The sequence below is a fragment of the Labrenzia sp. 5N genome, assembly GCF_012395805.1.
Taxonomy (GTDB): domain Bacteria; phylum Pseudomonadota; class Alphaproteobacteria; order Rhizobiales; family Stappiaceae; genus Roseibium; species Roseibium algicola.
In genome coordinates, this window is record NZ_JAAZTM010000020.1 from 346,030 (window position 1) to 403,700 (window position 57,671).

The window sequence follows — 57,671 nt, forward strand, 5'->3', positions numbered from 1 at the left end:
CTGCGCCGGGCTGTTCATCTTGATCTTGAAGTCATCGACTGCATTGAAAAAGCATTTGCAAAGCTGGCAACCGGAACAGTCGTTATGCCTCCCGTGTTGTCCATGGCCCTGCCGGAGGTGAATGCGGAAGTTGATGTGAAAACCGCCTACGTGCCAGGTCTCGATGGTTTCGCGATCAAGGTATCTCCTGGCTTTTTCAACAACCCTGCTCTCGGGCTTTCAAGTCTCAACGGGTTGATGGTGCTTTTTTCAGCGCAAACCGGTCTGGTTCAGGCTGTCTATCTGGACAATGGTTATCTGACCGACATCCGCACGGCTGCAGCCGGAGCGGTTGCGGCACGCCACCTTGCGCCTGCAGTCGTTTCAACGATCGGCATTTTGGGAACCGGCGTTCAGGCCAGGTTGCAGCTGATTGCGGCGGCAAAGGTACGGCCTGCGGAAAGGGCGCTGGTCTGGGGACGAGACCGTGACAAGGCCAGATCCCTGGCAAAGGATATGTCTGCAGCGCTCGGGATAGACGTGGTCGCAACCGAGGATCGGCAGCAACTGGTTGCCGACAGCCAACTTGTCGTCACCACGACCCCTGCGAAGGAGGCTATCCTGGGCGCGGATTGTCTGCATCCCGGCTTGCATATCACTGCAATGGGATCTGATCAGGAGGACAAGAATGAACTTGCCCCGGAGATCCTGGCTAAGGCCGATGTCCTGGTCTGCGATCGGATAAGCCAATGCGAAAAACTCGGAGAGCTGCGTTCCGCCCTTGCGACCCGCACCTTGCAGGATGTGAGCCGTGTACGTGAACTCGGTGAGATTGTTTCAGGCAAGGCGCAAGGCAGGACTTGTGATGCTGATATCACCGTCTGCGATTTGACCGGCACCGGCGTTCAGGATACGGCCATTGCCACGCTGTCTCTTGGCAAGGTCAAGAAGGCAAATGCGGGCACGATGCTCGTTTCCTGAACCGGCAAGAGACATTGATGCTGAAACTGGACAATCGAGACCTGGAAATCCTGAAGGTACTTTCCGAGGAAGGACGCATTTCCAAAGCGGATCTCGCAAAGCGTATAAATCTTAGTCCGAGCCCGTGCTGGAAGCGCCTTGAGAGGCTTGAGGCTGCTGGAATCATCGAGGGATATGGCGCGCGTTTCTCGCTCAAGAATATCGCGCCTCATGTCACCGTTTTCGTGACGCTCGAACTGGAACATCACCGCGCCGAATATTTTCAGGCCTTTGAGCGGGCAATCCGCAATTGCGATGAAGTCGTTGCCTGCTGGGCGATCGGTGGCGGGCTCGATTATCTGATGCAGACCGTCACGCGTGACATCGACAGCTATCAGCGGTTCATGGATGCCCTGCTGGACCGTGGCCTTGGCGTCGTTCGCTACTTCACTTACGTGGTGACAAAACCGGTGAAACAGAGCGCTGCTCCAGCACTCGATATGTTGCTGGCCGGGATGCTTGGAACAGATACGACTGCTGAACACTCCGAATAAGAACGAAACGGCTGCCAAGCTTGTCAAGAAAAGGCGTTTCGTTCCCGGGTGCCATTCTAGGCTCTGCTCACCACTTTGGAGAGCAACGCCATGCAGTCCCGAACCCTTGCCGAGACATCCCTTGAAAGCTCGCTTTTTCACCTAATTGACAACCGTCACCTGGTAAAGCACTTCGCCTATGTCGGTGGACGTTGGGCAGCGGCACGTGATGGTGCCGTGTTTCGAGTAACCGATCCGGCGGATGGAAGTCTTCTCGGGGAAGTGACATCTCTTTCCAGCGCACAATCCGCCGAAGCTATCGATGCCGCCAATGACGCCTTTTCGAGTTGGTCCACCTTGCTGCCTCAGGAAAGGGCATCCTTTCTGTTGGCCTGGCACGACTTGATCTTGGAAAACCGGGAAGATCTCGCTCGTCTGATGACGCGTGAGCAAGGAAAACCACTTTCGGAATCCCGCGGCGAGATCGATTATGCAGCCTCCTTCGTATCGTTTTACGCCGAAGAGGCCAAACGACCCAATATCGAGAGCATCACTTCCCACTTGCCTGACGCAGAGATGGAAGTCTGGCGGGAACCTGTTGGCGTTGCCGCATTGATCACGCCGTGGAACTTTCCATGCGCGATGATCACGCGAAAAGCAGCTGCCGCACTCGCCGCCGGCTGTACCGTTGTCGTGCACCCTTCACAGGAAACGCCGTATTCCGCACTCGCCCTAGCTGAACTTGCTGACCAGGCTGGGCTTCCGGCAGGTGTTTTCAACGTGCTTCCCGGGAACGCGGAAGACATCGTGAAACCGTGGATGTCAGACCCGCGCGTCAGGGCGGTTTCGTTCACCGGATCCACGGGTATCGGACGGCTTCTTTATTCGCAGGGTGCTCAGACTGTAAAACGACTTGTGCTGGAACTCGGCGGTCACGCCCCCTTCCTCGTGTTTGCAGATGCTGATCTTGACCATGCCGTCGATCAGGCAATCGCCGCAAAATTCGCAACATCCGGTCAGGATTGCCTCGCGGCAAATCGCATTCTGGTAGAAAGACCGGTCTACCAGGCGTTTTGCGAAGCCTTCACCAAACGTGTTGAAGCCTTGTCTGTCGGACCTGGGCTTGAAGATCCTGACATCGGACCGCTGATGCATGAGCGGGCGGTTGCCAAGCAGGAGGACCACGTTCGAGATGCACTCGCACGAGGCGCGCGCCTCCTCACCGGTGGCCACCGTCATGCGGCCGGCCCATTGTTTTATCAGCCGACCGTTCTGGCGGACACTCCCGCTGATGCATCGATTTTCCGGGAAGAAACATTTGGTCCGGTGGCAGCCTTGGCAGCCTTCGATAAGGAGGAGGACGCCATCGCACGGGCAAACGACACCGAATACGGCCTTATCGCCTATCTCCACACGCAGGACCCGCGCCGCATCTACCGTGCAAGCCGCGCGCTTCAATACGGCATGGTTGCCGTCAATCGCACAAAAGTGACCGGCTATCCGATCCCCTTTGGAGGCGTGAAACAATCCGGCCTTGGCCGCGAAGGTGCCCGCTACGGACTGGAGGCCTTCACCGAAATCAAATACGTCTGCCGGGACTGGAGCTGACCTGGCCCAACCAACACTAGAAGGACTTGAATATGCTCAAGAACGACCAACTGGATGCCTGGGACAGAGAGAACTTCTTCCATCCCTCGACCCATCTTGCCCAACATGCGCGCGGAGAGAGCCCTAACCGGATCGTCACCGGTGGCAGCGGTGTCTATATCGAAGACCGTGACGGCACCAAACTATTGGACGCATTCGCCGGACTTTATTGCGTCAACGTCGGCTATGGCCGTTCCGAAATTGCTGACGCCATTGCGGAGCAGGCTCGTGAACTGGCCTATTACCACGCATACGTCGGCCACGGCACCGAAGCCTCCATCACGCTTGCACAAATGGTGATGGAGCGAGCGCCCGACCACATGTCCAAGGTCTATTTCGGACTGGGCGGATCGGATGCGAATGAAACCAACATCAAGCTTGTCTGGTACTACAACAACATTCTCGGCCGCCCGGAGAAGAAGAAAATCATCTCGCGCTGGCGCGGCTATCACGGCTCGGGCCTGATGACAGGTTCTCTGACGGGTCTCGAGTTATTTCACAAGAAGTTCGACCTGCCGCTTTCACAGGTTCTGCACACGGTCGCGCCCGACTATTTCCGCAGGGAAGACCTTTCCCAGTCCGAAGCAGAATTTGTTGCCTATTGCGTTGCTGATCTGGAAGCCCTGATCGAACGCGAAGGCGCTGACACCATTGCAGCCTTCATTGGCGAGCCGGCCCTTGGTACGGGCGGGATCGTACCGCCCCCAAGCGGGTACTGGGAGGCCATTCAGGCCGTGCTCAAGAAACACGACATTCTGCTGATTGCAGATGAAGTTGTTTCAGGCTTTGGACGTCTCGGCACGATGTTCGGGTCAGACCACTACGGTATTCAGCCGGATTTCATCACCATCGCAAAAGGCTTGACATCGGCATATGCTCCCCTGTCCGGCTCCATCGTTTCCGACAAGGTCTGGAAGGTGCTGGAGGACGGTACCGACGAATTTGGTCCGATCGGCCATGGGTGGACCTATTCCGCACACCCGATCGGTGCCGCAGCCGGTGTTGCGAACCTCAAGCTTATCGACAGTCTCGGCCTGGTGGCGAATGCCGGATCCGCAGGTAGCTACTTCAAGAATGCACTTGCGAATGCACTCGGAGATCATGCCAACGTTGGCGACATCCGCGGCGAGGGCCTGCTTTGCGCGATCGAATTTGTATCGGACAAGGCCAGCAGAACCTATCTCGATCCGGCAAACAAAACCGGCCCACAGGTTGCAGCTGCCCTGTTGAAGGAAGGCGTCATCGGCCGCGCGATGCCGCAGGGCGACATCCTGGGTTTCGCCCCTCCCCTGTGCATTTCCGAAGCTGAAATCGACAAGGTTGTTGATGCAACCGTGAAAGCAGTAAAATCCGTCTTCTAAGAAGCGGCACCACCAAATAACGAAGCCCGTCGGAGCAACCCGGCGGGCTTTTTGGTATCTCGGTAGGAAAACTGCCTATCCGGCTTTCGCGGTCTGTCCCATGAGTGCCGGGACTACTTGTTCCGGTGGCCCCATCATCGCAATCTGGCCACCTCTGAGCACAACCACCCGGTTGGCCATTTTCATGTGGCTAGGCCGTTGAGTATTGATGAGGATGGTCGCCTTGCCCTTGAGTTCCTCGATCATCGCCATGAATTTCTTGTCGCCCTCGAAATCGAGATGTGTTCCCGGATTGTCGAACAGATAGAGCGGTGCCGCTTTCACGAAGGCACGGGCCAAAACAATTCGCTGCTTCATGTTGTCCGGGATTTGCTTCAGGATCTCGCCATTGAGGCGCGTTTCAAGTCCGTTGAAGTTCTCCTCCAGGTAGGACAGCAAGCCAAGTTTACCGGTAACCTCGATCAGACGTTCGTCGGTAGCGCCCGGATCCGACATCAGCAGGTTCTGTTTTACCGTGCCGTAAAAGAAGTCGAGATCGTCGGGTGCATAGCCAATGGAGGAGCGCCACTCTGCGGTATCCAGCTGGCGCACATCCAGACCATCGAACAGGATGGACCCCACCTGGGGCTGAAACAAGCCGATGACAGCCTGGAACAATGCGGTCTTGCCCGAGCCGCTCGGGCCCGTGATGGCAACGGTTTCGCCTTCCTTCACCGTCAGCTCAAGGCCCTTCAGCGAGGCTTCCGTTGCCCCTGGATACCTGAGGACGAGGGAGGACACTTTCAGATCACCGCGAATGTCACGTGTGATTTTCGGCAGATGCCCCGGCTCGCGCTCGAGCTGCACTTTCATGAGGTTGTTGATCTGTTCGATCACCGTGCGGCTTTGCGCGAGCTGCGTGATGCTGAGAAATGCCTGGTTCATCGGGTTCAGAACCCGCCAGCTGAGGGCCATTGTGGCAATCAGGGCGCCCAGGCTCATTTCTCCTTCCATGACACGCATTGCCCCGATCCCCAGAACCAGGACACCGCAAATGGTCATCAGCGTCTGTGACAGTGTCTGCAGCACATGCGTGATATGACGTGCATGGATGTTGAGTTTGTTGAAGTTGGTGGAAAGCGCCGAAAATCGCTCCAGCCAGGTATCTTCTACAGAAAGGTTCCTGAGAGCCCGCTGGTTGCGAAAGGTCTCGATCATGAAGCTGTTGAGTTTCGACTTCTGCTCGCCAACGGCAGCGACTTCGCGTTGGACTTTCGGCAGAACATAAACGGCCAGCAGCGTGTAAATGGTCAGCAGTGCGAGCGGCGGCAGCGCAACAGGTCCGCCGATCAGGAAGATCGCGACAATGAAGATCAGCGTGAAGGGAATATCGACGATCGCGTTGAACAGCGAACTCTGGAATATGTCGCGCACGCTGTCGAAATAGCGCAGCCGCATGACCTGGGTGCCGATCGGCGCTTCGGACAGCATCGCATATGGAAGATGCAGGATGCGCTCAAAGGTCTTGTTGCCGACAATCGCATCAACCCGTCCGCCGAGATAGGATTGTAGCCATGTCTTCATTCTGCGCAGCGCAACTTCGCACAGAAGAATGATTCCAACGCCGACCGCCATGGTCAGAAGCACCTCGGTCGATTTTGCTCCCATTGCCTTGTCGTAGATCGCCATAATGAACAACGGCGGTGCAAGAGCGAGAATGTTGAGAACAAAACCGAGGGCCAGAATGGAGATGATACTGGTCCGGAACCGCTTGGATACGGTCGAGAACCAGCTTCGGTTGTTTTGAACCTGCCCCTGTTCCTCAGTGTCTTCGGCGGCGAGATAGATCTCGTTTTTCAGAATATCCGCAGCAGGAACTGAAATTGCCTCTCCCTGACGGCCGGAATAGGCGCGAAACTCACCCGTTCCGGTTTTTCCAACGAGAACCTGAACGTCGTCCCTTGTCACACGCAGACACGGCATCTGTGCATGGGTCAGTTCCCCGGCACTTCCATGAAAAGGTGTCGTCTTGACTGTCAAGCGGCTGAGGACGGTCCGCAAGACCTGGAAAGTTTCAATCCGGTCGAAGTGCGGCAATGCCTCGAACAGAAGCCGGTCATTGCCCTGCCAGCGCATCTCCCGCAAAAGCGGGATCAGGCACCTTTCGGCAGGCGCCGCACCGTCATCAGGAAGTCCTAACCGGCTTGTGGCGGTCCCATCGGCTGCCAGTTCGGCCGAAAGATCGCGCCACTGGCGGTGCACGGCGTTGTCGGCAGCGTGGACGTCCTCGAGGTTGAATAGCGGTCTGCTCACGCCGGCATCCCCATTTTCTGAGGTGTACCGGTTACGTTCATCGTGCCGAGGTCATGCACGCTGCCGTCCCTGAGTTCATATTGATGATCCGCGACTGCCAGCATGGAAGGACGGTGGCTGATGATGACAACTGTCAGATAGCCCTTCAGACGGATCAGCGCATCGACAAGCGCCTTTTCTGCCTGTTGGTCCAGTTGCGCATTCGCCTCGTCCAGGATCAGGATCTTCGGCTCGCCTGCCAATGCCCTTGCAATGCAGATACGCTGCAAGGTAGCTGCAGGAACCTTCCCGCCCAGGTCTGACCCCAGCTGCGTTTCATAACCGCGCGGCAAGAGATGGATTTCCTTTTCAAGCCCGATCAGCTTTGCCGCCATACGCGCATGAGCGATGTCGGATACGGCACCGAACATCGTGATGTTTTCAAGGATCGTGCCGTTGAAGATAGCAGACTGGTTGTCGACATAGGCAACGGTCTTGCGCAGTGCATGTTGGTGGAGGCCATCATAATCCTGCCCGCCGATCATGACCTTGCCGGTCGTCGGCGTCATTTCACCGGTCAGCAATTTCATGAGTGTGGACTTGCCGCTGCCGTCCGCACCGCGGAAACCGACGAATTGTCCGGCTTCGATTGTCAGGTTGATGTCCTCGAACACCCGGCGCTGGCTTTCGCCCAGTTCGACTGACACGTTGATCAGGTGAATGGAACCGTCGGTATCGACCGTCAAAGGCTCCTGCTGCGCAACCTCCGGCAGCTTGAAGAGCGAATTGACCTGAGCGTAGTCGTGCTTCAGTCGTTGCATGTCGGTCAGCTGGTTGATCGCGCGAAGGAAAGGCTGCACGAACTGACCGGACAGGAGTGTGCTGGCAGCGACACCGCCGACGCTGAAATTGCCATAGATGGCCATCAACGCGCCGCAGATGACCACAAAGATAGTCGTGAGGGTTCCGAAAAGTGCGGACGCATCCCTCGCCTGGCCGGACAAGCGCATATATCTGGAGCTGAGCTCTGCCGTTGCCCGCTGCAATCGCTCGAAGCGGCGCATGATCAGTGCTTCCATCGCCTGGGACTTCACGGTCTTGGCGCCGGACAGTACCTCCAGGATGAAATCGGATTTGCGATCGTCCTGATCTGCCCGATCGGCGACAACCTGCTGCAGCACCTTGTTTCTGTTGAGGGCAAACAGCATGAAGATGCCCAGCAAGGTGATCGGCACCAGAGCCAGCGGCCCTGCGATGAAGATGAGCGCTGCCAGGAAGATCCCCCCCGCAGGCAGGTCGATGGCGAGAAGGCGGTTCTGGTCGCCATAGTGATCTGCAACCGATTGCAACGCCCGAAGCTGGTGTACCTGTACGGAAACAGGCGTTTTGGCAAACTGGGATGGCTGGGCATCAAGCACCCGGCGGAAAAGTTCGGTGTGCGCCTGATGATTGAACCCTGCCCCGAGCCTGCCGACAACCGCGGTACGGGAGACCTTGATGACGGCATCAGCAATTAGAACGACAGTCACCCCGAGGATGAGCACAAGCAGCGTGTCGGTGGAAGCATTTGGCAGAACGCGGTCATAAACCTGAAGAATGGCCAGCGGCATCGCCAGCCCCATTATATTTGCGAAAACGGAAGCAACCACAACGTCGCGCGGCAATCCGGGCGAACAAATCCAGCGTCCGGACGGAGAATGCCGGATCCTCAGACGAGGCAAAAAGAAAGATGAAAATACCGATTTCAGCATATGCGGGCCAGAGTCGTGTAGCTACTCGCTCAAACTGTGCTGATCGGGTTTAAAAAGCGTTTACCCTACGCCGTGTTTCCCGAATTTTATTAGAACTAAACTTCAGATTCCAAGAGGAATTTTGCGCTTTGTTAAGGACGCCGACGTTCATTGGCATTATCGGAAATTGTGCGGACGTGCGACCGAAATGGCAAGCGACACTCAGAATCGAGACACCCGGGAAAACACCTCGTCAGAAGGTAACACTACGGAAACCAGGACGACCCTGAATTCCGATAGCATCCTGCATTCGGGGCTTCTCGATAATCGAGATGAGCATCTCGACAAGGCGCACGACTATCATCTCGACCAGGACATGGGCGAATCCATGGAACAGGTCAACGCCAACCTGCACCTTGGAAGCGACGAGGAAGAACAACGCTACGTCGAACAGGAAGACCCATCGTCCGGCGCGCAAGGTATCGGGTTTGAGGATGATGGCACGGAGCTTTCTGCGCTTGAAGACAGCGATGCAGTCAATGCATACGCTGAGCAATCTTCCGACAATTCAACTGGCACACAGGACTCTTCAGGGTCGAACAGCGACGAATTCCCGTTGGGTGGCGGTACGTCCGCAAGCATAGCTTCTGCTCTCGATGATGGATCGAACCAGACCTATTCGAATGGCTCTGCAACCAACCCGGGCGACGGCACCTTCAGTAGCCAGAATGGCCAGGTGCAGTCAGGCGCAGGTTTCGATGACGGCAACGACGACCTTGCTGCGGGCATCGTCGCTTCCGATCTGTCTGCGGTCACCGATATCGATGCAACTGAAAACGCCGTTGACGAAAATTCAGCAGTCGGATCTGCAACCGGCATTCGGGCAAGCGCAACCGCCGCAGAAGGGGCCAGCGTAACCTACAGCCTCCTGGACGATGCGGGTGGTCTGTTCTCCATTGATCCCGAGACGGGCATCGTTACGGTAGCAGGTTCGCTCGATGCCGAAACGGCTGGAAGTCACCAGATCATCGTGCTTGCCACCGGATCCGACGGAGCGACGCAGACAGAAACCTTCACGATCAATATCCGTGACGTGAACGAATACGACGTCAGCCCGATCAGCACGGTCGGCGCTGTTGCGAACACAATTTCCGAAGGTGTAGACGGCGGCAGTCAGGCTGGCATCACTGTTGTGGCGACCGACCGGGACGTGAGCGACAGTGTCTCCTACTCCATAGACGACCCGCGCTTTGTCATCGATGACCAGGGTGTGGTCAGCATTGCCGAAGACGCCGTGTTTGACGCTGAAACCGAAGCGACTGTCTCCTTCACTGTGACCGCCACCTCCACCGACGGCTCGCAGTCCACGCAAAGCTTCACATTGAAGGTCGAAGACGAAAACGAATACTCTACGTCCGCAGTTCAGGACACAGACATTTCCGCCAACACCATCACGGAAGATGCTGCGGCTGGTACGCAGGTGGGCGTCACCGCATTCGCCGAAGACAAAGATGTAACGGACACCGTCTCCTACACCGTCGATGATCCCCGTTTCACGGTTGATGAGAATGGCGTCGTTCGAGTTGCGGATGGCGCGAGCTTCGATGCCGAAACCGAAGGGTCCATCGATATCATCGTGACAGCAACCTCGACCGACGGTTCGACCTCGGAAGAGACATTTACGATCGCGGTATCTGACGTCGATGAGTATGACGTCACCGCTGTTACCGATACGGATTTTTCGGCCAACACCATCGCGGAAGATGCGAGCGCGGGCACCCAGGTTGGCGTAACTGCACTGGCGACTGATGCAGACGCCACAGACACTGTCTCCTACTCCGTCGACGACGCACGTTTCACTATCGATGAGAACGGCGTGGTTCGGGTTGCGGACGGTGCTAGCTTCGATGCCGAAACCGAAGGGTCCATTGACATCACTGTCACGGCGACCTCCACCGACGGTTCAACCTCGGAAGAGACCTTTACGATATCGGTGTCCGACGTCGATGAATATGATGTCACCGCCGTAACCGACACAGATACATCTGCCAATACAATTGCAGAAGATGCTGCAGCTGGCACGCAGGTGGGCGTCACTGCATTCGCCGAAGACCAGGACATCACCGACACGGTTTCTTATTCGGTTGATGATGCCCGCTTCACGGTTGATGAGAACGGTGTCGTTCGGGTTGCCGACGGCGCAAGCTTCGACGCGGAGACCGAAGGGTCCATCGACATCACCGTGACCGCTACCTCTACCGATGGATCGACTTCGGAAGAGACCTTCACGATCTCGGTGTCAGACGTTGATGAGTATGACATCACCGCGGTGACCGACACAGACACTTCCGCCAACACCATCGCGGAAGATGCTGCGGCTGGTACGCAGGTGGGCGTCACTGCATTTGCCGAAGACAAAGATGTAACGGACACCGTCTCCTATTCCGTGAACGACGCCCGTTTCACCGTTGACGAAACCGGCGTGGTTCGGGTTGCAGACGGCGCGAGCTTCGACGCGGAAACTGAAGGGTCCATCGACATCATCGTGACGGCGACCTCGACCGATGGCTCGACCTCGGAAGAAACCTTCACGATTGCGGTTTCCGACGTCAACGAAAGCGCCGTTTCCGCTGTCACCGACACGGATTCCTCGGCCAACACCATCGCCGAAGATGCAAGCGCGGGCACCCAGGTCGGCGTGACTGCCCTGGCAACTGATGCAGACGCCACCGACACGGTCTCCTACACCGTCAACGATGCCCGTTTCACTATCGATGAGAACGGCGTGGTTCGGGTTGCTGACGGCGCAATCTTCGATGCCGAAACTGAAGGGTCCATCGACATCATCGTGACGGCGACCTCCACCGACGGCTCGACCTCGGAAGAAACCTTCACGATCTCCGTTTCAGACGTTGATGAATATGACGTCACGGCTGTCACCGACACAGACGCATCTGCCAACACCATTGCAGAAGATGCTGTCGCAGGCACACAGGTTGGTGTCACCGCATTCGCCGAAGACAAGGACATCTCCGACACGGTCTCCTACACCGTCAACGATAGCCGCTTCACCGTTGACGAAAACGGCGTGGTGCGGGTTGCAGACGGCGCCAGCTTCGATGCCGAAACCGAAGGGTCCATCGACATCATCGTAACGGCGACTTCGACTGATGGTTCAACTTCAGAAGAAACCTTCACGATTGCGGTTTCCGACGTCAACGAAAGCGCCGTGTCTGATGTTACCGACACGGATTCTTCGGCCAACACCATCGCGGAAGATGCAAGCGCAGGCACCCGGGTCGGCGTGACGGCCCTGGCAACAGATGCAGACGCCACCGACACTGTCTCCTACTCCGTCGACGACGCACGATTCACTATCGATGAGAACGGCGTGGTTCGGGTTGCTGACGGCGCGAGCTTCGACGCCGAAACTGAAGGGTCCATCGACATCATCGTGACGGCGACCTCGACCGATGGTTCGACCTCGGAAGAAACCTTCACGATTGCGGTTTCCGACGTCAACGAAAGCGCCGTTTCCGCTGTCACCGACACGGATTCTTCGGCCAACACCATCGCGGAAGATGCAAGCGCGGGCACCCAGGTCGGCGTGACTGCCCTGGCAACTGATGCAGACGCCACCGACACGGTTTCTTATTCGATCAACGACACCCGTTTCACCGTTGACGACAATGGTGTGGTTCGGGTCGCGGCTGGCGCGAGCTTCGATGCCGAAACCGAAGGCTCCATCGATATCATCGTGACGGCGACCTCCACCGATGGATCAACTTCGGAAGAGACCTTCACGATCTCCGTTTCTGACGTTGATGAGTATGACGTCACCGCCGTGACCGACACAGACGCATCTGCCAATACCATTGCAGAAGATGCTGTCGCTGGCACACAGGTTGGTGTCACCGCATTCGCCGAAGACAAGGACATCACCGACACGGTCTCCTACACCGTCAACGATGCCCGTTTCACGGTTGACGAAAACGGTGTGGTTCGGGTTGCAGATGGCGCGAGCTTCGACGCCGAAACCGAGGGCTCCATCGATATCATCGTCACGGCGACTTCGACTGACGGTTCGACTTCGGAAGAGACCTTCACGATTTCCGTTTCAGACGTCAACGAAAGCGCAGTCTCCGCTGTCACCGACACGGATTCTTCCGACAACACAATTGCAGAAGATGTAGCTGCCGGTACCCAGGTTGGCGTGACGGCCCTGGCAACAGATGCAGACGCCACCGACACTGTCTCCTACTCCGTTGACGACGCACGATTCACTATCGATGAGAACGGCGTGGTTCGGGTTGCTGACGGCGCAAGCTTCGATGCCGAAACCGAAGGGTCCATCGACATCATCGTGACGGCGACCTCCACCGACGGCTCGACCTCGGAAGAGACCTTCACCATCGCGGTGTCTGATGTTGATGAGTTTGACATTTCAGCTGTTACCGATGCCGACACTTCTGCCAACACCGTTGCGGAAGATGCTGTGGCAGGTACCCAGGTTGGTGTGACCGCATTTGCCGAAGACAAGGACGTCACAGATACTGTCTCGTACTCGGTGAACGATACGCGCTTCACTGTTGATGACAACGGTGTCGTCCGTGTGGCTGAGGGGGCGAGCTTCGATGCGGAAACCGAAGGTTCCATCGCCATTATCGTGACGGCGACCTCAAGCGATGGATCGAGCTCTAAAGAGACCTTCACAATCGCTGTTTCCGATATCAATGAAAGTGCCATCACTCCCGTAACTGATACGGACGCAGCGGCAAATTCGATTACCGAAGATGCCGCCGCCGGAACGCAGGTTGGCATCACGGTTCTTGCGACCGACAGCGACATCACTGACACGGTATCCTACTCGGTAGACGATAACCGGTTCACGGTGGACGAAAACGGCGTTGTCCGCGTTGCAGATGGTGCTTCTTTCGACTTTGAAAGCGAACCCAACATCACTCTGACCGTGACCGCGACGTCTTCAGACGGCTCCACGTCTTCGGATGCATTCTCGGTTTCAGTAACCGACGTTGCTGAAGACTATCAGCTCGAAGACGGCGGCCAGACCTTCACTGACGTTTCTGTCGCTGAAACCAGTATCACCGGCGGCTCCGGTGACGATACCATTGTGGCACACGCCGACGGTGGCAACGTCGATGGCGCAGATGGCAACGACACGATTTCCGGAAACAATGCTGCCGATACTCTTGCAGGTGGTGCGGGGGACGACACGATCGAAGGTGGCGCCGGGAATGACACGATCTATGGTGAAAATGCACCTGTGTCCGGCACCTGGCACTACCAGGTTTATGACCACAACTTCAGTGGCGATGCCGGCCAGACTGTCGACATCTCCTCAGGCACGCTGATCGACGAGGGAACGACGGATGCGTTCGACCTGGACACAATTGTCCAGGGTGCACGCGGGTCGACTGATAACCCTGAAGATTTTGGTGTCATTCTGACGTCCAACTTCACCGCCACAGATGGCGGCACCTATCGTTTCTCCACCCGCTCGGACGATGGATCCACTATCGAGATCTTCGATGCATATGGCAACCGACTGACGTTCACCAACCAGAACGGTACGCAGACCGACTATCTCGACAATGATTACCACCAATCAGCGACCACCCGCTGGGCGGACGTTGATCTGGAACCAGGTGAGATCTACACCATTGTCGTCAAGGTCTGGGAGAACCAGGGAGAAGAGGTTCTCGATGCAACGGTAACGCCTCCAGGCGGAACGTCAGTAGACCTGTTCACCTCCGATTTTGTCAGTGCGGCCGCGGTTATCCCGGGGGACGACACGCTGACGGGCGGTGCCGGCGACGATATGATTGACGGCGGGCTAGGTACTGACACAGCGGTCTACAGCGGCAATTTCGCTGACTACACCATTACCGAGAACGAAGGCATCTTCACCGTTACGGACAATCGTCCAGGTTCTCCCGATGGTACCGACACCGTCGTGAATGTTGAAAACTTCCGGTTTGCCGATGGCGATGTTCTTTCGGGCGATTTGATCGCGCAGGATATTTCTGCCGTTACAGATAAAGACAGCAGCACAAACACGGTTGCGGAAGACGCTACTGCAGGAACGGCTGTCGGCGTCACCGCGTTCGCTGAAGATGGAAACACGTCTGATACTGTGTCCTACACCGTAGATGACGATCGCTTTGTCGTGGACGAAAACGGCGTTGTCCGGGTTGCGGATGGGGCCAGCTTCGACGCGGAAACCGAAGGTTCCATCGACATCGTTGTAACCGCCACGTCTTCCGATGGCTCGGCTTCCGAAGAGACATTCACGATTGCCGTGTCCGACGTTAACGAATACGACGTCTCAGCCGTTTCCGACACCGACGCCGCGACGAACACGATTTCCGAAGACGCATCTGCCGGGACACAGGTTGGCATTACAGCACACGCGAGTGACGCGGATATCACCGCGTCTGTGAGCTATTCCGTCGATGACAGCCGCTTTACTGTCGATGCGAATGGCGTCGTCCGTGTTGCCGATGGCGCCAGCTTCGATGCAGAAACCGAAGGATCCATCGACATTGTCGTGACTGCCACCTCCTCTGACGGTTCCACGTCGCAGGAGACCTTCTCGATTGCCGTTTCCGACGTCAACGAGGGCGCTGTTTCAAACGTCACTGATACGGACACCTCTGATAACACGATTTCGGAAGCAGCAACTGCCGGCACTCAGGTTGGCATCACGGCCCTGGCAACAGATGCAGATGCCTCTGACACGGTTTCTTACGCTGTTGATGACACGCGCTTCACAATCGATGAAAACGGTGTGGTTCGTGTTGCCGTTGGTGCCAGCTTCGACGCAGAGACCGAAGGGTCCATCAACGTTACCGTGACCGCGACGTCTTCTGACGGCTCGACTTCAACGGAAACCTTTACCGTAGCGGTGTCTGATGTCGACGAATTCGACGTTTCCAGCGTGACTGACGCAGACATCTCGGCAAACACAATCGCAGAAGATGCGACCGCAGGCACACAGGTTGGTATCACGGCGTCGGCAAGCGATGCCGATGTCTCGGATACGGTTTCCTATGCTGTCAACGACAGCCGCTTCACCGTGGACGAAAACGGCGTGGTTCGGGTAGCGGAAGGTGCGAGCTTTGATGCGGAAACCGAAGGGTCAATCGACATCATCGTGACGGCAACTTCAACCGATGGCTCAACCTCGGAAGAAACCTTCACGATCGCCGTTTCCGACGTCAATGAAGTTGCCGTATCCGCGGTGACCGACATCGATGCGACGGCCAATGGTTTCGCGGAAAATGCCGGAGAAGGCACCACAGTCGGTATTACTGTTCAGGCAACGGACAGTGATGTGACCGACACGGTAACCTATACGGTGTCCGATAACCGGTTCACCGTTGGCGACGATGGCCTGGTAACGGTAGCCGCCGGAGCAACGTTTGACTACGAGAGCGAACCGACCATCAACCTGACGGTGACCGCGACCTCTTCTGACGGCTCCACGTCTCACGAAACCTTTGCTCTTTCGGTTGCCGACGTCGCTGAAGCCTATCAGATGGCCGAAGGTCAAACGACCTTCACCGACACCGGCGTCGCCGAAACATCCATCACCGGCAACGACAGTGCCGACACGATTACCGCTCATGACGACGGCAGCACCATATACAGCGGTGCGGGCGACGACACGATCTATGGCGGCGCAGGCAATGACACCATCATGTTCGGCGAAGGCAACGACGTCGTTTACGGCGGTGCGGGCGACGATTTCATCGATGATGAGCGTGGCACCCAGCCGAACACCGGTGACAACTACCTGGATGGCGGCGAAGGTAACGACACCATCTTTGGCGGCAGCGGGAACGACACACTGATCGGTGGTGCGGGCAACGATAGCCTGTCCGGCGAAAATGACGACGACACCCTTCAGGGCGGCTCAGGCAGCGACAAGCTGTACGGCGGCGCCGGAAACGACACGCTCGAAGGTGGGGCCGGCAACGACTATATCGACGGCGGAAGCGGTACAGACACCGCAATCTATTCCGGTAACCGTTCCGACTATACCGTTACCGAAAACGCGTACGGCACCTACACGGTCGTCGACAACCGCTCCGGCTCGCCGGACGGAACCGACACTGTCGTCGGAGTTGAGAACTTCCGCTTCGCGGATGGCGACATTCTTGCAGGCGATCTTGTCGCGAAAGATATTTCTGCGGTTTCGGATACGGACGCTGCCGACAATACCGTCAACGAAAGTGCAAGTGCAGGATCAACCGTTGGCATTAAGGCATTTGCAGATGACGCAAACGCGTCCGACACCGTTTCCTATACTGTCAACGACAGTCGTTTTACAGTAGATGCGGACGGAACGGTTCGCGTCGCGTCCGGCGCCAGCTTTGACTACGAGAGCGAACCGCAAATCAGCATCACCGTGACTGCGACGTCGACAGACGGGTCCTCTTCGAACAAGAGCTTCACCCTGACTGTTTCCGATGCTGCAGAAAATCTGCAGCTCGCCAATGGCGGTGTGACCTTTACCGATACCGGCGTTGCTGAAACTTCTGTCACTGGTGGCACGGGCGACGATTCAATCACCGCTCATAGCAATGGTGGCAATATAGACGGCGGAGAAGGCAACGACGTTCTCACCGGCTCTTCTGGAAGCGACAAGCTGCAGGGTGGTGCCGGAAACGATACGCTGACAGGTGGTGCTGGCGCAGACCTTCTTCAGGGTGGCGAGGGAGATGATACGTTCCAGATGGGCGGTGACGGCACTTGGTCCGGCTATTCGGCGGTCAACACAGTTACTGGCGAAACTGTTTCGATTGCAGGTCGCACAATGAACTCGGACGTCTTCCAAGGTGGAGACGGTACAGACACGCTGCTGGGCACCGAAAGCTCCGATGCAATTTTCCTGGACGACACTTTTTCAGGCATGCACTCAGAAGCTTCCGGGCCACGTATTGACAGCATCGAAAGCGTAAATCTGGGCGCCGGTGACGACATACTGGACATGACCAGCGACACCTACACTTATACCACCGATATGACGATTGACGGTGGGACTGGAAACGACGTCATCTGGGCAGGAGCAGGCAACGACACCATACTTGGTGGCGAAGGCAACGATACTCTTTTCGGTGGTGCTGGCAACGACAGCATCGACGGTGGCACTGGAACGGATACCGCCATCTATTCCGGTAACTGGGAAGACTATAACATCGTCCAGAACGAGGATGGCAGCTACACGATTTCCGATCTTCGCTCCGGCGCTCCTGACGGTATCGATACGGTGTCCAACGTCGAGAACTTCAGGTTTGCCGACGGAGAAATCCAATCGGAACATCTGATCGATCGCCCAATTAGTGATGTGACCGATACCAACGCGTCCGCCAACACAATCCACGAACTGGATGGTGCCGGCACACAGGTTGGGATCACCGCTTTTGCCGACGACCCGAACGGCGATGCAGTTACCTACACTCTGAGTGACGACCGCTTCGAGATCGATGCCGACGGCAATGTCACAATTGCAGACCATGCGTTCTTCGACAGCGAGATTGAAAATTCGATCGATCTGACGATCACCGCAACTTCCGCGGATGGATCCCAGTCGAGTGAATCCTTCTCGATTGCCGTTACCGGCGAATATGACGTCACCTACAACGATACTGACGAAAGCAATACCGGCAGCGGTGCAGGCTACGACTATACGTACCACCTTGACGGCGCCGGTGGTGATGACGTTATCGAAGGCGGTTCAAACAACGACAGGATCGAAGGCGGCACCGGTAATGACAACATTTCGGCAGGTGACGGCCGCGACCTTATCTTCGGTGGCGACGGGCACGACAACATCAGCGGTGGCGCTGGAGATGATGTGATCATCGGTGGTCTTGGCAACGACAACCTGAGCGGTGGTGACGGGTCAGACCTGTTCATGTACGGCCTGGGCGACGGCAGTGACACCATCAACGCAGGCATGGGGGCCGGTTGGACAGACGTTATCGATCTGGGTGGTGGTCCAGGGATCACTGCCGCCGGCGAATACGGTACGGACTGGACAGTGACGATCACCAACGGCTCGATCGAGACAACAGACCTTGAAGGCGGCAGGCTCGACCTTTCCCAGGATGCCGACGGCTACATCGACTTTGCAGACGGCAGCCGTGTCAACTTCAACGATGTTGAGGAAATCCGCTGGTAGCTGATGTCACCGGACAGCGGTGACTGACGAAAAGCCCCGCCGGAAACGGCGGGGCTTTTCATTTATCTGCCAGTGACAGAATTCGGAAAATGGGATTTGGATATGACCCGGCTCAACGTTCGCTGAGCGGATCTCCAATTGCGCGGGTGACCGGCTTCAACATGTACTGGAGCACGGACTTGGACCCTGTGACGATCTTTGCGTCAACGACCATGCCTGGCGAGATTGTTTCAGCGCGCGCACCCTGCCCGATCGTGTTGGTTTTCAGCGGGATCATGGCCTTGAAATAGTAGTTGCCGTATTCATCCCGAAAACTTGACGCCGAGATCACGGAAACTTCCCCCTTCAAGGTACCTTCGATATTCGGGTCGAAGGTCGTAACGGCGATTTCTGCCTCGTCACCGACATCCACATGGCCGATATCGCGCGGTGAAACACGAACCTCGGCAACAAGATCGCTATCGCTCGGCACAATTTCAGCAACCACATCGCCAGGCGCCAGTACACTGCCCGAACCTTTGAGATAAAGCGCCTTGATGTGCCCGCTGACCGGAGCTCGCACGAACAGTCGGTCGTACCGGTCTTTCTGTTTATCGGCTTCGAAAGTCAGCTCACTGCGCTCCTGCGCAACCCGGCTGCGCTCTACGGCCTGCTCCTCTTCGGCTACGGCAATCGAACGTTCCAGGCTGGCGGTTGCCTCCGTCAACTGTGCTCGAACGCTGCCGCTCATACCGTTCAGTTCGCTCAAAAGGCTCTGGGCATTCTGAAGAGACGACTTGGCTTCCAGAAAGCGCCGCTTGGATGTGTAACCCTGTTCGAAGAGGTTTTCCTGGATCTTGTACTGTTCCTGCTGGATCTCGATCTGGGTTTCCTGCAGGGCTATCCGTTCAAGGATACTGGCTAGCTCCGCCTGCTTTTCGCTCACCCTCGCCTTCAAGGCCTGCTGTTCTTTTTCCAGTGCCAGGCGTTGCGCGTCATAGGCAGCCTGTTGCGCTTCGCTGAAGCCTGCATCGGCGCCTAGTCTCAGACCATTGGCGGCACTGCCAAGACCCGGATTTCCGAGCCTCTGCTCTTCGGTCGCCAGAAACTTCAAGCGGGTCTGGACCTTCTCGAGATCACTTGACGCGGCGGTTTCCTGCAACCGAACGATTGGAGTGCCTATTTCAACCAGTTGGCCTTCCTGAACCAACACTTCTGCAACGATGCCACCTTCCAGGTGTCCGACAGTCTGCACCTTGCCTGCCGGAACAATTTCCCCTGTCGCACTGGCGACTTCACGCACCTGTCCGATTGCCGCCCACGCTAGAAAAGCCGCCGCAGTCAGCGATAAAACCTGCAGAACGCGCCGGTACGCGACTGGCGGCGGGCCTTCCTCAAGTTCCAGAGGAATGTCCAACGAAAAATTGTCAGCGGTGGTTTTACGGATAAACATGTTGCCCTAGCGCTGGCCGAAACTGGGCTAACTATTGACGATTAAAGTAAATATCAGCTGAATCGGGCTGACCATATTTTAAGCGCCTTTTCTCACAAGAGTTGAAAAGCGGACGTGTTGCCAGTGGCGAACCGACCAAAGTGATTTGGCGTACCGGAAAACTGCATTCTGCCTTTGACCAGAACGTTTCGTCGTGCATTAATGTCACAACATTATCGTTTTTCATGCAAAAGGTGTGATGCTTTGGGAGGGGCGCATGACAGACCGTGATACTGTGCTCGCTGAACAGCGGGATGGCTGTCTTTTTCTAACACTCAACAGACCGGACCGGCTCAATGCCTTCAACGAAGCCATGCATCATGCGCTTCGCAAGCATTTGACCACCGCAACGGAAGACAGCTCAATCAGGGCTGTGCTGCTGACCGGGGCCGGCCGCGCTTTCTGCGCTGGTCAGGACCTTTCCGATCGCGACATGCGCGGAGGTGGCGAGGCACCTGATCTCGGCGTAACACTCGAGACACTTTACAATCCCCTGGTTCGGCAAATCAGGGCTCTCAGAAAGCCTGTCATCTGTGCGGTCAACGGCGTTGCCGCGGGTGCAGGCGCCAATGTAGCGCTTGCCTGCGATATCGTCCTCGCCGCCCAGTCTGCCCGTTTCATCCAGGCTTTCTCCAAGATCGGCCTAGTTCCCGATTCGGGCGGCACATGGTTGCTGCCACGCCTGATTGGAGAAGCCCGTGCGAAGGCACTCGCCATGACGGGCGAACCGTTGGGGGCCGAGACAGCTGCCTCCTGGGGCCTCATCTGGAAGGCAGTTCCGGATACGGACCTCATGACGGAGGCCGGGACGCTGGCAACGCAGCTGGCCGCGGGGGCAACCACCGGCCTTGCGCTTACCAAGGAACTGATACAATCGGCAGCAGACCAGTCACTCGATCGGCAACTGGACGCCGAGCGCGATAGCCAACGTCAGGCAGGACGCACGAATGATTATCGGGAGGGCGTCACCGCTTTCCTTGAAAAGCGGTCCGCCCGATTTACCGGCGCTTGAATGAGGCACAGAATGACACCGGATGAATTTGCGCGCGCCTGCGCCGATCGCATGTGGTCGCAGGATACGGCGACACAGCACCTGGACATGAAACTTGAAGATGTACGTGCCGGACATTCGTCGATGGCGATGACGGTTACGAAGGCCATGACCAACGGCCACGGCATTTGCCACGGCGGCTATATCTTCACGCTCGCCGACAGTGCCTTCGCTTTTGCCTGCAACACGTACAACCAGGTTACGGTTGCCCAGCATTGCGACATCACGTTTCTGGCACCGGCCCATCTCGGAGACCGCTTGACGGCTACGGCCAGCGAGAAATCGCGTACCGGCCGATCCGGCCTCTACGACGTGACGGTGGCCAACCAGAATGGCACTGTCATTGCCGAATTCCGCGGCAATTCCAGAACGACCAAAGGTACAATCTTGCCGGAATGACGGCGAGCGGCCAGACGGGCTGCTCAAGGGAGGAAAATATGGAAAATCTGGCTCCGCGACCGGGAGATCTTGAGCCTATTGAAACAGCCAGCCGGGACGAATTGTCGGCCCTGCAGCTGAAGAGACTGCAATGGTCCCTCACCCATTCGTATGAAAACGTTCAGCTTTTCAAGCAACGCTTCGACGAGAAAGGCGTACACCCTTCCGACCTGAAGACCCTCTCGGACCTGTCGAAATTTCCGTTTACGACCAAGAGCGATCTCCGGGACAATTATCCGTTCGGTTTGTTCGCTGTCCCGCGCGACAAGATCGTACGCGTACACGCCTCCTCGGGCACGACCGGCAAACCGACGGTGGTTGGCTACACAGCCAACGACATCGACATGTGGGCCGGTCTCGTCGCTCGCTCCATTCGAGCCTCTGGTGGCCGTCCGGGTGACATCATCCATGTTGCTTATGGCTACGGTCTCTTTACCGGCGGACTGGGCGCCCACTACGGCGCAGAAAAGCTAGGCTGCACGGTTGTTCCGGTCTCCGGTGGCATGACGGAACGCCAGGTGACACTTATCCAGGACTTCAAACCGCGCATCATCATGGTGACGCCGTCCTACCTCCTGTCCATTCTGGATGAATTCCGGCGGCAAGGCATCGATCCTCGGGAAACGTCGCTTGCGACGGGGATCTTCGGCGCCGAACCCTGGACCAACGCAATGCGCAAGGAAATCGAAGACGCGTTCGACATGCATGCTGTCGACATCTACGGCTTGTCGGAAGTGCTTGGACCGGGCGTTGCCAACGAATGCGTTGAAACGAAGGATGGTCTCCACATCTGGGAAGACCACTTCTACCCGGAAATCATTGATCCGGTGACCGGCGACGTTCTGCCGGACGGCGAAATTGGAGAGCTGGTCTTCACCACGCTTACCAAGGAAGGCCTGCCAATGGTCCGCTACCGCACGCGCGACCTGACCAGGCTGCTGCCCGGCACGGCCCGGTCCATGCGGCGAATGGAAAAGATCACCGGTCGATCTGACGACATGATCATTCTGCGCGGCGTCAACGTATTCCCGACCCAGATCGAAGAACAGATCCTGAAATGCGAAGGCCTGTCGCCGCATTTCCAGATAGAGCTTTCCCGATCCGACCGCCTGGACGTCATGACAGTGCACGTCGAAGCCCTGCCGACAGCAGCAACAAGTGACGCACGTCAGGCTTCGGCGAAGGAACTCTCGCATCACATCAAGAGCGTGGTCGGCGTATCCGCAAGGATCGATGTTGCCGAGCCCGGCAAAGTGGAACGTTCCGCCGGCAAGGCAAAGCGGGTCGTCGACAACAGACCCAAGGAATAAGGAAACACGTAGGCCAGGCGTTCGGAGGACGTTTCTCCAAGACATCAAAATCAGCCGGTCCTTTCCAGACCTTTCGCCAAAGAAAAAGGCCACCTGATCAGGTGGCCTTTTTCATTTGGATATGTGGTTGTCTTAAGCAGACATCGGCCATTCCTTGGCGACCAATGTCAGAACGTCGTACTGGGCAACAGCTTCATCATTCTGGTTGGTCACAAGACAATCCCACCGCACTTCGCCATAGTCTGCTGAAATACGCGGCGAAATCTCCTTGGCGGTCAACTGAACCTTGAGTGCATCACCTGCGTTCACCGGCGTCATGAAACGCAGATTATCAACGCCGTAATTCGCCAGCACCGGACCTTCATCAGGATCGACGAACAGACCGGCGGCGAAGGAAACAATCAGATAGCCATGTGCCACGCGGCCTTCGAAGAACGGGTTCCGTTTCGCGGCGGCTTCATCCATATGCGCATAGAAGGTGTCGCCGGTGAACTTGGCAAAATGTTCGATATCTTCCAGGGAAACTTCCCGTGCCCCGGTGTTCAGCTGATCGCCGATCTTGAGTTCGGCCAATGACTTGCGGAACGGGTGTCGGCTGTCTTCCTGACCTGGTGCACCGGAAATCCAGCGGCCGGTCACTGCGCCCAGCAAGGCGGGCGTTCCCTGGACCGCCGTCCGTTGCATGTAATGTTTGACCGCGCGCAGACCGCCAAGTTCTTCGCCCCCACCTGCCCGGCCCGGTCCGCCGTGTACAAGCATGGGCAAGGGAGAACCATGTCCGGTTGACGACTTTGCACTCTTCCGATTGCCTATCATGACGCGTCCATGGAAAGGCGCCATGCCGAGAACGGCTTCCTCGGCAACCAAGGGGTCGTTTGTGAATAGCGAGGCAACGAGAGACCCCTTGCCCTTGTGGGTGAGTTCGACTGCTTCCTCCAGCTCGTCGTAGGGCATCAATGTCGCAACCGGTCCGAACGCTTCAACCGAGTGAACCGCTTCTGCGCTCATCGGGTTGGCGCAATGCAAAAGTACAGGAGCCGCGAACGCGCCGGTTGCGGGGCTTGAGCCTGCAAGATCGGAAACGATCTCAGCTTCCACCTTCAGATCACTCACGCGCGCAAGCACTTCCTCACGCTGACCGGCTGAAGCGAGTGGCCCCATCGACACCGCTTCGTCTCGAGGATCTCCGATCACGGCCTTCCCAAGCCTCTTGCCGAGTGCATCAGCAACCGCATCGGACAATTTACGCGGCACGATGACCCGGCGGATCGCAGTGCACTTCTGCCCTGCCTTCACGGTCATTTCCCGGGCAACTTCCTTAACGAAGAGGTCAAATTCGGGATCTTCAGGGCTGACATCCGGCCCCAGAACCGCAGCATTGAGGCTGTCGGCCTCCATGGAGAAGCGAACGGAATTCTGCACGATTGCCGGGTTCCGACGCAGCATTTGTCCGGTGGCGGCGGATCCGGTGAAGGTAACAACATCCTGTCCCGTGACATGGTCGATCAGATCACCCGCCGACCCGCAAAGAAGCTGAAGCGAGCCTTCAGGAAGAATGCCGGTCGCCAGAATGTGGCGAACCATCAGCTCGGTCAGATAAGCAGTCTGGCTGGCAGGTTTGACCAGGCAGGGTACGCCAGCGATCAGGGCGGGTGCGATCTTTTCCAGCATTCCCCAGCAGGGGAAGTTGAAAGCGTTGATATGAACGGCAATACCGCGCAGTGGTGTCAGCACATGCTGCCCTGAAAAACTATTGTCCCGCGACAGCGGCTCCACCGCACCTTCGACGAACACCCGGGTGTTCGGCATCTCGCGACGGGCCTTGGAGGAATAGGCGAACATGGTTCCAATGCCGCCTTCAATATCGATCCAGCTGTCCTTGCGCGTTGCCCCGGTCGCGAAACTCTCCTGGTAGAAGATTTCCTTTTGCTCGGTCAGCGCCTGCGCCAGGGTTTTCAGCATCAAGGCGCGCTCGTGGTAGGTCATCTTGCGCAAGGCCTTGCCACCGGTGTCACGCCCCCAGCCAAGGGCCTCGCCAAGGTCCAGACCGGATGCGTCAATCGCGGCGACAGGCGCACCGGTTGCAGCGTCAAGCAGCGGCTTTCCCTCGGCCTTGCCTTGCCTCCAGCTGCCAGCGAGATAGCTTTCCAACACGCGGACTTTTTGCGGATGAACGGTCATTTTGAATTCCAGTTCTTGAAACGGAATGGTTTCAGGCGTCGTAAGTCACGACGAGGCGTTTGCTCAGCGGCCGCGACTGGCATGTCAGAACGTAGCCATCCCGAATTTCGTCGTCTTCCAGAGCATGATTGGCCGCCATTTCGACCTCACCTTCCAGCACCTTGCCGCGGCATGTGGAACACACGCCTGCACAGCAGGAATATGGTGCATCGATGTTGTGACGATGCGCTGCTTCCAGAATGGTCTCGCCCGGTTCCATGTGGATTTCCCGCGTGGTGCCGTCGATGGTCAACCGAAGATCGGCCTCCTTCGCTGAACCATCAATGACCTCCGGCCGCAGCCGTGCCGGCAAGCGTCCCGGCTGATCGGACTTGAACAGTTCCTGCCGTATCTTGTCCGCCGCGACACCGCGCGCTTCCAGGCTGCCACGAACGGTTTCCATCATGCCGTGAGGTCCGCAAAGAAAAGCAATATCAATGTCCTGAGGATCGATCAGCGTATCGAAGAGATCGTTCAGCTTCTGCTCATCGACGCGGCCGGAAAACAGCTCGGTGTCCTGCGCATCGCTTTTGAGGATGTGGATCACCTGCAGGCGACCGAGATACCGGTTTTTCAGGTCCTCCAGTTCCTCTCGGAACATGATCGAGGATATCTGCCGGTTGGCATAGACCAGTGTGAATTGAGAATTCGGCTCGCGGGCCAGTACTGTCTTCAGGATCGACAGGATCGGCGTGATGCCAGACCCACCGGCGAAACCGACATAAAAACGCGCGAGATCCGGTTCGATCGGGGCGTTGAATCTGCCGAGTGGCGGCATGGCCTCGACCATGTCTCCCGGCCGCATGCTTTCATGCGCCCAGCAGGAAAAAGCCCCTCCGTCGACGCGCTTGATCCCGACCTTCAGTGCACCGTCTTCGGTCCCGGCACAGATTGAGTAGCAACGGCGCACCTCGTGTCCGTCGAAGTCACGCCGGAAGGTCAGATATTGCCCCTGTTCGAAACGGAACAAATCCTGTTCCTCCGACTGCGGCTGAAGGGTCACAACGACCGAATCTCTTGTATCCGGCGTTACGTCAGTCACTGTCAGCGCATGAAACCGCGACATGCATGTCCTCCCGAAACATGATCTGCTGCACCCTGCCGATATCGGCAAAAACGGATGCTCAAATAACTCAGGACAGCCAATGGAAGCATTTCACCTTCCCGCGCGTCCCAACTAATTGAAGTGCCCTCTCAGTGGCACTTGAAGTAATCGAATGGCTCCAGGCACGACCGGCAGCGATAAGCCGCCTTGCAGGGCGTGGAGCCAAACTGGCTGACCTTTTCCGTGTTTTCCGAACCACAGCGAGGACAAGCGACCTGAAAGCTCCCCTGACCTGTCAGCCGCGCGACCCTTCCGGCTGCCGAACCGTCCGAGCGGGTTCCGTCTACCGGCGGCGCAATGCCGTAGGCACGCAATTTCGCCCGGCCTTCCTGCGTCAGCCAATCGGTTGTCCAAGGCGGACTGAGCTGCTGCTCAAGACGCACCTTGGTAACGCCGCATTCCAGCAACTTGGTTTCGATGTCCAGATTGATCACCGCAGTTGCCGGGCAGCCGCTGTAGGTCGGCGTGACGGTTACAACAAGCGTTTCGTCTTGCCAGGAGACATCACGAATGACGCCCAGGTCCGTCAGGGACATAACCGGGATTTCCGGATCAGGGATCTCGGAAAGCCATTGCCAGACCGTGTCCATGGAAACAGGCATCGGATCACCAGGTCGCGCCGGGATAGGCCCGCTGCAGGAACTGCATTTCTGCCAGCATGTGCCCCAGGTGTTCCGAATGACGACCGGTCAAGCCGCCCATATGGGCGAAGTCGCTTTCCGGAAGGGTAAGCGTAGCCTCATCCAGAACAGCTTCGACTGTTTCTTTCCATTCCGCTTTCAGGGAGGCGGCATCTGGAGCAAGCCCAGCTTCCGCCATCGCGGTGTCGATGGCATCACTGGCGAACATTTCACCGGTGTAGGACCACAACGCCTCAAGAGCCTGCTGCATGCGGCGATGGCTCTCTTCAGTACCGTCTCCTAGACGGATCACGAGGTCCGCGGATCGGTCGAGATGGTAGGCAACCTCCTTGCCAGCCTTCGCTGCAATGGCAGCGATCCGCTCGTCTTTCGAGCTTTTCAGAGCCTCGAGCAACGGCACCTGATAGGCATCGATCAGGAACTGCCTCATCAACGTCTGGCCAAAATCACCATTTGGCTGTTCGGCCAGCAGGAAGTTGCGAAAGTCCCAGGCGTCCCGAAGGTAAGCCAGCTCATTTTCGCCGCGTCCCTTACCTTCGACTTCACCGGCAAGCCCCAGCCACATGCGCGCCTGCCCGATTAGATCGAGCGCGACATTGGCGAGTGCGATATCTTCTTCCAGGACAGGAGAATGCCCGCACCATTCCGAAACGCGGTGCCCCAGAACAAGCGCCGTATCGCCTCTGCGCAGCAGCCATTCGAAGAGAGTATCGCGTGCGATTAGTTCGTCTTTTCTGGTCATCACATTTTTCCGACTTCATCCGGAATGTCGTAAAAACTTGGGTGACGATAGATCTTGTCCATGGACGGCTCGAACAAGGCATCCTTCGCGCCCGGATCAGAAGCAGTGATCTGTGCCGACGGCACGACCCAGATCGAAACGCCTTCCTTGCGGCGCGTATAGACGTCGCGCGCATTCTTGATTGCCATTTCAGCATCCGGTGCATGCAGTGACCCTACATGGCGATGATTGAGACCATGCTGGCCGCGAATAAAGACCTCCCAGAGGGGCCATTCCTTTTTCATGATTTCCTCCGAAATGTCAGGCTGCAGAACTTGAGCATCGTGCCGACCACCACAGATTGGCGTCTTTCACATGCTCCCAGCCGAAAGCAAGATCCGTTGACCCGTGCTCGTTCAGATAGTCGAGCTTCTGCCAAGCTTCTTCGAGCGTTGGCACATGGCCAGCGGCGACCGGCCACATGACAAAATGCATGCGCTCCATCACTTCAAACCATTCCGCCCGTCGGTCGTAGATGCGTTTGTGAACGGTCTTGAACACGAAGTTTTCCAGAGACCCGACGTCGGTCCATACCGAAAGGTTCGGTATGACCAACGGGTCGCTTTCGCGCGTCATGGAAACCGCGTTGCCGGCCTCATCCTTCAACCGCCAAACAAAACCGTTGCTGCGTTCGGCGGCGGCGTTTACCCGGTTCAGATTGTTGACGAAATCGGCAATCCGCGGATCGTTGATATCGTAACGGAGCCGAGCCACATTCAATTCGGCCAGATGAGTTTCGGTCATGGCGCTTACTCGGCCGCGGTTCTGGCAGCGACCCGCTTGTCAGCATGCGCCATCAACCCGTCACGCACCCAGGCACCATCTTCCCATGCCGTCACCCGGGCTTCCATGCGTTCCCGGTTGCATGGACCGTTGCCCTTGAGAACTTCGAAAAACTCGCTCCAGTCCGGTTCGGAAAAATCGTAACCGCCCTTTTCCTCGTTCCACCTGAGGTTCTCGTCAGGCACTGTCAGCCCGAGATACTCAGCCTGGGGAACGGTCTGATCGACAAACTTCTGGCGCAGCTCGTCGTTGGTGTTGATCTTGATCTTCCAGGCCATCGACTGGGCGGAATGGACAGAGTCCTTGTCGGACGGACCGAACATCATCAACGACGGATACCAGAACCTGTTCAAGGCATCCTGCGCCATGCGGCGCTGCGCTTCCGAACCCTTCGCCATCTTCATCATGATGTCGTAGCCTTGGCGCTGGTGGAAGCTTTCTTCCTTGCAGATACGGATCATCGCCCGCGAGTACGGGCCGAAGGACGTCCGCTGCAACGGCACCTGGTTCATGATTGCCGCGCCGTCCACCAACCATCCGACGGCACCGATATCGGCCCACGTCAGGGTTGGGTAATTGAAGATCGAGGAATATTTCATTTTGCCGGCATGGAGCAGCTCGATCAACTCGTCCCGGCTGACGCCGAGGGTTTCAGCCGCACAGTAGAGGTAAAGGCCATGGCCTGCCTCATCCTGAACCTTGGCGAGCAGGATTGCCTTGCGCTCGAGTGTAGGCGCACGAGTTATCCAATTGCCTTCAGGCAACTGGCCGACAATTTCCGAATGAGCATGCTGACCGATCTGACGGATCAGGGTCTTGCGATAGCCTTCCGGCATCCAGTCCGTTGGTTCGATTTTCTCACCACGGTCAATGCGTTCCTGAAAGGCTCTTTCCTCGTCCGTCATCTCCGCGAGAGAGAGAACTTTGGTCGAGTCGGTTTTTACCATCTGGGCATACATGACGCCTCCTTTCGTCATGTTGAATTTCCAAAAGGATACCTCACAACACATCACAGAAAAAGCATGAAATTAATTATTTTTGTGATGTTTTGTCGCCTGCTTCAAGTGATTGCCGAAAAACACTATAATTCAATCAGTTAAGGTAAGTGACCGCATACGTTCCTGCACTGCATCCGGTGCGGCCGGTAGTGGGCCATCCTGATTCAACAGGTTCCGACCGATGTAACTGTCGGCTGCCGGAGAAAGGCCCGCGTAGAGCGCGGCGAACAACGAACGCGCTTCGTATCCGGCCCAGTCTGCCGGCAGGACCGAGCGTGGCAGGCGGGGATCCCGCAGGCGAATGCCGCGATAGGCATGCACCAATGCCAGTCGGAACAACAGTGCAGAGGCAGGTGCAACACCATCTGCGATCAGGTTCTGCATGGGTTTGAAGTGCGAGACAAAGCCTGTGTAGTCCCGAGCCAGCAGCTCCAGTCCGAATGAGGAAGCAGCTATTTTTTCCAGTTCACCTGATTTCAGGTTCAAAGCCGACGCGCGAAACGCGGTACCAAGAACGGGGCGTCCCGGTCTGTCGGCGCCGATGTAGACATTCCCCTCAAGTGACGCAAACCCAAACCGCATCAGAACGGCCTGATCCGCGGCTTCCGTACAACGGGTCAACAGCCAGCCACAATCCGGATCCTCAGGGCCATAGAACAAGTCTGCCGCCAGGTGATATTCTTCCCGGGCATCCGGTGTCAGAGCATAAAAGCTGCGCCTGCCTTCCCGCTCACCTATCAACTGACCTTTTGAAACCAGACGGGACACCGCTGTCCTGACAAGCGATTCATTAACGCTGAAGCCGGCGCAAAGGCTGATCAGGTCTCCCATCCACAGCACACCGCCACGCGGTTCAACGATGTCGCCGTAGATGGTCACGATCAGCTGCGCAGCCTTGGGCGGAAAGGGCCGCAGGAAACTGTCAGCAAGTATTTCGGTTCCGGTGTGCATGAAGCTTCTGATCCGTCAGCATTTTTCTAAAGCTTATCTGTACGGCGGCTGCAAACCAAGATGTTCACGGATGCTCTCGACAACATTCCGGCGAAAGTGGACTTGAAAACCCGATTTTTGAACGTTATAAAATTACACGTTATAAAATTACATCATCCTGAAGGCCTACCTATGCCCCTCACCTTCTCCGCCATCAAGAACAGCGCCTGCAGGTCACTTTATCTGACGGCTCCCGCCGCAGCAGCACTAGTGACCCTGACAGTGAATGCGCACGCCGACGCCCCCAGTGTCGTCACGTCCATCAAACCGATCCATTCCATCGCGTCGGCTGTTATGGAAGGTGTCGGGACGCCCTATGTCCTTGTCGACGGCGCCTCCTCTCCTCATGGCTATGCGCTGAAACCGTCGCAGGCATTTCTACTTCAGGGAGCCGATGTGGTGTTCTGGGTTGGGCCAGAACTGGCTCCCTCGCTGAAGAAGCCAATCGAAACCATGGCCAAGAATGCTGTAACGGTCGAACTGATCGATGCGTCTGGAATTCATCAACTCGACATTCGAGAAGGTGCCAGCTTCGACGCCCATGATCACGATCACGACGATGGGCACAGTGGCGAAGAGAATGCGCATGATCATGCAGAAGAAGATGACCACGACCACGCTGGCGGCGAACATGATCACGAAGAGGGCGAACATGAACATGACGGCCACGAACATGATGACGACGACAGCCACGCCGATGCCCATGACCACTCGGGTCACGACCACGACGCAGAGCATCAGCACGCGGCACATGAGGCTGTCGATCCGCATATCTGGCTGAACCCGGAAAACGGCATCGAGATCGCAAAAATCATGGCAGATACCCTGACGAAACAGGATCCTGCCAACGCCAAAACCTATAAGAAGAATGCAGCGGCTTTTTCCAAGCGGATCGCGTCACTCGATCAGGACATTTCCGCTGAACTGGCTCCGTTTGCAGGCAAAAAGTTCATCGTCTTCCACGATGCCTATCATCATTTCGAACATCACTATGAAATCGAGGCCAGTGGATCGGTTACCGTTTCTCCGGAAGCTCTGGCGAGTGCAGACCGAATTCAGGAAATCCAGGGCAAGATCCGGGACCTCGGCGTAAGCTGCGTTTTTCAGGAACCGCAATTTGACGCAAAGCTGGTTTCGGTTGTTCTGGAAGGCAGCAGCGCTCGGTCAGGTACGCTTGACCCGCTGGGCACCGATCTTGAAAATGGCCCGGACCTTTATCCGCAACTTCTGAAGGGGCTCTCAAGTTCTCTGAAGGAATGCCTCGGCGGCGCCTCCTGATATTGCCTCTTCGAGATGGCAAACAAAAAAGCCGCCGGAGGTCACCCCTTCGGCGGCTTTTGTTGTTCTGCAATTCCAGATCAGGACGTTCTGACTTTTTCCCGCTCTGCTTCGGTTTTCTCGATAGCCTTCATCAGATGCATGTCCCTGTCGTAGACGTCGGTATAGAAGGAAACCGTCCCGTCCAGCTCAGGCCACGCCGTGAAATAGGACACATAAACCGGAATATCGCCGGTCACCTGTTCTTGCTGGTTCTGACCGCCCGAAATACGCGAGCTCACGTAATCCTTGGATTTGCCGAGAACCGCAGCGGCCATGGCCTTCGGATCCTGCAGACGGATGCAGCCATGGCTGTATGCGCGCATATCCTTGTTGAAGAGGTTTTTTGACGGCGTATCGTGCATGTAGATGTGATGCCTGTTCGGGAACAGGATCTTGACTTCGCCAAGCGCGTTCGAGCTGCCCGGATACTGGCGGACGTTGACCGATTGCTGTTTGGAAGCAACCGCGTACCAGTCGACTGCGGAAGACGAAACCTGCCGGCCGCCTGGTGTCGTTACTTCATAACCGGCGCGGTCGAGATAACTCGGGTCGTTTGCCAGTTTCGGCAGCATTTCATTGACAATGATCGAATACGGCACGCCCCAATAGGGATTGTACTCAACGATTTCGATCGTGTCGTAGAAGAAGTTGGTCTGATTGGACTTCTTGCCGACAACCACCCGCATGCTCAATGGAGCTTCGTCAGGCGCGGTATAGGTCGCGGTGAAGGCAGCCTGGTTGATGAAAACCTTGCGTTCGCCGAGTTCTTCGGGAAGCCAGCGGCTGCGCTCCATGGCCAGTTCGACCTTGGCGATCTTCGCCGCGTTGGTTTCGCCGACCATCGCGTTGATGGTGTTCTTGCCGATGATACCATCCGGCGTGAGCTTGGCTTCCTTCTGGAAAGCCTTCACCAGCTCAACGAGTTCCGGAGAATAAAGTTCAGCGCCATCATAGGCAGTCAGCGTCTCTTCATGAGCCGACTTGAGTTCCTCCGAGCCGTTCTTGGCGATCGCGGCGACGATGTTCTTCATTTCCGGGCTGGATTTGCCAGCCTTCAGGAATGTGCCGGGCGCGATGACGATCTGGTCGGCGTCTTCATCTTCTGCTCGCAAGCGGGCCAACTCTTCGGTCAGCTTGCGGAAATGTTCACTCTGAGGCTGCGCTTTGGCAACTGCTGTTTCGGCATTGGCCGCTGCCTTGAAGCCTTCCAGGGCTGCAACGAGATCGACTTCATGCCTTGGCAGATCGTGATATTCGGAAATCCGGTTCGGATCGACACGTCCGCGCCTGGAATCCAGAAAATATGTCAGAACGGCTGCACTCATCTCCATCTCGAACCGCATCGTGGCGGCATCGAGTGCCTCACCTTCAAGACCTTCAGTTACGGGAAGATCGACGACATAGTCTTCCGGGTTCAGCGCAAATTTGCCTGTTTCAGCGAGACTGCTGCGGACCGCGATTGCCTTTTCTGTCGGCTTACCGTCTTTCACCCAGACGAAATCGGGATGCTCACGATAGAATGAAATGACTGCAGAACCCACTTCCGGAAGGACGGTGAGCGACATGTCTTTCAATGCCGGACGCGCCGTGTCGAATGCGGTCAGAACGACCGGAGCCTGTGGCAGGCTATCGCTTTCGGTGCTCGGGGCATCCGTCGTTTCAACGGGCTGGACATCAGGCTTCACCTCGGCGGACTTGATCTCCGACAGCTCAGCCAGCGAAACCTTCTTCCAGCTGTCGGCCGTGTAATTGAGGTAGCGCGGCGCAGAGACCTTTGCGGTAACGACCTTCTTGCTAAGATCCTGCTGGCGCTCACGCTCCTGCTGTCGGCGATGCGCTTCCGGATTGAACAGACGCTGGAACAACCCCTGCGCGGAAGCAGGCTCTACCGAGACCAGGTTAAAACCGGAAAAAAGCACTGTCGCCATCAAGCCAGCCCTGAGGGACGTCCCCAGGACGGAACGTTTCGGTTTTTTCCTGGTACATTCGCTCAGTGCCATTGCATTCGCTCGCATTGTCTAAACCCGCTTATTTTAAATCTTTTCGAACCTGACGCCTTGCCCAAGTCACCAGGGTTTTATCGCTTCCCTGCAAGGATCGAAGGCTGTTCGGCATATCCGCCGAGGATGTTCTACATCCGAGCGTGATATGGCAACGCAGTTACCGTGCAACCGGGCCCCGCGACCCGATTCCCGGAAACTGCGCCCGTAAACCGTTTGATACTATAACAGGGTTCATCAGATGGTTAAGGGGCGCCGTCCTACACAGGTTTGAAATCAGCCGACTGTGACGATTTTGCCTCGTTGCTGACAGTACAGCTGCCCACCATCACGGTGCCAGAAACGGCAGAACTGCGGCTGTTTGGAAAAACAACCTGGCGTGATTGGCATCACGCCGCCTTCTTCGTCAACGGCGTATCTACGGCTTCACGAGTACGTGAGACATTACCGGAGAGCCAAATGCCGTTTCAATTCAATGTTGGTGACCATTCGTCACCGATCTGGAAATACACAAGTTTCAACTCTTCCCAGTATTCAAAGCTGAAATGGGCCAGAAACAAGCTTTTCAAGATGGTCAAGAACAACCCGGGATGTAATGCCTATTTCCGGACGCTACCCAAGGGGCGAAGCTTGTCGGACATGATCAACGACAGCTCGATTTGGGTGAATTACGGACCGACCATTTCACCGCTACATGGGGAAATCCACGTTCCTTCCGGGGAAATCGCGGTTGGTGACCGGGCCTTTAAAATGGGCAGGTGGATGGTGCTGGCCACCATCATTCATGAATTCGCGCATCACAACGGCGCCCCGATTACGGGTGGCGACACACGCGCAGAAGAAGCCGTCTATCACTGCGGTCTCGGCAGTGCGAAGGAATATTACGACGGCGTTGATGACCCGAACACGCCTTACGACCCAAACGTCGGCGGTTGATCAACATACCCTGGTGCGCGGCCCCAAAGCATGGGACCGCACCCGCTAACGCAGAAAAAGATCAGAACGGAATTTCGTCGTCCATGGGGCCGCCACCGCCACCGGACGGACCGCCGTAACCGCCACCGCTGCTGGAACCGCCGCCATAGCCACCACCGAAATTCCCGCCGGAACCGGAACCGGAACCGCCGCCGCCGAAGCCACCTCCGCCTTGTGAGTCATTGCCGTAATCGGGAAGACCGCCGGATGCACCGCCACCTTCGCCGCGGCCGTCAAGCATGGTCAGGTTGGAGTTGAAGCCCTGCAGCACGATCTCGGTGGAGTACCGGTCCTGACCGGACTGATCCTGCCATTTGCGGGTCTGAAGCTGGCCTTCGAGATAAACCTTTGATCCCTTGCGCAGATATTGCTCCGCAACTTTGCAAAGACCGTCGTTGAAAATCACGACACGGTGCCACTCCGTCTTTTCACGACGCTCACCGGTGTTGCGGTCGCGCCAGGATTCCGACGTCGCAATCCGGAGATTGGCGATCGGGCGGCCATCCTGCGTACGGCGGATTTCCGGGTCTGCTCCCAGATTGCCGACCAAAATTACTTTGTTGACGCTGCCCGCCATACTGAACTCCTGTTTGTTTTTCGTTGACCCCGCCGACGATGTTCGTGTGCTTCTCCGGCACGTGTCGATAAACGGTCAACGTTGCAAGCTTTGCTGCTAGAAACCAGAACCCTAACGGCACGCCAACAGCTTCGCCGCTATTTTCGCCAGGCTTCACTCATTTTCCACAAGGCAACTCACAAACTGCCGCCTGGTTCATCCGCCTAAAATTCGAGCAAAATCGACAGACACAATCCTTGATTGCGCCAAGTTACAATTTGCTCCACTTTTGTTCCAATCAAGCCCCGATTTTTCTGTCAGGACATTATCTCATGAACTGCGAGGTTTCGGTCACCTATTTCTGCTCGGCTCCTGACGCGGTAATCGTTAATGTACTTGTTTTGTTCTTATCATTTCTGTAAAAGCGATTCAATCAGGCATCGCATCGACAAGTGCCTCTGGCACGATAATGAAAATGCCTCACTGGAAGCTCCGCCCGAAACTGCTATATCGGGGCAAACAGACATCATCGGCAATGGACCATCTTAGCGTATGCGCGAGCAACAATCGTCTTTGGGCGACGCATGCGGTCAGGAAGAACGACAATGAAGACAGCCAAGGGATCGCAGTCGGAAGAAGCCTGGAAGGCGGACCCAACACGGGTCATCAGCATCCGTGGCGCACGGGAGCATAACCTGAAGGGCGTCGACCTGGACCTGCCCCGCGACAAGTTGATTGTCATGACCGGCCTGTCTGGCTCTGGCAAGTCGTCACTCGCCTTCGACACCATATATGCAGAAGGACAGCGGCGGTACGTGGAAAGCCTGTCCGCCTACGCGCGCCAGTTCCTGGAAATGATGCAGAAACCGGACGTCGACCAGATCGACGGACTGTCTCCGGCAATCTCCATCGAACAAAAGACCACGTCCCGCAATCCGCGCTCCACGGTCGGAACGGTTACGGAAATCTACGATTACATGCGCCTTTTGTTTGCGCGAGTCGGCGTTCCCTATTCCCCCGCCACCGGTCTGCCTATCGAAAGCCAGACCGTCAGCCAGATGGTCGATCGCATTCTGGAGCTGGAAGAAGGTGCCCGCCTCTACCTGCTCGCGCCGATGGTTCGCGGCCGCAAGGGCGAGTATCGCAAGGAACTTGCCGAGCTGATGAAGAAGGGTTTCCAGCGCGTCAAGATCGACGGAACCTTCCATGAGATTTCCGAGCCCCCTGCCCTCGACAAGAAATTCAAGCACGATATCGACGTCGTCGTAGACCGTATCGTCGTGCGTGACGATATCTCCGGTCGGCTTGCCGATTCACTGGAAACGGCGCTGAAACTTGCCGACGGCATTGCAATTGCCGAATTTGCCGACAAGACCGACGAGAACGGCAACCCGGAACGGCTGATCTTTTCCGAAAAATTTGCCTGCCCGGTATCCGGCTTCACCATTCCGGAGATCGAGCCGCGCCTGTTCTCGTTTAACAATCCCTTCGGTGCCTGCCCCACTTGTGATGGCCTTGGAACGACACTCGCCTTCGAGGAAGACCTGGTTGTTCCTGACCACTCGCTTTCCTTGCGCGAAGGAGCTGTCCTGCCGTGGGCGAAGACAGGGTCGACATCACCTTATTATGCCCAGACGCTGGAAGCACTCTGCAGTCATTTCAAGGTGTCCATGGCAACGCCCTGGAAGGATCTTCCTTCGGAAGTGCGCGAGGCAATTCTTCATGGAACCGGCAATGCGAAGATTGAATTCGTCTATGATGACGGCGTCCGCAGCTACCGGACAGAAAAGACCTTTGAAGGTGTAATCGGCAATATCGAGCGGCGCTGGCGCGAGACGGAATCCACCTGGGTTCGCGAGGAACTGGCAAGGTTTCAATCCGATCATGCCTGCCCGGCTTGCAGCGGGTTCCGTCTGAAACCGGAAGCGCTTGCCGTCAAGATCGCCGGCAGGCATATCGGTCAGATCACCGAACATTCCATTCGCGATGCAAGCCTCTGGTTTGAAGCCCTGCCGGAGCAACTGAACGACAAGCAGAGCGAAATCGCAGGTCGCATCCTGAAGGAAATTCGCGAGCGGCTGAAGTTCCTGAATGACGTTGGCCTTGAATATCTTACCTTGTCCCGGTCTTCCGGAACACTGTCAGGCGGCGAAAGCCAGCGTATCCGCCTCGCCTCGCAGATTGGCTCGGGGCTGACAGGAGTTCTCTATGTACTGGATGAGCCGTCCATTGGCCTTCATCAGCGCGACAACGCCCGTCTTCTGGAAACGCTGAAACACCTGCGCGATCTCGGCAATACGGTAATTGTGGTCGAGCATGATGAAGACGCGGTGCTGACTGCCGATTATGTAGTCGACGTCGGACCAGGAGCGGGTGTCCATGGCGGGCAGATCGTCGCCAAGGGCACTCCCTCCGAAATCATGGCCAATCCCAATTCGTTGACGGGGCAGTACCTGTCTGGATCCATGATGGTTTCGCGCAACGACGAGCGCAGAAAAATCAACAAGAAGCGGAAGATCTCTGTTCGCGGCGCCCGCGGCAACAATCTCAAGGACATTGACGTCGACGTGCCGCTCAGCACGTTTACCTGTGTCACCGGTGTGTCGGGTGGCGGCAAGTCCACGTTCCTGATCGATACGCTCTACAAGGCCGCAGCTCGTCGCCTCAATGGCGCGCGGGACAACCCTGCCCCGCACGATCGCATCGAAGGCCTGGAAGTGCTCGATAAGGTCATCGACATCGATCAGTCACCGATCGGCCGGACACCCAGATCCAACCCGGCGACCTACACCGGTGCCTTTACCCCGATCCGTGAATGGTTCGCCGGCATGCCTGAAGCCAAGGCCAGAGGCTATCAGCCCGGCCGGTTCTCCTTCAACGTCAAGGGAGGCCGCTGCGAAGCCTGTCAGGGCGACGGCGTCATAAAGATCGAAATGCACTTCCTGCCGGATGTGTACGTCACTTGCGACGTATGCAAAGGCAAACGGTACAATCGCGAAACGCTCGAGGTCGAGTTCAAGGGCAAGTCGATTGCTGACGTGCTCGACATGACCGTGGATGAAGCCGCCGTGTTCTTCTCCGCAGTTCCCGCCGTACGCGACAAGATGGAGACTCTGGCGCGTGTCGGTCTCGGCTACATCAAGGTCGGCCAACAGGCGACCACGCTCTCAGGTGGTGAAGCGCAGCGCGTAAAGCTTGCGAAGGAACTCTCCAAGCGCTCGACGGGGCGTACGCTGTACATACTGGACGAACCCACGACAGGCCTGCATTTTCACGATGTCGCAAAGCTGCTGGAAGTGCTTCACGAACTGGTCGACCAGGGCAACACGGTACTGGTGATCGAGCACAATCTTGAAGTCATCAAGACGGCAGATTGGATTATCGATCTGGGACCGGAAGGAGGCGACGGTGGCGGCACGGTGGTTGCAACCGGACGGCCTGAAGACGTTGCCGAGGTTTCGGAAAGTTACACGGGTCAATTCCTGCAGGAACTGCTGCAGCGACGTCCGCAACGGGCACACGACGCTGCGGAATAAGTCTTAACCAGTCTCCAGTTACGCGACGACAGACATGTGTGCACCGCACACATGCCTTTTTCATTTGTATTTCCGCACGTTCCACGAATCATCCCGATTCTGGCTGCGCAAGCTTTGCTGCATTGCATCAAACGCATGTCAGGCATGCAGAGATGGCACTTCTTTTATTTCGAGTGGTGAAATATATCATTTGACAACAACGGCGCGGAACGCACACGCGTTTCGATAATTAAGGAATAAGAAGATGTTTGACACCGTGCGCCAAAAGTACAGCAACTGGGTAAGCTACCGCCGTGCGGTTGACGAATTGTCCCGCCTTTCGGCCCGTGAGCTTGCCGACCTCGGCATCTGCCGCAGCGACATCAAATTTGTCGCGCGTCGTCAGATTGGCTGAATGAAATAAAGAGATCGCGTCCCTAGGCATCCTCCTCCCAGCCGACGGGCGTGTGACACGCAGGGCATCCTCCTCCCAGCCCTGTCACGTCGAAACGTCGCCCGCCAGCACCTCCTCCCGCTGGCGGGCGTTCGTTTTTCTGGCGTCCTGATTTCCTCCCATCCCTGTCTGGTCAGGCAAGAGATTCCTCAAAATTCTGACACTCCAACGCCAAGTGCGATATCTGGATGTGCTCAACTGTCTCCAGGTCGATGTCTCTGCTCTTGCGGCGACAGCTCGCTCATTCCTCCAAGCGAAGCATTCCCTGTGAGAAAGCCCAAACGATGCAAGTCAGCACAAAATAGGTATTCACAAGCTGGGTCGTTACCCGGGCCGGGGGCGCATTCGGATAATTTTATGTCTTCGCTTGTTGCGATGCCATGTTTTCGATTGGGCTGGTAGATCGACAACCTGTCTTGTGAACTCAACCGTCTTCTCCGCTATCGCCGCCTGCCTTCCGTCAGCGCAGATCACTTGTGCGTACTAGGTCAGTCTAGAGTTTTCAGGCGAGACCAAATGACGGACTGATCCGTAGAAAGGAACCCTCCCGACTCCATTTCCATTTCGCACCTGCGAACACTCAAATCATGACAGCTATGCGAAGCATGCGGGTCGTTTTGCCATTTCAACCCATTAAGGCTTTTTTAATCTGCATTTTTTGCATATCAGCTTCGCAATTTCCCCTCTACCTCGCACTGCACAAAACACCTATCTTCCAGCCTGTAAGAGATGAACGGGCCAGACGCCGATCCGCGGTGCCATGGCCATGAGATAGCGAAAGGCCTAAACCATGATCGATACTGTTGTTCGCAAATTCAATAACTGGAAACGCTTCCGTCAGACCTATGACGAGCTGTCCAACCTGTCCAACCGCGAACTGGACGACCTGGGCATTGCCCGCTCCGACATCGCTCGCTACGCGCGCATGTCTGCGAAATAACAAAGCTTCGCGGTCAGAAGGTATCCTCCTCCCAACCTGATGACCGCATCTTCCGCGCTCCATGCGTGGAACTCCAAAAGCGCCTGCCGGTACCTTCCTCCCACCGGCGGGCGTTTTTTTTGTTTTGTCGGCAATCATATCGGTGCCCGACATCAGACCATTCCGTCACATCGATATGGCGCACATTGCGGTTGCCCGACTTTGCCTGTAATCAGGGCGGCAAAGCAATTGTCCGGATCCACCTTGCCGCAAGTCGGTGACGAAAGGCGGCCGGAACAAGTCCCAGGGACACAAAATGACCCCCATCCATATCATCGGCGGCGGCCTTGCCGGTTCAGAGGCTGCCTGGCAGATCGCACAAGCCGGACTGCCCGTCGTCCTCCACGAAATGCGCCCTGTCCGCAAAACGGATGCTCATCAGACCGAAGGTCTTGCCGAACTTGTCTGCTCGAATTCTTTTCGTTCTGACGATTCCGAGCAAAACGCCGTTGGCCTGATACATCATGAACTGCGTCAGCTCGGTTCTCTCATCATGTCTTGCGCTGACGCGCATCAGGTACCTGCCGGCAGTGCACTTGCCGTGGATCGGGACGGATTCTCCAACGCTGTAACGACCGCACTTCAAAATCATCCAAATGTGACGATCTCGCGTGAGGAAGTCGCAGGTCTGCCCCCCTCTGACTGGGAAAAGGTCATCATTGCAACGGGACCGCTGACGTCACCGGCTCTCTCGGCGGCAATCCTGGAAAAAAGCGGGGAAGATGCTCTTGCATTCTTCGACGCTATTGCACCGATCGTCCACTTCGAAAGTGTTGATCTTTCCAAGGCCTGGTTCCAGTCCCGCTATGACAAGGTGGGGCCTGGCGGCACTGGCAAGGACTATCTCAACTGCCCGCTGGACAAGGTGCAATACGAAGCATTTATCGATGCGCTTCTTGAAGGTGAAACAGCGGACTTCAAGGAATGGGAAGAAAACACGCCCTACTTTGATGGCTGCCTACCAATTGAAGTCATGGCTGCCCGCGGCCGCGAAACACTTCGGCATGGCCCGATGAAGCCCATGGGACTGACCAACGCGCATAATCCGGAGGTGAAGGCCTACGCGGTTGTGCAATTGCGTCAGGACAATGCACTCGGCACGCTCTACAACATGGTCGGTTTCCAGACAAAGCTGAAATACGGTGCCCAGGCCGACATTTTCAGGATGATTCCAGGCCTTGAAAACGCACAATTTGCTCGCCTTGGCGGCCTTCACCGCAACACCTTCCTGAACTCGCCGAAGGTTCTCGATGGAACCTTACGGCTCAAAGCCGATCCTCGGCTGCGGTTTGCCGGTCAGATCACCGGCTGTGAGGGCTATGTGGAATCGGCGAGCGTCGGCTGCCTCGCCGGACTGTTTGCAGTCTTTGAAGCCCGCGGTCAGGAGATCGTCCCGCCACCCGCAACGACTGCCATGGGTGCGCTGCTCGGTCATATTACCGGCGGACATATCACACGGGACGAAGGTGCCGGCAAACCGGGCTCTTTCCAGCCGATGAATGTCAATTTCGGCCTCTTCCCCGAAGTGGACGCACCAAACAAGGATGAAAACGGCAAGCGACTGAAAGGCAAGGACAAGACCCGTGCAAAGAAGCTTGCGATGACCAATCGGGCGAAAACGGACTTCACGGGCTGGCAGGCCAAGTTGGGCCTTGTGAAACAGGCCGCCGAATAGTCGGTGCCGATTGGCCCCATGTTCAGGCATGTGCGGCCGGATCGAATGCATTTTCATGATTTTCAAACAGGCGCTTTTTCTCGCGGGAAAGCGCCTGTTTGCGTGTCTGGAAATCAGCCCATACGGGATCAGATGGCCTTCAGTACGTTCCCGGACGCTCGCCAGAGCATCCATTGCCGCCTGAGTTGAGACATCTCCGCGACCTGCTTCAACGGATCCAGGTCTTCCCGTTCCAGTTTTTTCAGGAATGGCTCCACAAGAACCAATGGCAGGTAGGCTGCCTGACAGGCAGTTGGTACTTCCTTCGACGCCTGACGCACACGGCCGATGTGGTGGCGGACATGGCCACGCATTTCAGCAAGCACAGCCCGAAGTTCAGCCGTCGTTTCTCCTCGAAACACTGACTGGACGTCAAGATTGTGCCGGTCACAGACGTCCTTCGGCAAATACATCTGCTGCCGCGACGCATGCCAAGGAAGTGCGCGCATCAAACCGGTCAGCGCATACGCCACGCCCGCGTGCCCTGCGGCCGTTGCCGTGCCGGCTTCCTTGCCATCATTCAAGACAAGGCAAGCCAGCTGGATCACCCCAGAAACGGTTTCACCAGCGTAACCTTCCAGATCGTTGAGACTTGGCATCTGGTCGTTGTAGAGATCGTAAACCCTTGCCTCCGCCATCGCCACAAGGCTTTCTTTCGGCAATTCGTATCGGTCGATCGTCTGCAACAAGGCATTGGCAACCGGATTGGACGCAACAGCTCCATGTTCCGTGCCTTCGAGCAGGTCTCGCCACCATTGTAGCCGAACTTCACCCGGAAGCGGTTCCGACACCAGTTCTCGAATACGGGAAATCTCGGCGCTGTAGGCATAGAGCGCCATCAGTCCATTGCGATGGGCTTCTGGTGCCAGCAACGCACTGAGATAGCGGTCCTTGTCAAATTGACGAACCACATCGGCAGCATGTTCAAAATCGGTCGTCATAAAGCCCGATAGCCTTTGAGGTGCTTCAGTCGACAGCGATCAGTGCAGCAGCTACAGCCCGGTCTTCCGACAAAAGCACATTGAAGGTCCGAAGCGCGGCGCCTGTCGACATCGGGTCGGACAATATGCCCGCCTCCCGAAACAGCGTTTTCAGCTCTGCCGGCAAAGGTCGAAGTTCCTTGCCGGTTCCGACCAGAAGCACTTCAATGTCCGCCTGTTCCTCCAGAACCTTCTGAAAGGCTTCAGGAGTAAAGGCGGACGCATCGCTAACGTCCCAGCCGTAGATTCCGCTCGGAACGCATAACAAGGATCCGCGATGAGACATCCCGGCAAACCGGAAGCCGCCGTTGCCATAAGCTTCGAGCGGCGCCCGACCGGGAAAATGCGCATCGCGGATTTCCATCGTACCGTCCCTAAGCCGACGCTTTCGCCTTTGGATCCTTTTCGCCATCGTCGTCCTTCGGAGACATGGCCTCCGCACGAAGATTGAACAGGATCAGGAAAGGAGCCGCCAGGAAGATCGACGAATAGGTGCCGATCACGATACCGAAGATCATTGCCAGGGTGAACGACTGGATGACCTCACCGCCGAAGATGTAAAGCGCGAAAAGCGCCAGCAGCGTCGTGAGAGACGTCATGGTCGTACGAGACAGCGTCTCGTTGATCGACATGTCGAGCACTTCCGTCAATGGCCGCTTCTTGTATTTGCGCAGGTTCTCGCGAATACGGTCATAAACGACCACGGTATCGTTGAGTGAGTAACCGATGATGGTCAGAACGGCCGCGATACTGGACAACGAGAAATCAAGCTGCAGCAGGACGAACAGGCCAATGGTTATGACCACGTCGTTGGCCGTTGTCAGAATGGCCCCAACTGCAAACTGCCACTCGAAGCGGAACCAGATGTAGAACAGGATCGCCAGCAACGAGGCGGCAACCGCGATTGCCCCTGCCTGAGCAAGCTCACCCGAAACACGCGGGCCCACAACTTCGACGCGGCGGAAATCCACTTCCTGACCTTCGAAAATGGTTCGCACCTTGCCGATAACGGCCTGCTGAGCAAGCTCGCCACCCGGCTGTTCTTCAACACGGATCAAAATGTCGTCCGACCCGCCGAATTCCTGCACCTGGACATCCCCAAGGTTCAGGGAAGACAGATCGGAACGGATCGAGGCAACATCGGCCGGACCATCGGTCTTGATTTCGATGATGGTACCGCCCTTGAAGTCGATGCCGTAGTTTAGCCCAACGGTGAAGAAGGCGGCGATTGATGCGATCACCAGTACGATGGACAGCGGAAAACTGACTTTCCGCAGCCACATGAATTTGATTTTGGTGTTGTCCGGAACAATTCTCAGCAACATTTGAAAGTCTCCCGGATCAAATCGGCAATTTCGACGGACGGCGGTGGCGGAGCCAAAGGGCTACCAGCAACCGGCTGAACGTGAATGCCGAGAACACTGTGGTGAAGATACCGATGGCCAATGTCACGGCGAAGCCCTTGACCGGACCCGAGCCGAGCTGGAACAGGATCACGGCGGCGATCAGAGTCGTGATGTTGGCATCCAGGATCGTACCGAGGGCACGGCTGAAGCCAGCATCCACCGCAGAAATGACAGATCTCCCTGCCCTTGCTTCTTCGCGAATACGCTCGAAAATCAGCACGTTCGCATCCACCGCCATACCGATCGTCAAAACGATACCTGCAATGCCGGGCAAGGTCAGTGTTGCCTGCAGCATTGTCAGCGCACCAAAGATCAGGAAGATGTTCACCATCAGAGCAAGGTCTGCAATGATGCCGAAGCGGCCATAGGCCAGGATCATGAAGACGATCACCAGACCGCCGCCGATGATAGACGCCAACTTGCCTGCTTCAATGGAGTCAGCGCCGAGGCCCGGACCGATAGAGCGTTCCTCGATGACGGTCAGCTTGGCCGGCAACGCACCGGCGCGCAACAGCACGGCAAGGTCGTTGGCGCCCTCCAGCGTGAAGCTGCCGGAAATCTGACCTGAACCACCGGTGATCGGCTCACGGATAACCGGCGCGGAAATGACTTCATTGTCGAGCACGATTGCGAACGGACGGTTGACATTCTGCTGCGTGATCTGGGCGAACTTGCGCGCGCCGGACTGATTGAAGCGGAAGTTCACAACCGGTTCGTTGTTGCGCTGGTCGAAGCTGACCTGAGCATCGACAAGGTCTTCGCCCGACAGGAGCGGCGCTTCCTCGAGAAGATAAGGAATGGGCGGATCATCAACCGAAGTCATGATGACAGTGCCTGCAGGCGGACGGTTCTGAAGCGCCTGTTCGCCGGACATGGACGTATCGACCATGTGGAAAGTGAGCTGCGCCGTCTGGCCGACGAGATCTTTCAAGCGTTCCGGATCATCTTCACCCGGCGCTTCGACCAGAATCCGGTCGGCGCCCTGGCGCTGGATGCTGGGTTCCGTAGTCCCCAGTTCATCGACACGACGCCGGATGACCTCGATGGATTGCTGGACGATATTCGTCATGCGATCCTCAAGGCCACGCTCGGAATAGGAAAATCGAACCAGACCGTCTTCCGTCACGGTCATGTCAAACTCATTGACCGCCTGACCGCCAAAAACACTGGAGGCCAGCGGGTTGACGAGTGGTTGCAGACGCTCTTCCGCATCGGCCAGCCGCGACAGATCGCGAATACGAACCTGAGCGGCGTCTCCCTGAACTCCGAGCCCCGTATACCCGATGCGCGGATCTTCGCGCAGGGTTGACCGGATATCGCCGACCAGCGCCTTCATGCGCTTCTGGACGTAATCCTGCTTGTCGATTTCATAAAGCAGATAAGCACCGCCCTGAAGGTCGAGACCGAGAACCATCTGGTTCTTCGGCAGGAAGTCCGGCCAGCTTTCAAGTTGTTTTTGGGAGAAGAAATTCGGCAGCGTGGTCAGGATGCCAGCGGCAACCACAAGCACGATCAGCGCGATTTTCCAGCGTGCGAAATAGAGCATGGTCAAGCCTTAAATGCAGCCAGGCCGATCTGAACCGGCCCGGCGGTATCATCGAAGCGGCGCGGATCGCGTTACGCGTTTTCCTTGGCCGGTTCGGTTTTGGAGCGCACTTCCTGCACCATGGAACGTACGAGACGAACCTTGACGCCCTCGGAAAGTTCGACCTGCACTTCACCGTCGTCTACGACTTTGGAAACCTTGCCGATCAGGCCACCGGTGGTCACGATGGTGTCACCACGGCGAAGGTTGGCAACCATGTCCTGATGCTTCTTCATGCGCTGACGCTGCGGGCGGATGATCAGGAAATACATGATTGCGAAGATCGCCACGAAAGGCAGGATCTGGATCAAGAAACCGGAAGCGCCTGCCGGACCGGCTGCCTGCGCGTAGGCTGGTGTGATAAACATTCACTTCTCCTAAGTGGCGTTTTTGGTGACCACCGACCCCTCTGTCGGGTCTTCGGCAAAAACGCTCTCATTCTGGTGGCGCGGACTATAACTGCGGCGCGCCTCATTTCAAGCTTTGCAAGCAGTTTCCAGCGTACCGGTATGGGAATAACTGACGTTTTCGTGTTTCCCGCACCGTGTTAATCCTGCCATCACTTAATTCAGGGCCTGACATGGGCCTTTTTGACAGGGCTTGCAAGAAGAATGAACGCTGAAAACGACCTCACCGCATTAAATGCAAAACTCGATTCCCTGATCGACCTTATCGCACGTGCGGTGCCAGCCCGTCCCGGCCGCCCGGATTTTTCGGTTGCTGACGCTTTCGTCTGGGCGCCTGATCCAGGTGAACTGCTACCGGTTCAAAAGGTCAATCGCGTCGATATCACGTTGCTTTGTGCGGTTTCCCATGTGCGTGATCTTCTTCTCGACAATACGCGCCGGTTTGCGAAGGGATTACCTGCAAACAACGCATTGCTCTGGGGCGCCAGAGGCATGGGCAAATCCTCACTGGTCAAGGCTGCCCATGCAGCGATCGCCGTCGAAAACGCTTCCGCCGGCTTGAAACTCATTGAAATTCATCGAGAAGACATCGAGTCGCTGCCCAAACTCATGAACCTCATCCGGGACGTTTCCTGCAGGTTCATCGTCTTTTGCGACGACTTGAGTTTCGACAATGACGACACCTCGTACAAGTCGCTCAAAGCCGTTCTTGAGGGCGGGATCGAGGGTCGGCCTGACAACGTCATTTTTTATGCCACTTCGAACCGCCGTCACCTTCTGCCAAGGGACATGATCGAGAACGAACGCTCGACAGCAATAAACCCCGCAGAAGCCGTTGAAGAAAAGGTTTCGCTGTCGGACCGGTTCGGGCTTTGGCTCGGGTTTCACAAGTGCAGCCAGGACGACTACCTGGATATGGTGCGCGGGTATGCCGCACACTTTGACCTGAAGATCGAAGCCGACGAATTGCGGGCAAAAGCGCTGGAATGGGCGACGACGCGCGGCAGCCGGTCGGGCCGTGTCGCCTTTCAGTTCATTCAGGATCTGGCCGGCAGGCTCGGCAAGACGATTTCCTGAAATGACAAAGCCCGGCGCAAGGGCCGGGCTGATTGACAAGGTTCACGGTTTTTGGCCACGGACTGCCTTTTCTCATCCGGCGGATCGCAAGGTCCCACCGGATACGAGAATTGTCAGCGTCAGCGTCGCGGCAGGTATTTCAGCGGATCGACGGGCTTGTTGCCCTGGCGCAGTTCGAAATGGAGCTGCGGCTGGTTGACTGACCCAGTCGCGCCCGCCAGCGCAACCACGTCGCCGCGGCGGATCGTATCGCCCCGCTTGACCTTCAACTCGCTGTTGTGTGCATAGGCAGAGACCCAGCCGTCATTGTGACGAACGAGGATCAGGTTACCGTAGCCCTTCAGTTCGTTGCCTGAATAGATCACGGAACCGTCGTCAGCAGCATGAACAGGTGTTCCTTCAGGAACAGCAAGATTCACACCCTCGTTCTTTCCACCACCCGGCTTTGCGCCGAAGTCGGAGATGATACGGCCACGAACAGGCCACCGGAACTTGGCATCCGCGCTGTCGTCTTCCTGAACCTTGGCAACGACAGTTGGCGTCTTGATCGGTTCTGTGGGCCGGGCTTCCTGCGTGAGAGCGGGCTGTGGCAGCTTGGTTTTCTCTACCGTTCCCGACGGTGCCGCAGCAACGGGTTGCGAAGCGGCGGATGAAGTCTCTGGCTGACGGCGCGGTGTTGGCACGCTTGAGGAAGACGATCCGGACGAAATGGAAGCTGTCGTCAGAGTTTGATCGGATCCACCAGGCTTGCGCCTCGGCAAGGTGCTGACGCGGTCAACGTCGACCTTGCCCTGGCTGATATCAGCAAATGTCGGCTGCTGACCGTTCTTCTGATCAGGCCTCGGCATCGTCCCGACAGACGTCGGCACGGAGCCAGTGACAACATTATCGCTTCGTCCAGCTGTCGGCAGTTTGACCTTGCCGCTTTCGCCTTCAGTCGTGCTCGTTGAACCGTTTCGTTCAGCGTAAACGTAAGTCGGGATGATGACGCTCTGGCCCGGCTGTACCTTTGCCGGGTCGTCGATGCCATTGACAGCAACAATAGCCTGGATCGGAACACCATACCGGCGTGCCATGGAATTGATGGAATCACCCTGACGCATTTGCACCCGGGTTCCGCCGGCAGATGTCCACCCTTTCCAACTCCTCACATTCCCGGCCGATGCCACCGCTTCAGGTGCGGGCTGTGTCGCAACTGGTGCTGTGCGGACAGGTGCAGGACGCTGAGCCGTCGTCACCGGCGCCGGCAACGGCGCAGACTGGACAGATGGTGCTCTGTTCGGGATGGACCCCGTCGTCACCGGCTGGGATGAACTCTGTGGAAGCCCTGCGGCGGTCCCTCCAGGCCCATTCACGATATCCTGGTATGTCGGCTGCTTCTGGCCGCCGTTGAGAATATCCCGCTGATTCTGGGTATTGCCCGTATAATAGGGTGGTTCACCAAATCGCTCGACCGCGCTGGAACATCCCGCGAGAGCAACAGCAACCAGCGACACTGTCGCTACCTTGCCCATCAGATCCCTGCGGAGGGTACGCTTCCGCTTCATCATCGCCTTAACTCTAACCGCTGACTGTGGCTGTTATGGTTAAGAGTAGACGGCAGTAAGGTTTATAAAGGCTAAAGACGGTTGACGCTTTCGCTGAAAAACAACGATTTCTCAGTATTGAAGCAAACCAGAAAGCCAGCAATCGCGCCGATTATAGTAAATTTGAACAGGCAAGTGGTCGAGTAAGCTCAACGAATGCATGGGCCAAAGAATCGGAATGAAACACCGTTCTAGAGCTTCTTGGCGATTCCCGGCTGCAACATGACCGTCCGCACCATCATCAGCGTTTCCGCAGTCACAACACTCTCGGTTTTCTGGAACTTGATCAACGGCTGGGCCTTTTTTGCCTGACCGACCGGCGCGATCAGGATACCTCCCGGTTTCAGCTGCTGCAGCCAAGGATCTGGCACTTCTTCCACTGCCGCGTTGACGACAATCCTGTCGTAGGGGCCTTTCTGGCGAAACTCGCTCAAACCGTCGGCCTGCCGGGCTTTCACGTTCGTCAGTTTGAGCGCCTCAAAACGACGTGTCGCCAGATCCGTCAATGTGGCGAACCTGTCGAGCGTTTCCACCTGGGCGGCCAGATGGGACATAACGGCTGCCTGATAGCCGGAACCGGTCCCTATCTCCAGAACCACGTGACTGGAGTCGATTGCTAGCGCCTGTACCGTGAAGGCAACGATCGAAGGTGCTGAAACGATCTGCCCGCATTCGATCGGCAGCATTGCGTCTTCATAGGCAAGACTGTGATGGCGTGCGGACAGGAAAAGGCGCCGGGGGACGCGTTCAATTGCAGCCAGTACGTTCCTCGCCCCGACACCGCGCTGTCGCAGTGCCAGAACCAATGCAGCGCGGGCTTCCGCTTCATCCGGCAAAGCGGACGCCATCGTCCTGTTTTCCTTGCCGGGCAATTGACCGGCCATGAACCGTTCCCCCTCAGGGTTTACCCCAATGCCTCCGCCAAGTGTGTCACCAGGTCGTGGGCTGTCAGATCTATGCGTAGCGGCGAAACGGAAACATATCCATCCGCAATTGCCTGCAGATCGGAATTATCAAGTACGGATTTGCCGCGATCCTGAAAACGCAGCCAGTAATAGGGATAACCACGCCCGTCCGAACGCTCGTCGATGGACAGTCCGCTTTGTTCATGGTGCCCCTGTACGGTAACCTTGATCCCCTTCACGTCCTTGGCGTCACAGGCCGGAAAGTTGACATTCAACAACGTATATTGCGGAAGTTCGAAATCGATCAGCCTGCGGAAGAGCGCTGGTGCGTGGGCTTCAGCGGTCGAATAGTCCGGCTCGGCACGCACATCCCAGTTGTAAGCCTGGGAAACGGCGATCGACCTGATCCCGAGGATGGCACCTTCCATCGCCCCGGCAACGGTTCCGGAATAGGTCACGTCTTCAGCGAGGTTCTGGCCCCTGTTAATTCCCGACAGCACTAGATCCGGTAAACCGGGAAGCACCTTGCGCACGCCCATGATCACGCAATCGGTTGGTGTCCCTTTCAAGGCGTAGTGCCGGTCATCGAGCTTACGAAGGCGCAGCGGGTCGCTCAGTGTCAGGGAATGGGCAACACCACTCTGGTCGGTTTCAGGAGCGATTACCCAGACATCATCGGAAAGTGTCCTGGCAATGTTTTCCAGAACCGTCAGCCCGGGAGACTGAATTCCGTCGTCATTGGTGATGAGGATACGCATCTCGATCTTTGCTCCGTTTTCCCACAAGCTCTTCTGACTTCAGGTCCGAAGAGCCCCAAATGAAGATGGACGGCAAACTTGCGCGGTTGCCGTCCATTGCAATCAAAATTCCGGCAGTATGCTGCGACTGAACGCCAGCGCTCACGATCCACGCAATGCCGATCAGGCCGCCGTTCCCGCCGGTCCCGATCAGCCGATCTTTTCCAGACCACCCATGTAAGGTCGCAGAACGTCGGGAACGGTGATCGTGCCATCGCCATTTTGATAGTTTTCCAAAACGGCAATCAGAGCCCGGCCAACTGCGATACCCGATCCGTTGAGGGTGTGCACGTGGAGCGGTTGCTTGGAGTCGGCGGGCCGGAACCTTGCATTCATGCGGCGCGCCTGAAAGTCGCCGCAAACGGAACAGGACGAAATCTCGCGGTAGGTATCCTGTCCGGGCAGCCAGACCTCGATGTCGTAGGTCTTGCGTGCGCCAAAGCCCATGTCGCCGCTGCACAAGGTCATCACCCGGTAATGCAGGCCGAGTTTCTGCAGTACCTTCTCCGCGCAACCCAACATGCGTTCCAGTTCGTTGAGCGAGTCTTCCGGCTTGGTAACGGAAACGAGTTCGCATTTCTGGAACTGATGCTGGCGCAGCATTCCACGCGTATCACGCCCGGCAGACCCGGCCTCGGACCGGAAACAATAGGTAAGCGCAGTCACACGAAGCGGCAGTTGATCTTCTGGGAGAATCTCACCGGCAACCAGATTGGTCAGCGGTATTTCGGCCGTCGGGATCAGATAGTGATCCGTAGTGGTCTTGAAGAGGTCTTCCTCGAATTTCGGCAGCTGACCGGTCCCGTAGAGCGGATCGCTATGAACCAGAAGCGGCGGCGAAACCTCGGTGTAGCCATTTTCCTGGGTGTGCAGGTCAATCATGAACTGGCCAAGAGCACGTTCCAGCCGGGCTATCTGCCCCTTGAGGATCACGAAGCGCGAACCAGACAGCTTGGCCGCAGCGGCAAAGTCCATGCCGCCGAGGTCTTCGCCCAGCTCATAGTGTTCTTTCGGAGCTTCATTGAACGTGAAGACCGGTTTTTCACCGTGCGTCTTCAGAAGCACGTTGCCGGCTTCATCCTCGCCCACAGGAACATCGTCATGCGGCAGATTGGGGATGACGGCCATGGCCGCTTCCAGATCGGCAATGAGCTTACGCTCTTCTTCTTCACCCGACTGAATGAAAGCCTTGATCTGTGCGACTTCGTCAATCAGCTCCTGCGCACGCGCGTCATCGCCCGAACCCTTGGCCTTGCCGATTTCCTTGGAGGCGGCGTTGCGCCGTTCCTGGGCTTCCTGAAGTTTGGTGATATGGGAGCGACGGGAATCGTCCAGTGCGATCAGCTTGGCTGCGGAAGCTTCATAACCCCGTTTAGCCAAAGCCCGGTCAAAGGCGACTGCGTTTTCCCGTATCCATCTAATATCAAACATCTTCGCTTCCCGAACGACGGTCGTTTCAATCAATTCCGTCTGTCAATCCGGGAAGCGCAGCGTTCAAAGCATCAAGCGGCCGCATCCTCGGCTTCGCGTTGAGCCTCCCTTTCGGCACGCTGGCGTTCCACCAGTTTGACGGACAGAATGGAGACTTCGTAGAGAAGCAGCGTAGGCAGCGCAAGACCGATCTGCGAGATCGGGTCGGGTGGTGTCAAAATTGCAGCAGCAGCAAAGGCACCAACAATCGCATATTTGCGTTTCTGGCGAAGCGTATCGGAGCTCACCAGGCCAGCCCTGCCGAGCAAGGTCAGCACCACCGGCAACTGGAACACCAGGCCGAAGGCGAAGATCAGGATCATGATCAGGCCCAGGTATTCACTCACCTTGGCAAGATGCTGAATGGCAACCTTACCGGTGGCCGCAGCCTGTTCCTGAGACAGGAAGAAGCCCATGGCCATGGGCATGACCAGGAAATAGACGAGACAGGCACCGATCAGGAACAGAACAGGCGTTGCGACCAGAAACGGCAGGAACGCGCCACGCTCATGCTTGTAGAGCCCGGGCGCCACGAACATGTAGATCTGGCTGGCCACGACAGGAAAAGCCAGAAAGAGCGCGCCGAAAAGCGCGAGCTTCAACTGGGTGAAAAACCATTCCTGCGGCGCGGTGAAGATCATTTCCACCGGGTGGCCCTCTCCTGCAGCACGCAGGTAAGGCACAGTCAGGATGTTGTAGATATCCGTGGCGAAATAGAAGCAGATAACGAACATCACGAGGATCGCACCGATCGACCACATAAGTCGTTGGCGCAGTTCGATCAGATGTTCGATCAGTGGCGCCTTCGAGGCGTCGATTTCGTCCTGGCTCATGCCTTTACATCTTCCGTCACCGGCGCGGTTTTCGGCTTGGCCTCGGTTTCAGCCTGGGCTGTTTCCGTAGGAGAAACCTTGTCCGCATTTGCGCTGTCTGCCGGCGGCGACGCCGGTTCGCTGGCTGCCACTTTTGGCTTGTCGGCTTTCTTGGTCGCGTCTTCTTCGATGGATTTTTTCAAATCACCCAACGGATTGAAGTTGGCGGCCGATTCGACCTGCTTCTTCATGTCAGCGATATCGGCCTGTTGTTCGGCCTCACGCAGCGCGTCGTTGAAGGTCGACTGGAACTCACGCGAAAGCTTTCGCATCTTCCCAATCGTCTGGCCAAGTGTGCGCAGCATGCGCGGCAAATCCTTTGGCCCCACGACGATGATCGCCACACAGGCGATCACCAATAGTTCGGTCCACCCGATATCGAACATGAGATGTATCGTCCCTTAAGGAGACGCGATGCAGATTGAGATCAGCTCGCTTTGGTCTGATCTTCGGCGTTCACGGACGATGCCGTTTCGCTGCTCTTGTGGTCGATGGTCTTCGGAGAGTCGGCTACGTCGTCTTCGGCCATGCCCTTCTTGAAGCTTTTGATTCCCTTTGCAACATCACCCATGAGATCGGAAATCTTGCCACGTCCGAACAGCAGAACAACGACCACTGCGATGATCAAGATCTGCCAAATACTAATGCCCATACGCCAAACTCCTGATAATCGGCTTTAAAAGCCCTTAGGCCCTTCTTACAAAAACGGCCCACTCCCTGCAACATGCCAGTCTATTTGATTTCGATCACTTAGACGGAATGATAAGTTGCCCTCCCCTTAGACTTGGGAAGGTGAACGCGGAAAAACAAGCACGTCTTTCGGATCAGTCGTGACGGCGACGTCCATTCCACGCTCCCAGGGACTGCCCGCACGAACCCTTGCCTGAAGGGGATGATTGAGCCCGTCTATTGCAATAGACAACAAATCGACCTCGCCGACGAATCGTTTCGAACGAATTCTGCCGGGAACACCGCACAATCCGGCATTGTTTAAAACAACGCCTTGTGGCCGAACGCAAACATCAACCTTCTGCCCCGGCGACAAACCCTCCGATGATAAGACGCCGACCGGCGTTTCGACACCTGCCGGGGTCACAACACCTTCCAACTGGTTCAGTTCCGAAAAGAACCTGGCGGCAAACAGGTCGACGGGCGCCTTGTAGAGGTCTGCGGCCGTGCCGTGCTGAACCAGGCGGCCCTGGCGCATCAGTGCGATCTTGTCGCCCATGCGCATGGCTTCTTCCGGATCGTGGGTCACAATGATGCAGGTGGCGCGCGTTTCGCGAATAACCGCGAGCGTTTCATCGCGCACATTGTCACGAAGACGTTTGTCGAGACCCGAGAATGGTTCGTCCATCAGGAGAATGCCAGGCCGGGGAACCAGTGCACGGGCCAGCGCGACACGCTGTTGTTCACCACCGGAAAGCGCGTGAGGATAGTCGGCTGCATAGTCCGCCAGACCGACACGGCCGAGTGCGCTCAGGGCGGCGGTCTGGGCTTCCCGTCTTGGCATGTTGGTCAGGCCGAACATTACATTCGCCAGAATGCTCATATGCGGAAAAAGCGCGTAATCTTGGAACATCAGGCCGACACCGCGCTTTTCGGGAGGCTGAAACAGTTCATCGCCGGCGATTTCCCGGCCGTTGATCAGCACCCTGCCCTTGCTCTGACGCTCAACGCCAGCGGCAATACGCATCAATGTGGTCTTGCCGCAGCCGGAATGACCAAGCAGACAAAGGATCTCGCCCGGCGCGATGGACAGGCTCAGGTCCTGAACCGATGTCACGCCATCATAATCGTGAGATACATTCTCAAAGACGAGACCAGCGGCGATGGTCGCCCCGGCTGTTCCGGGCGCACCCCAGCTCAGCGTATGGCCATTGCCATTGGTTGAATTCGGCATCTTGCGATCAGGCATCAGGATCCGGCGGTCTCGTCCGCGTCATCATCGTCAAACAGAGACCCGTCTTCTAGTGGATCCTCATCTTCCGTCAATGCGATATCGTCATTGGGTGTCGGCACAAGGAACGAGGCCGGCACGGCGCTGTCCAGAAGCCCCGCTCCCTTCAGCTCCTCAAGTCCCGGCAAGTCTCGGACATTCTCCAGGCCGAAGTGGATCAGGAAATGATCGGTGGTTCCGTAGGTGACGGGACGGCCGGGAGTTCTGCGGCGTCCTCGCATTCGTATCCATGTCGTTTCAAGCAGAACATCAAGCGTTCCCTTGGACGTGGAAACGCCTCGGATTTCCTCAATCTCGGCGCGCGTGACCGGCTGGTGATAGGCGATGATCGCAAGCGTCTCGAGTGCTGCGCGCGACAATTTGCGCTGCTCTTCGACGTTCCGGTGCATCAGGTAGGCGAGATCCTCAGCCGTTCGGAAGCACCACTTGCCGGCGACCCTGACCAGATTGACGCCTCTCGAGGCATAGGTTTTCTGCAACTCCTCGAGAAGGCTCAACACATCCGTGCCTTCTGGCAGACGTAGTGTCAGCTCTTCAAGCGACAACGGCTCGGACGAGGCGAACAGCAACGCTTCGACCATGCGAAGGCCGGCTGGATCCAGAGGCTTTGATGGAGCGGTTTCCCCGTCGTTTTCCAACTGCAGAAGATCGAAATCAGACGCCATGATCCGGCTCCTTCATGACAGCACGGATATAGACAGGGGAAAAAGGTTCGCCCTGCCGGATTTCGACCTGACCTTCGCGCACCATCTCGAGACTGGCGCTGAAGGTGCTTGCGACAATCGTCGCCCAATCCTTGTTGTCGTAGAGATAATCGCGCAGATAGGCATTCATTGGGGCCCATTCACCGACCCGGCCAACCAGTTTGGTGAGCAGTTCGCGCGCTTCCTGCAGCGACCACACCGTCCTGCGCAACACACGGACGGAGGTTACGGATTGCCTTTGGCGCTGCGTGGCATACGCAGACAGCAGATCGTAGATGGAAGCGTCCCAGATACTCTTGTGTTGCACCGACATGGTTTCAGGCTCACCACGATGGAACACGTCCCGCCCCTGTCTGTTCCGGGTCAGGAGTTTTTCGGAAACTTCCCGCATAGCTTCCAGGCGCCGCAAACGGAAAGCGAGAGCCGCGGCAAGTTCCTCACCTGTCGGTTCGTCCTCATTCTTCTGCTCAGGCAGCAACAGTTTGGACTTCAGGAAGGCAAGCCATGCAGCCATGACCAGATAGTCCGCGGCCAGCTCCAGCCTCATCCTGCGGGCTTCGGCCACGAATTCCAAGTATTGTTCGACGAGTTCGAGAATGGAAATACGCGCAAGATCTACCTTTTGCGTTCGCGCCAGGCCTAACAGAAGGTCGAGCGGGCCTTCGAAACCTTCCACATCGACAACAAGTTGCGGATCGGAACTCGCACGCTCCTCGGGAGTGCTGACAGAACTGAGAAGATCGTAGGAACCATCCTGCTGTCGCTTCGAGCTGTTTTCCAATTCCGCCATTGCCGCTCCGGTCAAACGCCCTGCCAGCCGGTCAAGGTGTGAAACTCATCAAAGGCCGCAAGCCTGTCAAATTCCGGATCGGGAACCTGGAAGCCGCTCAAGGCCGTCTCGCAACGCCGCCTGGCTGCACCCGAAAGCTCGGGCACCACCTTCGCGACTGCAATCATTTCATCCATATCACCATTGCAGTGCAAAACGATGTCACACCCTGCCTCGATGATCTTGCCGGACCGGTCCTCAAAACTGCCACCGAGCGCCTTCATGGAAATGTCGTCGCTCATCAGACAGCCGTCGAAGCCGATTTCACCCCTGATGATTTCCTGAATGACTTTCGCGCTCTGCGTCCCAGCTGTATTCGGATCGATCCCCTCGTACACAATATGGGCTGTCATCCCCAATGACACGTGAGAAAGGGCCTTGAAGGGCCGGAAATCCACGCTTTCCAAAGAAGAAATGGCCGCATTGACGCGCGGCAGCTCCAAATGGCTGTCGACACGTGCGCGTCCGTGGCCCGGAATATGTTTGATCACGGGCAACACGCCACCCGCCAAAGCACCTTCCGCCATCGCCTTGCCAAGTATTGCAACGACTTCCGGATCCTGTGAAAACGCCCTGTCTCCGATAGCATCGACAGTTTCAGGGAACCTGACATCCAGACAAGGCAGGCAATCGACAGATATTCCGACCTGGTAGAGATCATCTGCAATCAGCCGCCCGGCAAGCCAGGCAACTCTTTGTCCTGCTGTAGCGTCCCGGTCGTACAGATCACCATATGCCTTCGGTGCCGGATACTTTGGCCAATGAGGTGGCTTCAACCGTTGCACCCGGCCGCCTTCCTGATCCACCAGAACGGGTGCATCGCTCCGGCCTACAGCTTCCCGAAAAGCCGACGTGAGTATCCTGACCTGTTCCGGCGTTTCGATGTTGCGCGCGAACAGGATCAGTCCCCAAGGGTCTTCCTGCTGGAAAAAGTCGATTTCGGAACTTGTCAGGGTCGGTCCGGCACACCCGGATACAAAGGCTTTGGTCATTGATCCGGCTTAGCCGCAGCGCTGGGAGCCGTCAAGAAATGCAAGTGCTGCCTCTTGCACCCTTGTCACTATCTTGCAATCTAGACGCCCTTCGTCCCAGATCTGATTGGAG

At 56.8% G+C, this 57,671-nt stretch carries 44 protein-coding genes (1 of these 44 running past the window's edge); 15 read left to right on the forward strand and 29 right to left on the reverse strand.

All coding sequences use genetic code 11. The annotated features are described in order from the left end of the window. The 4 genes from HEP89_RS22155 to HEP89_RS22170 all read left to right on the forward strand — a co-directional run. A protein-coding gene (locus tag HEP89_RS22155) for a cyclodeaminase (protein ID WP_168693054.1) crosses the window boundary here: on the forward strand, window positions 1-960 show its 3' portion. The gene continues 36 nt to the left of window position 1, outside the view; 960 of the gene's 996 nt are visible here — the last part of the coding sequence; its start codon lies off the left edge, out of view; it ends in the stop codon at window positions 958-960. 17 nt (window positions 961-977) lie between these two features. Next, a complete protein-coding gene (locus HEP89_RS22160; RefSeq protein WP_197923274.1) occupies window positions 978-1,493 on the forward strand; it encodes an Lrp/AsnC family transcriptional regulator in 516 nt (171 codons plus the stop codon). Window positions 1,494-1,583: 90 nt separating this feature from the next. After that, window positions 1,584-3,080 (forward strand): NAD-dependent succinate-semialdehyde dehydrogenase, encoded by a 1,497-nt coding sequence (locus HEP89_RS22165; RefSeq protein WP_168693055.1) that lies wholly within the window; start codon window positions 1,584-1,586, stop codon window positions 3,078-3,080. 32 nt (window positions 3,081-3,112) lie between these two features. Continuing rightward, window positions 3,113-4,480 (forward strand): aspartate aminotransferase family protein, encoded by a 1,368-nt coding sequence (locus tag HEP89_RS22170; RefSeq protein ID WP_168693056.1) that lies wholly within the window; start codon window positions 3,113-3,115, stop codon window positions 4,478-4,480. Between the two features lie 75 nt (window positions 4,481-4,555). Here the strand turns inward: HEP89_RS22170 and HEP89_RS22175 are convergent, their stop codons facing one another. Then, a complete protein-coding gene (locus tag HEP89_RS22175; protein ID WP_168693057.1) occupies window positions 4,556-6,772 on the reverse strand; it encodes an ABC transporter transmembrane domain-containing protein in 2,217 nt (738 codons plus the stop codon). After that, window positions 6,769-8,502, reverse strand: coding sequence for an ABC transporter transmembrane domain-containing protein (locus HEP89_RS22180; protein ID WP_286201070.1), 1,734 nt, complete (start codon window positions 8,500-8,502; stop codon window positions 6,769-6,771). The genes HEP89_RS22175 and HEP89_RS22180 overlap by 4 nt, the downstream gene beginning before the upstream one ends. Before the next feature lie 187 nt (window positions 8,503-8,689). Here HEP89_RS22180 and HEP89_RS29705 point away from each other — a divergent pair, with 187 nt between their 5' ends. Further along, window positions 8,690-18,688 (forward strand): cadherin domain-containing protein, encoded by a 9,999-nt coding sequence (locus HEP89_RS29705; protein WP_207106378.1) that lies wholly within the window; start codon window positions 8,690-8,692, stop codon window positions 18,686-18,688. Between the two features lie 112 nt (window positions 18,689-18,800). On the opposite strand, the gene HEP89_RS22205 is transcribed toward HEP89_RS29705, so the two are convergent. Beyond that, entirely contained in the window at window positions 18,801-20,120 is a 1,320-nt protein-coding gene (locus HEP89_RS22205; protein ID WP_075284772.1) for an HlyD family type I secretion periplasmic adaptor subunit, read from the reverse strand. A 256-nt stretch (window positions 20,121-20,376) separates the two neighbouring features. Here HEP89_RS22205 and paaG point away from each other — a divergent pair, with 256 nt between their 5' ends. Genes paaG through paaK form a run of 3 tightly spaced genes read left to right on the forward strand, consistent with a single transcriptional unit; the run spans window position 20,377 to window position 22,958 of the window. Further along, window positions 20,377-21,171, forward strand: coding sequence for a 2-(1,2-epoxy-1,2-dihydrophenyl)acetyl-CoA isomerase PaaG (gene paaG, locus HEP89_RS22210; protein ID WP_022998693.1), 795 nt, complete (start codon window positions 20,377-20,379; stop codon window positions 21,169-21,171). Window positions 21,172-21,183: 12 nt separating this feature from the next. Next, on the forward strand, window positions 21,184-21,609 hold the full coding sequence (gene paaI / locus HEP89_RS22215; RefSeq protein ID WP_152510828.1) for a hydroxyphenylacetyl-CoA thioesterase PaaI: 426 nt from the start codon (window positions 21,184-21,186) through the stop codon (window positions 21,607-21,609). A 38-nt stretch (window positions 21,610-21,647) separates the two neighbouring features. Beyond that, a complete protein-coding gene (paaK, locus tag HEP89_RS22220) occupies window positions 21,648-22,958 on the forward strand; it encodes a phenylacetate--CoA ligase PaaK (RefSeq protein ID WP_168693059.1) in 1,311 nt (436 codons plus the stop codon). A 132-nt stretch (window positions 22,959-23,090) separates the two neighbouring features. Here the strand turns inward: paaK and paaZ are convergent, their stop codons facing one another. The 8 genes from paaZ to HEP89_RS22260 all read right to left on the reverse strand — a co-directional run bounded on the left by paaZ (window position 23,091) and on the right by HEP89_RS22260 (window position 30,437). Next, entirely contained in the window at window positions 23,091-25,139 is a 2,049-nt protein-coding gene (gene paaZ, locus HEP89_RS22225; protein ID WP_168693060.1) for a phenylacetic acid degradation bifunctional protein PaaZ, read from the reverse strand. Between the two features lie 31 nt (window positions 25,140-25,170). Continuing rightward, window positions 25,171-26,244, reverse strand: a complete 1,074-nt coding sequence (paaE, locus tag HEP89_RS22230; protein WP_168693061.1) for a 1,2-phenylacetyl-CoA epoxidase subunit PaaE — start codon at window positions 26,242-26,244, stop codon at window positions 25,171-25,173. Window positions 26,245-26,372: 128 nt separating this feature from the next. After that, complete coding sequence (gene paaD, locus HEP89_RS22235) at window positions 26,373-26,885, reverse strand: 1,2-phenylacetyl-CoA epoxidase subunit PaaD (protein ID WP_168693062.1); 513 nt, start codon at window positions 26,883-26,885, stop codon at window positions 26,373-26,375. Window positions 26,886-26,889: 4 nt separating this feature from the next. Next, a complete protein-coding gene (gene paaC, locus HEP89_RS22240) occupies window positions 26,890-27,666 on the reverse strand; it encodes a 1,2-phenylacetyl-CoA epoxidase subunit PaaC (RefSeq protein WP_197923275.1) in 777 nt (258 codons plus the stop codon). Next, entirely contained in the window at window positions 27,666-27,950 is a 285-nt protein-coding gene (gene paaB / locus HEP89_RS22245) for a 1,2-phenylacetyl-CoA epoxidase subunit PaaB (RefSeq protein WP_006933303.1), read from the reverse strand. Before paaB ends, paaC begins: the two co-directional genes overlap by 1 nt. Window positions 27,951-27,966: 16 nt before the next feature. Next, window positions 27,967-28,449, reverse strand: a complete 483-nt coding sequence (locus HEP89_RS22250; RefSeq protein ID WP_168693063.1) for a DUF3291 domain-containing protein — start codon at window positions 28,447-28,449, stop codon at window positions 27,967-27,969. Between the two features lie 5 nt (window positions 28,450-28,454). Then, complete coding sequence (gene paaA, locus HEP89_RS22255; RefSeq protein ID WP_022998701.1) at window positions 28,455-29,447, reverse strand: 1,2-phenylacetyl-CoA epoxidase subunit PaaA; 993 nt, start codon at window positions 29,445-29,447, stop codon at window positions 28,455-28,457. A 129-nt stretch (window positions 29,448-29,576) separates the two neighbouring features. Further along, window positions 29,577-30,437 carry a PaaX family transcriptional regulator C-terminal domain-containing protein gene (locus HEP89_RS22260; protein WP_168693064.1) on the reverse strand — a complete coding sequence of 287 codons (861 nt, stop codon included), beginning with the start codon at window positions 30,435-30,437 and terminating at the stop codon, window positions 29,577-29,579. A 171-nt stretch (window positions 30,438-30,608) separates the two neighbouring features. Here HEP89_RS22260 and HEP89_RS22265 point away from each other — a divergent pair, with 171 nt between their 5' ends. After that, the gene (locus tag HEP89_RS22265; RefSeq protein WP_168693065.1) at window positions 30,609-31,754 is read left to right on the forward strand and encodes a zinc ABC transporter substrate-binding protein; all 1,146 of its coding nucleotides are present in this window, start codon (window positions 30,609-30,611) and stop codon (window positions 31,752-31,754) included. 80 nt (window positions 31,755-31,834) lie between these two features. Here the strand turns inward: HEP89_RS22265 and HEP89_RS22270 are convergent, their stop codons facing one another. Next, a complete protein-coding gene (locus HEP89_RS22270; protein WP_209014795.1) occupies window positions 31,835-33,724 on the reverse strand; it encodes a L,D-transpeptidase family protein in 1,890 nt (629 codons plus the stop codon). Between the two features lie 531 nt (window positions 33,725-34,255). Here HEP89_RS22270 and HEP89_RS22275 point away from each other — a divergent pair. Beyond that, window positions 34,256-34,732 (forward strand): hypothetical protein, encoded by a 477-nt coding sequence (locus HEP89_RS22275; protein WP_022998705.1) that lies wholly within the window; start codon window positions 34,256-34,258, stop codon window positions 34,730-34,732. 61 nt (window positions 34,733-34,793) lie between these two features. Here the strand turns inward: HEP89_RS22275 and HEP89_RS22280 are convergent, their stop codons facing one another. Then, window positions 34,794-35,348 (reverse strand): single-stranded DNA-binding protein, encoded by a 555-nt coding sequence (locus HEP89_RS22280; protein ID WP_168693067.1) that lies wholly within the window; start codon window positions 35,346-35,348, stop codon window positions 34,794-34,796. Window positions 35,349-35,932: 584 nt separating this feature from the next. Between HEP89_RS22280 and uvrA the strand changes: the two genes are divergently transcribed. From uvrA to trmFO, 4 genes are all read left to right on the forward strand, one after another. Beyond that, on the forward strand, window positions 35,933-38,863 hold the full coding sequence (gene uvrA, locus HEP89_RS22285) for an excinuclease ABC subunit UvrA (protein ID WP_168693068.1): 2,931 nt from the start codon (window positions 35,933-35,935) through the stop codon (window positions 38,861-38,863). Between the two features lie 244 nt (window positions 38,864-39,107). Beyond that, window positions 39,108-39,257, forward strand: a complete 150-nt coding sequence (locus tag HEP89_RS22290; protein ID WP_006933294.1) for a DUF1127 domain-containing protein — start codon at window positions 39,108-39,110, stop codon at window positions 39,255-39,257. Between the two features lie 829 nt (window positions 39,258-40,086). Further along, window positions 40,087-40,236: a DUF1127 domain-containing protein gene (locus HEP89_RS22295; protein ID WP_006933293.1), complete on the forward strand. Its 150-nt coding sequence runs from the start codon at window positions 40,087-40,089 to the stop codon at window positions 40,234-40,236. Between the two features lie 295 nt (window positions 40,237-40,531). Then, window positions 40,532-41,950, forward strand: coding sequence for a methylenetetrahydrofolate--tRNA-(uracil(54)-C(5))-methyltransferase (FADH(2)-oxidizing) TrmFO (trmFO, locus tag HEP89_RS22300; protein WP_197923276.1), 1,419 nt, complete (start codon window positions 40,532-40,534; stop codon window positions 41,948-41,950). A 128-nt stretch (window positions 41,951-42,078) separates the two neighbouring features. Here the strand turns inward: trmFO and HEP89_RS22305 are convergent, their stop codons facing one another. From HEP89_RS22305 to yajC, 5 genes are all read right to left on the reverse strand, one after another. Next, a complete protein-coding gene (locus HEP89_RS22305; protein WP_077292900.1) occupies window positions 42,079-42,930 on the reverse strand; it encodes a phytoene/squalene synthase family protein in 852 nt (283 codons plus the stop codon). 25 nt (window positions 42,931-42,955) lie between these two features. Beyond that, window positions 42,956-43,333 carry an Mth938-like domain-containing protein gene (locus HEP89_RS22310; protein WP_022998711.1) on the reverse strand — a complete coding sequence of 126 codons (378 nt, stop codon included), beginning with the start codon at window positions 43,331-43,333 and terminating at the stop codon, window positions 42,956-42,958. A 10-nt stretch (window positions 43,334-43,343) separates the two neighbouring features. Continuing rightward, on the reverse strand, window positions 43,344-44,294 hold the full coding sequence (gene secF / locus HEP89_RS29925) for a protein translocase subunit SecF (protein ID WP_062488805.1): 951 nt from the start codon (window positions 44,292-44,294) through the stop codon (window positions 43,344-43,346). Between the two features lie 16 nt (window positions 44,295-44,310). Further along, on the reverse strand, window positions 44,311-45,921 hold the full coding sequence (secD, locus tag HEP89_RS29930) for a protein translocase subunit SecD (RefSeq protein ID WP_077292903.1): 1,611 nt from the start codon (window positions 45,919-45,921) through the stop codon (window positions 44,311-44,313). 71 nt (window positions 45,922-45,992) lie between these two features. Next, window positions 45,993-46,328 carry a preprotein translocase subunit YajC gene (gene yajC / locus HEP89_RS22325; RefSeq protein WP_022998714.1) on the reverse strand — a complete coding sequence of 112 codons (336 nt, stop codon included), beginning with the start codon at window positions 46,326-46,328 and terminating at the stop codon, window positions 45,993-45,995. A gap of 243 nt (window positions 46,329-46,571) precedes the next feature. Between yajC and HEP89_RS22330 the strand changes: the two genes are divergently transcribed. Further along, the gene (locus HEP89_RS22330) at window positions 46,572-47,444 is read left to right on the forward strand and encodes an ATP-binding protein (RefSeq protein WP_022998715.1); all 873 of its coding nucleotides are present in this window, start codon (window positions 46,572-46,574) and stop codon (window positions 47,442-47,444) included. A gap of 119 nt (window positions 47,445-47,563) precedes the next feature. On the opposite strand, the gene HEP89_RS22335 is transcribed toward HEP89_RS22330, so the two are convergent. From HEP89_RS22335 to nagZ, 11 genes are all read right to left on the reverse strand, one after another. Continuing rightward, a complete protein-coding gene (locus HEP89_RS22335) occupies window positions 47,564-48,547 on the reverse strand; it encodes a peptidoglycan DD-metalloendopeptidase family protein (protein ID WP_209014796.1) in 984 nt (327 codons plus the stop codon). Between the two features lie 674 nt (window positions 48,548-49,221). Then, window positions 49,222-49,914, reverse strand: coding sequence for a protein-L-isoaspartate(D-aspartate) O-methyltransferase (locus HEP89_RS22340; protein WP_228148039.1), 693 nt, complete (start codon window positions 49,912-49,914; stop codon window positions 49,222-49,224). A gap of 20 nt (window positions 49,915-49,934) precedes the next feature. Beyond that, window positions 49,935-50,693, reverse strand: a complete 759-nt coding sequence (gene surE / locus HEP89_RS22345; RefSeq protein WP_022998718.1) for a 5'/3'-nucleotidase SurE — start codon at window positions 50,691-50,693, stop codon at window positions 49,935-49,937. Between the two features lie 189 nt (window positions 50,694-50,882). Next, window positions 50,883-52,163 (reverse strand): serine--tRNA ligase, encoded by a 1,281-nt coding sequence (gene serS / locus HEP89_RS22350; RefSeq protein ID WP_077292905.1) that lies wholly within the window; start codon window positions 52,161-52,163, stop codon window positions 50,883-50,885. Between the two features lie 71 nt (window positions 52,164-52,234). Further along, window positions 52,235-53,035, reverse strand: a complete 801-nt coding sequence (gene tatC / locus HEP89_RS22355) for a twin-arginine translocase subunit TatC (RefSeq protein ID WP_022998720.1) — start codon at window positions 53,033-53,035, stop codon at window positions 52,235-52,237. Next, entirely contained in the window at window positions 53,032-53,460 is a 429-nt protein-coding gene (gene tatB / locus HEP89_RS22360) for a Sec-independent protein translocase protein TatB (RefSeq protein ID WP_022998721.1), read from the reverse strand. Before tatB ends, tatC begins: the two co-directional genes overlap by 4 nt. A 41-nt stretch (window positions 53,461-53,501) precedes the next feature. Further along, on the reverse strand, window positions 53,502-53,726 hold the full coding sequence (locus tag HEP89_RS22365; RefSeq protein WP_022998722.1) for a twin-arginine translocase TatA/TatE family subunit: 225 nt from the start codon (window positions 53,724-53,726) through the stop codon (window positions 53,502-53,504). A 126-nt stretch (window positions 53,727-53,852) separates the two neighbouring features. Next, window positions 53,853-54,992 carry an ABC transporter ATP-binding protein gene (locus HEP89_RS22370; protein WP_152510849.1) on the reverse strand — a complete coding sequence of 380 codons (1,140 nt, stop codon included), beginning with the start codon at window positions 54,990-54,992 and terminating at the stop codon, window positions 53,853-53,855. Next, window positions 54,992-55,699, reverse strand: a complete 708-nt coding sequence (scpB, locus tag HEP89_RS22375) for an SMC-Scp complex subunit ScpB (protein ID WP_168693069.1) — start codon at window positions 55,697-55,699, stop codon at window positions 54,992-54,994. The genes HEP89_RS22370 and scpB overlap by 1 nt, the downstream gene beginning before the upstream one ends. Next, window positions 55,689-56,528: a ScpA family protein gene (locus HEP89_RS22380; protein ID WP_062491667.1), complete on the reverse strand. Its 840-nt coding sequence runs from the start codon at window positions 56,526-56,528 to the stop codon at window positions 55,689-55,691. Before HEP89_RS22380 ends, scpB begins: the two co-directional genes overlap by 11 nt. 11 nt (window positions 56,529-56,539) lie before the next feature. After that, window positions 56,540-57,559: a beta-N-acetylhexosaminidase gene (nagZ, locus tag HEP89_RS22385; protein WP_062488807.1), complete on the reverse strand. Its 1,020-nt coding sequence runs from the start codon at window positions 57,557-57,559 to the stop codon at window positions 56,540-56,542. Between the last annotated feature and the right edge of the window lie 112 nt (window positions 57,560-57,671).

Coding starts and splice junctions, on each gene's coding strand:
- HEP89_RS22275 (WP_022998705.1), top strand. CDS start 34,256: ATGCCGTTTCAATTCAATGTTGGTGACCATTCGTCACCGATCTGGAAA.
- serS (WP_077292905.1), bottom strand. CDS start 52,163: ATGTTTGATATTAGATGGATACGGGAAAACGCAGTCGCCTTTGACCGG.
- HEP89_RS22310 (WP_022998711.1), bottom strand. CDS start 43,333: ATGGAAATCCGCGATGCGCATTTTCCCGGTCGGGCGCCGCTCGAAGCT.
- HEP89_RS22270 (WP_209014795.1), bottom strand. CDS start 33,724: ATGGCGACAGTGCTTTTTTCCGGTTTTAACCTGGTCTCGGTAGAGCCT.
- HEP89_RS22280 (WP_168693067.1), bottom strand. CDS start 35,348: ATGGCGGGCAGCGTCAACAAAGTAATTTTGGTCGGCAATCTGGGAGCA.
- HEP89_RS22165 (WP_168693055.1), top strand. CDS start 1,584: ATGCAGTCCCGAACCCTTGCCGAGACATCCCTTGAAAGCTCGCTTTTT.
- paaC (WP_197923275.1), bottom strand. CDS start 27,666: ATGACCAGAAAAGACGAACTAATCGCACGCGATACTCTCTTCGAATGG.
- HEP89_RS22340 (WP_228148039.1), bottom strand. CDS start 49,914: ATGGCCGGTCAATTGCCCGGCAAGGAAAACAGGACGATGGCGTCCGCT.
- tatB (WP_022998721.1), bottom strand. CDS start 53,460: ATGTTCGATATCGGGTGGACCGAACTATTGGTGATCGCCTGTGTGGCG.
- nagZ (WP_062488807.1), bottom strand. CDS start 57,559: ATGACCAAAGCCTTTGTATCCGGGTGTGCCGGACCGACCCTGACAAGT.
- paaK (WP_168693059.1), top strand. CDS start 21,648: ATGGAAAATCTGGCTCCGCGACCGGGAGATCTTGAGCCTATTGAAACA.
- HEP89_RS22380 (WP_062491667.1), bottom strand. CDS start 56,528: ATGGCGGAATTGGAAAACAGCTCGAAGCGACAGCAGGATGGTTCCTAC.
- HEP89_RS22250 (WP_168693063.1), bottom strand. CDS start 28,449: ATGACCGAAACTCATCTGGCCGAATTGAATGTGGCTCGGCTCCGTTAC.
- paaI (WP_152510828.1), top strand. CDS start 21,184: ATGACACCGGATGAATTTGCGCGCGCCTGCGCCGATCGCATGTGGTCG.
- HEP89_RS22265 (WP_168693065.1), top strand. CDS start 30,609: ATGCCCCTCACCTTCTCCGCCATCAAGAACAGCGCCTGCAGGTCACTT.
- surE (WP_022998718.1), bottom strand. CDS start 50,693: ATGCGTATCCTCATCACCAATGACGACGGAATTCAGTCTCCCGGGCTG.
- HEP89_RS22295 (WP_006933293.1), top strand. CDS start 40,087: ATGATCGATACTGTTGTTCGCAAATTCAATAACTGGAAACGCTTCCGT.
- paaB (WP_006933303.1), bottom strand. CDS start 27,950: ATGAAAAAGGAATGGCCCCTCTGGGAGGTCTTTATTCGCGGCCAGCAT.
- HEP89_RS29705 (WP_207106378.1), top strand. CDS start 8,690: ATGGCAAGCGACACTCAGAATCGAGACACCCGGGAAAACACCTCGTCA.
- uvrA (WP_168693068.1), top strand. CDS start 35,933: ATGAAGACAGCCAAGGGATCGCAGTCGGAAGAAGCCTGGAAGGCGGAC.
- HEP89_RS22370 (WP_152510849.1), bottom strand. CDS start 54,992: ATGCCTGATCGCAAGATGCCGAATTCAACCAATGGCAATGGCCATACG.
- trmFO (WP_197923276.1), top strand. CDS start 40,532: ATGACCCCCATCCATATCATCGGCGGCGGCCTTGCCGGTTCAGAGGCT.
- tatC (WP_022998720.1), bottom strand. CDS start 53,035: ATGAGCCAGGACGAAATCGACGCCTCGAAGGCGCCACTGATCGAACAT.
- paaD (WP_168693062.1), bottom strand. CDS start 26,885: ATGCCTGTTTCCATGGACACGGTCTGGCAATGGCTTTCCGAGATCCCT.
- HEP89_RS22335 (WP_209014796.1), bottom strand. CDS start 48,547: ATGCGTCAGGGTGATTCCATCAATTCCATGGCACGCCGGTATGGTGTT.
- secF (WP_062488805.1), bottom strand. CDS start 44,294: ATGTTGCTGAGAATTGTTCCGGACAACACCAAAATCAAATTCATGTGG.
- paaG (WP_022998693.1), top strand. CDS start 20,377: ATGACAGACCGTGATACTGTGCTCGCTGAACAGCGGGATGGCTGTCTT.
- paaA (WP_022998701.1), bottom strand. CDS start 29,447: ATGTATGCCCAGATGGTAAAAACCGACTCGACCAAAGTTCTCTCTCTC.
- HEP89_RS22180 (WP_286201070.1), bottom strand. CDS start 8,502: ATGCTGAAATCGGTATTTTCATCTTTCTTTTTGCCTCGTCTGAGGATC.
- HEP89_RS22330 (WP_022998715.1), top strand. CDS start 46,572: ATGAACGCTGAAAACGACCTCACCGCATTAAATGCAAAACTCGATTCC.
- yajC (WP_022998714.1), bottom strand. CDS start 46,328: ATGTTTATCACACCAGCCTACGCGCAGGCAGCCGGTCCGGCAGGCGCT.
- paaE (WP_168693061.1), bottom strand. CDS start 26,244: ATGTCGCGGTTTCATGCGCTGACAGTGACTGACGTAACGCCGGATACA.
- paaZ (WP_168693060.1), bottom strand. CDS start 25,139: ATGACCGTTCATCCGCAAAAAGTCCGCGTGTTGGAAAGCTATCTCGCT.
- HEP89_RS22160 (WP_197923274.1), top strand. CDS start 978: ATGCTGAAACTGGACAATCGAGACCTGGAAATCCTGAAGGTACTTTCC.
- HEP89_RS22260 (WP_168693064.1), bottom strand. CDS start 30,437: ATGCACACCGGAACCGAAATACTTGCTGACAGTTTCCTGCGGCCCTTT.
- scpB (WP_168693069.1), bottom strand. CDS start 55,699: ATGGCGTCTGATTTCGATCTTCTGCAGTTGGAAAACGACGGGGAAACC.
- HEP89_RS22290 (WP_006933294.1), top strand. CDS start 39,108: ATGTTTGACACCGTGCGCCAAAAGTACAGCAACTGGGTAAGCTACCGC.
- secD (WP_077292903.1), bottom strand. CDS start 45,921: ATGCTCTATTTCGCACGCTGGAAAATCGCGCTGATCGTGCTTGTGGTT.
- HEP89_RS22365 (WP_022998722.1), bottom strand. CDS start 53,726: ATGGGCATTAGTATTTGGCAGATCTTGATCATCGCAGTGGTCGTTGTT.
- HEP89_RS22170 (WP_168693056.1), top strand. CDS start 3,113: ATGCTCAAGAACGACCAACTGGATGCCTGGGACAGAGAGAACTTCTTC.
- HEP89_RS22205 (WP_075284772.1), bottom strand. CDS start 20,120: ATGTTTATCCGTAAAACCACCGCTGACAATTTTTCGTTGGACATTCCT.
- HEP89_RS22305 (WP_077292900.1), bottom strand. CDS start 42,930: ATGACGACCGATTTTGAACATGCTGCCGATGTGGTTCGTCAATTTGAC.